59 protein-coding genes, 1 tRNA gene and 1 riboswitch (1 of these 61 running past the window's edge) are annotated in these 54,153 nt (G+C 57.3%); of the genes, 24 read left to right on the top strand and 36 right to left on the bottom strand.

The genetic code is table 11. The features are described 5' to 3' along the window. The first annotated feature begins 576 nt into the window (after positions 1-576). Complete coding sequence (locus tag ACPT9Q_RS05995; RefSeq protein WP_427365221.1) at positions 577-969, top strand: nucleotidyltransferase domain-containing protein; 393 nt, start codon at positions 577-579, stop codon at positions 967-969. Continuing rightward, a complete protein-coding gene (locus ACPT9Q_RS05990) occupies positions 911-1,324 on the top strand; it encodes a HEPN domain-containing protein (RefSeq protein ID WP_427365220.1) in 414 nt (137 codons plus the stop codon). Before ACPT9Q_RS05995 ends, ACPT9Q_RS05990 begins: the two co-directional genes overlap by 59 nt. Positions 1,325-1,715: 391 nt before the next feature. Here ACPT9Q_RS05990 and ACPT9Q_RS05985 read toward each other — a convergent pair whose 3' ends face one another. Then, complete coding sequence (locus ACPT9Q_RS05985; RefSeq protein WP_427365219.1) at positions 1,716-2,717, bottom strand: IS110 family transposase; 1,002 nt, start codon at positions 2,715-2,717, stop codon at positions 1,716-1,718. Between the two features lie 1,194 nt (positions 2,718-3,911). Between ACPT9Q_RS05985 and ACPT9Q_RS05980 the strand changes: the two genes are divergently transcribed. After that, positions 3,912-4,460, top strand: coding sequence for a LemA family protein (locus ACPT9Q_RS05980; RefSeq protein WP_017874344.1), 549 nt, complete (start codon positions 3,912-3,914; stop codon positions 4,458-4,460). Positions 4,461-4,678: 218 nt separating this feature from the next. Here the strand turns inward: ACPT9Q_RS05980 and ACPT9Q_RS05975 are convergent, their stop codons facing one another. Further along, the gene (locus ACPT9Q_RS05975; protein WP_427365218.1) at positions 4,679-5,242 is read right to left on the bottom strand and encodes a hypothetical protein; all 564 of its coding nucleotides are present in this window, start codon (positions 5,240-5,242) and stop codon (positions 4,679-4,681) included. 62 nt (positions 5,243-5,304) lie between these two features. On the opposite strand from ACPT9Q_RS05975, the gene ACPT9Q_RS05970 reads away from it, so the two are divergent. From ACPT9Q_RS05970 to amaP, 4 genes are read left to right on the top strand one after another with little or no spacing between them, the layout of a single operon-like run. Beyond that, positions 5,305-5,823 carry an N-acetyltransferase family protein gene (locus ACPT9Q_RS05970; protein WP_427365217.1) on the top strand — a complete coding sequence of 173 codons (519 nt, stop codon included), beginning with the start codon at positions 5,305-5,307 and terminating at the stop codon, positions 5,821-5,823. After that, entirely contained in the window at positions 5,781-6,662 is an 882-nt protein-coding gene (locus ACPT9Q_RS05965; protein WP_427365216.1) for a phosphate ABC transporter substrate-binding protein, read from the top strand. Before ACPT9Q_RS05970 ends, ACPT9Q_RS05965 begins: the two co-directional genes overlap by 43 nt. Next, the gene (locus ACPT9Q_RS05960) at positions 6,634-7,185 is read left to right on the top strand and encodes a Rad52/Rad22 family DNA repair protein (protein ID WP_427365215.1); all 552 of its coding nucleotides are present in this window, start codon (positions 6,634-6,636) and stop codon (positions 7,183-7,185) included. Before ACPT9Q_RS05965 ends, ACPT9Q_RS05960 begins: the two co-directional genes overlap by 29 nt. 6 nt (positions 7,186-7,191) lie before the next feature. Then, the gene (gene amaP / locus ACPT9Q_RS05955; RefSeq protein WP_427365214.1) at positions 7,192-7,737 is read left to right on the top strand and encodes an alkaline shock response membrane anchor protein AmaP; all 546 of its coding nucleotides are present in this window, start codon (positions 7,192-7,194) and stop codon (positions 7,735-7,737) included. Here amaP and ACPT9Q_RS05950 read toward each other — a convergent pair. The 9 genes from ACPT9Q_RS05950 to ACPT9Q_RS05910 all read right to left on the bottom strand — a co-directional run bounded on the left by ACPT9Q_RS05950 (position 7,714) and on the right by ACPT9Q_RS05910 (position 17,193). Beyond that, on the bottom strand, positions 7,714-8,337 hold the full coding sequence (locus tag ACPT9Q_RS05950; protein ID WP_427365213.1) for a methyltransferase family protein: 624 nt from the start codon (positions 8,335-8,337) through the stop codon (positions 7,714-7,716). The genes amaP and ACPT9Q_RS05950 overlap by 24 nt on opposite strands. Further along, on the bottom strand, positions 8,292-9,308 hold the full coding sequence (locus tag ACPT9Q_RS05945; protein WP_427365212.1) for an AIR synthase family protein: 1,017 nt from the start codon (positions 9,306-9,308) through the stop codon (positions 8,292-8,294). Before ACPT9Q_RS05945 ends, ACPT9Q_RS05950 begins: the two co-directional genes overlap by 46 nt. After that, positions 9,256-9,648, bottom strand: coding sequence for a bactofilin family protein (locus ACPT9Q_RS05940; protein WP_427365211.1), 393 nt, complete (start codon positions 9,646-9,648; stop codon positions 9,256-9,258). The genes ACPT9Q_RS05945 and ACPT9Q_RS05940 overlap by 53 nt, the downstream gene beginning before the upstream one ends. Before the next feature lie 117 nt (positions 9,649-9,765). Then, positions 9,766-11,496: an S-layer homology domain-containing protein gene (locus ACPT9Q_RS05935; RefSeq protein WP_427365210.1), complete on the bottom strand. Its 1,731-nt coding sequence runs from the start codon at positions 11,494-11,496 to the stop codon at positions 9,766-9,768. Positions 11,497-11,760: 264 nt separating this feature from the next. Next, positions 11,761-12,789 (bottom strand): bis-aminopropyl spermidine synthase family protein, encoded by a 1,029-nt coding sequence (locus tag ACPT9Q_RS05930; protein WP_427365209.1) that lies wholly within the window; start codon positions 12,787-12,789, stop codon positions 11,761-11,763. Continuing rightward, complete coding sequence (locus tag ACPT9Q_RS05925; RefSeq protein WP_427365208.1) at positions 12,719-13,984, bottom strand: clostripain-related cysteine peptidase; 1,266 nt, start codon at positions 13,982-13,984, stop codon at positions 12,719-12,721. The genes ACPT9Q_RS05930 and ACPT9Q_RS05925 overlap by 71 nt, the downstream gene beginning before the upstream one ends. 13 nt (positions 13,985-13,997) lie before the next feature. Beyond that, positions 13,998-14,525, bottom strand: a complete 528-nt coding sequence (locus tag ACPT9Q_RS05920) for a hypothetical protein (protein ID WP_427365207.1) — start codon at positions 14,523-14,525, stop codon at positions 13,998-14,000. A gap of 2 nt (positions 14,526-14,527) precedes the next feature. Then, positions 14,528-16,528 carry a hypothetical protein gene (locus ACPT9Q_RS05915; protein ID WP_427365206.1) on the bottom strand — a complete coding sequence of 667 codons (2,001 nt, stop codon included), beginning with the start codon at positions 16,526-16,528 and terminating at the stop codon, positions 14,528-14,530. After that, positions 16,525-17,193 carry a hypothetical protein gene (locus tag ACPT9Q_RS05910; RefSeq protein ID WP_427365205.1) on the bottom strand — a complete coding sequence of 223 codons (669 nt, stop codon included), beginning with the start codon at positions 17,191-17,193 and terminating at the stop codon, positions 16,525-16,527. The genes ACPT9Q_RS05915 and ACPT9Q_RS05910 overlap by 4 nt, the downstream gene beginning before the upstream one ends. A 60-nt stretch (positions 17,194-17,253) precedes the next feature. Here ACPT9Q_RS05910 and nth point away from each other — a divergent pair, with 60 nt between their 5' ends. Further along, a complete protein-coding gene (gene nth / locus ACPT9Q_RS05905; RefSeq protein ID WP_017873632.1) occupies positions 17,254-17,883 on the top strand; it encodes an endonuclease III in 630 nt (209 codons plus the stop codon). On the opposite strand, the gene ACPT9Q_RS05900 is transcribed toward nth, so the two are convergent. From ACPT9Q_RS05900 to ACPT9Q_RS05880, 5 genes are read right to left on the bottom strand one after another with little or no spacing between them, the layout of a single operon-like run. After that, a complete protein-coding gene (locus tag ACPT9Q_RS05900) occupies positions 17,846-19,363 on the bottom strand; it encodes a hypothetical protein (RefSeq protein WP_017873633.1) in 1,518 nt (505 codons plus the stop codon). The genes nth and ACPT9Q_RS05900 overlap by 38 nt on opposite strands. Continuing rightward, the gene (locus ACPT9Q_RS05895; RefSeq protein WP_427365204.1) at positions 19,360-20,562 is read right to left on the bottom strand and encodes a diguanylate cyclase; all 1,203 of its coding nucleotides are present in this window, start codon (positions 20,560-20,562) and stop codon (positions 19,360-19,362) included. The genes ACPT9Q_RS05900 and ACPT9Q_RS05895 overlap by 4 nt, the downstream gene beginning before the upstream one ends. 14 nt (positions 20,563-20,576) lie before the next feature. Then, entirely contained in the window at positions 20,577-22,094 is a 1,518-nt protein-coding gene (locus tag ACPT9Q_RS05890; RefSeq protein WP_427365203.1) for a DUF4384 domain-containing protein, read from the bottom strand. Between the two features lie 22 nt (positions 22,095-22,116). Further along, on the bottom strand, positions 22,117-23,382 hold the full coding sequence (locus ACPT9Q_RS05885; protein WP_427365202.1) for an ATP-binding cassette domain-containing protein: 1,266 nt from the start codon (positions 23,380-23,382) through the stop codon (positions 22,117-22,119). Continuing rightward, positions 23,379-24,383, bottom strand: coding sequence for an iron chelate uptake ABC transporter family permease subunit (locus ACPT9Q_RS05880; RefSeq protein WP_017873762.1), 1,005 nt, complete (start codon positions 24,381-24,383; stop codon positions 23,379-23,381). The genes ACPT9Q_RS05885 and ACPT9Q_RS05880 overlap by 4 nt, the downstream gene beginning before the upstream one ends. A gap of 42 nt (positions 24,384-24,425) precedes the next feature. Between ACPT9Q_RS05880 and ACPT9Q_RS05875 the strand changes: the two genes are divergently transcribed. Further along, positions 24,426-24,743 (top strand): hypothetical protein, encoded by a 318-nt coding sequence (locus ACPT9Q_RS05875; protein ID WP_017873761.1) that lies wholly within the window; start codon positions 24,426-24,428, stop codon positions 24,741-24,743. Here ACPT9Q_RS05875 and ACPT9Q_RS05870 read toward each other — a convergent pair. Continuing rightward, entirely contained in the window at positions 24,697-25,605 is a 909-nt protein-coding gene (locus ACPT9Q_RS05870) for a helical backbone metal receptor (RefSeq protein WP_017873760.1), read from the bottom strand. The genes ACPT9Q_RS05875 and ACPT9Q_RS05870 overlap by 47 nt on opposite strands. Before the next feature lie 111 nt (positions 25,606-25,716). Beyond that, positions 25,717-25,893, bottom strand: a riboswitch (cobalamin riboswitch). A gap of 54 nt (positions 25,894-25,947) precedes the next feature. Here ACPT9Q_RS05870 and ACPT9Q_RS05865 point away from each other — a divergent pair. Together ACPT9Q_RS05865 and ACPT9Q_RS05860 are read left to right on the top strand one after the other, a co-directional pair. After that, a complete protein-coding gene (locus ACPT9Q_RS05865) occupies positions 25,948-26,373 on the top strand; it encodes a hypothetical protein (protein WP_427365201.1) in 426 nt (141 codons plus the stop codon). A 22-nt stretch (positions 26,374-26,395) separates the two neighbouring features. Further along, positions 26,396-26,470 (top strand) — tRNA-Val (locus ACPT9Q_RS05860). An 86-nt stretch (positions 26,471-26,556) separates the two neighbouring features. Here ACPT9Q_RS05860 and ACPT9Q_RS05855 read toward each other — a convergent pair. Continuing rightward, positions 26,557-26,841 carry a tyrosine-type recombinase/integrase gene (locus ACPT9Q_RS05855; RefSeq protein WP_427365200.1) on the bottom strand — a complete coding sequence of 95 codons (285 nt, stop codon included), beginning with the start codon at positions 26,839-26,841 and terminating at the stop codon, positions 26,557-26,559. 127 nt (positions 26,842-26,968) lie between these two features. Between ACPT9Q_RS05855 and ACPT9Q_RS05850 the strand changes: the two genes are divergently transcribed. From ACPT9Q_RS05850 to ACPT9Q_RS05840, 3 genes are all read left to right on the top strand, one after another. Then, a complete protein-coding gene (locus ACPT9Q_RS05850; RefSeq protein WP_427365199.1) occupies positions 26,969-27,259 on the top strand; it encodes a nucleotidyltransferase family protein in 291 nt (96 codons plus the stop codon). After that, entirely contained in the window at positions 27,256-27,609 is a 354-nt protein-coding gene (locus ACPT9Q_RS05845; protein ID WP_427365198.1) for a HepT-like ribonuclease domain-containing protein, read from the top strand. The genes ACPT9Q_RS05850 and ACPT9Q_RS05845 overlap by 4 nt, the downstream gene beginning before the upstream one ends. A gap of 410 nt (positions 27,610-28,019) precedes the next feature. Beyond that, positions 28,020-28,520, top strand: coding sequence for a nitroreductase family protein (locus ACPT9Q_RS05840; protein ID WP_427365197.1), 501 nt, complete (start codon positions 28,020-28,022; stop codon positions 28,518-28,520). A gap of 5 nt (positions 28,521-28,525) precedes the next feature. Here ACPT9Q_RS05840 and ACPT9Q_RS05835 read toward each other — a convergent pair whose 3' ends face one another. Then, complete coding sequence (locus ACPT9Q_RS05835; RefSeq protein ID WP_427365196.1) at positions 28,526-28,993, bottom strand: hypothetical protein; 468 nt, start codon at positions 28,991-28,993, stop codon at positions 28,526-28,528. Between the two features lie 1,435 nt (positions 28,994-30,428). On the opposite strand from ACPT9Q_RS05835, the gene ACPT9Q_RS05830 reads away from it, so the two are divergent. Both ACPT9Q_RS05830 and ACPT9Q_RS05825 read left to right on the top strand, forming a co-directional pair. Next, the gene (locus ACPT9Q_RS05830) at positions 30,429-30,731 is read left to right on the top strand and encodes a HEPN domain-containing protein (RefSeq protein WP_427366728.1); all 303 of its coding nucleotides are present in this window, start codon (positions 30,429-30,431) and stop codon (positions 30,729-30,731) included. 75 nt (positions 30,732-30,806) lie between these two features. Continuing rightward, the gene (locus ACPT9Q_RS05825; protein ID WP_427365195.1) at positions 30,807-31,055 is read left to right on the top strand and encodes a nucleotidyltransferase domain-containing protein; all 249 of its coding nucleotides are present in this window, start codon (positions 30,807-30,809) and stop codon (positions 31,053-31,055) included. A gap of 149 nt (positions 31,056-31,204) precedes the next feature. Here the strand turns inward: ACPT9Q_RS05825 and ACPT9Q_RS05820 are convergent, their stop codons facing one another. The 6 genes from ACPT9Q_RS05820 to ACPT9Q_RS05795 form a co-directional block, all read right to left on the bottom strand. Continuing rightward, positions 31,205-31,564 (bottom strand): flagellar protein FliT, encoded by a 360-nt coding sequence (locus ACPT9Q_RS05820; RefSeq protein WP_427365194.1) that lies wholly within the window; start codon positions 31,562-31,564, stop codon positions 31,205-31,207. After that, a complete protein-coding gene (gene fliS / locus ACPT9Q_RS05815; protein WP_026137390.1) occupies positions 31,545-31,940 on the bottom strand; it encodes a flagellar export chaperone FliS in 396 nt (131 codons plus the stop codon). The genes ACPT9Q_RS05820 and fliS overlap by 20 nt, the downstream gene beginning before the upstream one ends. 5 nt (positions 31,941-31,945) lie before the next feature. Further along, entirely contained in the window at positions 31,946-33,298 is a 1,353-nt protein-coding gene (gene fliD, locus ACPT9Q_RS05810; protein ID WP_427365193.1) for a flagellar filament capping protein FliD, read from the bottom strand. An 11-nt stretch (positions 33,299-33,309) separates the two neighbouring features. Then, positions 33,310-33,663, bottom strand: a complete 354-nt coding sequence (locus ACPT9Q_RS05805; RefSeq protein ID WP_427365192.1) for a flagellar protein FlaG — start codon at positions 33,661-33,663, stop codon at positions 33,310-33,312. A 69-nt stretch (positions 33,664-33,732) separates the two neighbouring features. Continuing rightward, positions 33,733-35,202 carry a flagellar hook-associated protein FlgL gene (gene flgL / locus ACPT9Q_RS05800; RefSeq protein ID WP_427365191.1) on the bottom strand — a complete coding sequence of 490 codons (1,470 nt, stop codon included), beginning with the start codon at positions 35,200-35,202 and terminating at the stop codon, positions 33,733-33,735. A 188-nt stretch (positions 35,203-35,390) separates the two neighbouring features. After that, positions 35,391-37,034 carry a tetratricopeptide repeat protein gene (locus ACPT9Q_RS05795; protein ID WP_427365190.1) on the bottom strand — a complete coding sequence of 548 codons (1,644 nt, stop codon included), beginning with the start codon at positions 37,032-37,034 and terminating at the stop codon, positions 35,391-35,393. On the opposite strand from ACPT9Q_RS05795, the gene ACPT9Q_RS05790 reads away from it, so the two are divergent. Next, positions 36,941-37,468, top strand: coding sequence for a glycosyltransferase (locus ACPT9Q_RS05790; RefSeq protein ID WP_427366727.1), 528 nt, complete (start codon positions 36,941-36,943; stop codon positions 37,466-37,468). The two genes, ACPT9Q_RS05795 and ACPT9Q_RS05790, sit on opposite strands and share 94 nt — an antisense overlap. 476 nt (positions 37,469-37,944) lie before the next feature. Here ACPT9Q_RS05790 and ACPT9Q_RS05785 read toward each other — a convergent pair whose 3' ends face one another. From ACPT9Q_RS05785 to ACPT9Q_RS05770, 4 genes are all read right to left on the bottom strand, one after another. After that, positions 37,945-38,949: an IS110 family transposase gene (locus ACPT9Q_RS05785; protein ID WP_427365189.1), complete on the bottom strand. Its 1,005-nt coding sequence runs from the start codon at positions 38,947-38,949 to the stop codon at positions 37,945-37,947. Between the two features lie 475 nt (positions 38,950-39,424). Continuing rightward, positions 39,425-39,646, bottom strand: a complete 222-nt coding sequence (locus ACPT9Q_RS05780) for a type II toxin-antitoxin system HicA family toxin (RefSeq protein ID WP_427365188.1) — start codon at positions 39,644-39,646, stop codon at positions 39,425-39,427. Next, complete coding sequence (locus ACPT9Q_RS05775; RefSeq protein ID WP_427365187.1) at positions 39,639-39,845, bottom strand: type II toxin-antitoxin system HicB family antitoxin; 207 nt, start codon at positions 39,843-39,845, stop codon at positions 39,639-39,641. The genes ACPT9Q_RS05780 and ACPT9Q_RS05775 overlap by 8 nt, the downstream gene beginning before the upstream one ends. A 1,281-nt stretch (positions 39,846-41,126) precedes the next feature. Further along, positions 41,127-42,023 (bottom strand): permease, encoded by an 897-nt coding sequence (locus ACPT9Q_RS05770; RefSeq protein ID WP_427365186.1) that lies wholly within the window; start codon positions 42,021-42,023, stop codon positions 41,127-41,129. A 157-nt stretch (positions 42,024-42,180) separates the two neighbouring features. Here ACPT9Q_RS05770 and ACPT9Q_RS05765 point away from each other — a divergent pair, with 157 nt between their 5' ends. Next, positions 42,181-43,332 (top strand): pyridoxal phosphate-dependent aminotransferase, encoded by a 1,152-nt coding sequence (locus ACPT9Q_RS05765; protein WP_427365185.1) that lies wholly within the window; start codon positions 42,181-42,183, stop codon positions 43,330-43,332. Beyond that, positions 43,329-44,327 (top strand): 4-hydroxythreonine-4-phosphate dehydrogenase PdxA, encoded by a 999-nt coding sequence (gene pdxA, locus ACPT9Q_RS05760; protein ID WP_427365184.1) that lies wholly within the window; start codon positions 43,329-43,331, stop codon positions 44,325-44,327. The genes ACPT9Q_RS05765 and pdxA overlap by 4 nt, the downstream gene beginning before the upstream one ends. Here pdxA and glgB read toward each other — a convergent pair. Both glgB and ACPT9Q_RS05750 read right to left on the bottom strand, forming a co-directional pair. Beyond that, positions 44,295-46,469, bottom strand: a complete 2,175-nt coding sequence (gene glgB / locus ACPT9Q_RS05755) for a 1,4-alpha-glucan branching protein GlgB (RefSeq protein ID WP_427365183.1) — start codon at positions 46,467-46,469, stop codon at positions 44,295-44,297. The two genes, pdxA and glgB, sit on opposite strands and share 33 nt — an antisense overlap. Next, positions 46,463-47,329 (bottom strand): ribonuclease H-like domain-containing protein, encoded by an 867-nt coding sequence (locus ACPT9Q_RS05750; protein WP_017873525.1) that lies wholly within the window; start codon positions 47,327-47,329, stop codon positions 46,463-46,465. Before ACPT9Q_RS05750 ends, glgB begins: the two co-directional genes overlap by 7 nt. Positions 47,330-47,421: 92 nt before the next feature. Here ACPT9Q_RS05750 and ACPT9Q_RS05745 point away from each other — a divergent pair, with 92 nt between their 5' ends. The 4 genes from ACPT9Q_RS05745 to ACPT9Q_RS05730 are packed head-to-tail and all read left to right on the top strand — an operon-like array spanning position 47,422 to position 50,271. Next, a complete protein-coding gene (locus ACPT9Q_RS05745; protein WP_427365182.1) occupies positions 47,422-48,084 on the top strand; it encodes a cyclase family protein in 663 nt (220 codons plus the stop codon). 3 nt (positions 48,085-48,087) lie between these two features. Next, a complete protein-coding gene (locus ACPT9Q_RS05740; protein WP_427365181.1) occupies positions 48,088-49,173 on the top strand; it encodes a 6-phosphofructokinase in 1,086 nt (361 codons plus the stop codon). Between the two features lie 16 nt (positions 49,174-49,189). Next, a complete protein-coding gene (locus tag ACPT9Q_RS05735) occupies positions 49,190-49,990 on the top strand; it encodes an inositol monophosphatase family protein (RefSeq protein ID WP_017873522.1) in 801 nt (266 codons plus the stop codon). A 32-nt stretch (positions 49,991-50,022) separates the two neighbouring features. Next, the gene (locus tag ACPT9Q_RS05730) at positions 50,023-50,271 is read left to right on the top strand and encodes a hypothetical protein (protein WP_427365180.1); all 249 of its coding nucleotides are present in this window, start codon (positions 50,023-50,025) and stop codon (positions 50,269-50,271) included. Positions 50,272-50,303: 32 nt separating this feature from the next. Here the strand turns inward: ACPT9Q_RS05730 and ACPT9Q_RS05725 are convergent, their stop codons facing one another. Continuing rightward, positions 50,304-50,513, bottom strand: coding sequence for a DUF2922 family protein (locus ACPT9Q_RS05725; RefSeq protein ID WP_017873520.1), 210 nt, complete (start codon positions 50,511-50,513; stop codon positions 50,304-50,306). A 13-nt stretch (positions 50,514-50,526) separates the two neighbouring features. Beyond that, positions 50,527-50,751 carry a DUF1659 domain-containing protein gene (locus ACPT9Q_RS05720; RefSeq protein ID WP_017873519.1) on the bottom strand — a complete coding sequence of 75 codons (225 nt, stop codon included), beginning with the start codon at positions 50,749-50,751 and terminating at the stop codon, positions 50,527-50,529. 82 nt (positions 50,752-50,833) lie between these two features. Between ACPT9Q_RS05720 and ACPT9Q_RS05715 the strand changes: the two genes are divergently transcribed. Next, positions 50,834-52,180: a GH1 family beta-glucosidase gene (locus tag ACPT9Q_RS05715; RefSeq protein WP_427365179.1), complete on the top strand. Its 1,347-nt coding sequence runs from the start codon at positions 50,834-50,836 to the stop codon at positions 52,178-52,180. 33 nt (positions 52,181-52,213) lie between these two features. Here the strand turns inward: ACPT9Q_RS05715 and ACPT9Q_RS05710 are convergent, their stop codons facing one another. The 3 genes in view from ACPT9Q_RS05710 to xylB are tightly spaced (at most 14 nt apart) and all read right to left on the bottom strand, a layout consistent with a single transcriptional unit that may run on beyond the window. Continuing rightward, positions 52,214-53,128: a dihydrodipicolinate synthase family protein gene (locus tag ACPT9Q_RS05710; protein WP_427365178.1), complete on the bottom strand. Its 915-nt coding sequence runs from the start codon at positions 53,126-53,128 to the stop codon at positions 52,214-52,216. Then, positions 53,118-54,065: a hydroxyacid dehydrogenase gene (locus tag ACPT9Q_RS05705; protein WP_427366684.1), complete on the bottom strand. Its 948-nt coding sequence runs from the start codon at positions 54,063-54,065 to the stop codon at positions 53,118-53,120. The genes ACPT9Q_RS05710 and ACPT9Q_RS05705 overlap by 11 nt, the downstream gene beginning before the upstream one ends. 14 nt (positions 54,066-54,079) lie before the next feature. Further along, positions 54,080-54,153, bottom strand: partial view of a xylulokinase gene (gene xylB / locus ACPT9Q_RS05700; RefSeq protein WP_427366683.1) — the 3' end only. 1,477 nt of this gene lie beyond the right edge of the window; only the last 74 of its 1,551 coding nucleotides appear in the window; its start codon lies beyond the right edge, outside the window; the stop codon is at positions 54,080-54,082.

The following is a 54,153-nucleotide window of genomic DNA, read 5'->3' as shown; positions in this document are numbered from 1 at the left end:
GAGAGGGGAAGGTGGGGGACAGCATTGCGAACGGTCTTCACCGACCAAGACAATTGGGCGTCCTTATCCCACCTTCTCTTCTTCCTTCTTCATAATACATCGAATAAATGGTTTACCAGGAATTTAATATACGATGACCAGCGAAAAGAGTCACTGCGAGCCTCGTTGTTTCACCTGGCGAAGCAGTCTCCTCTCTCACCCTGTGGGAGTACGGGACTGCTTCGCTCCGCTCGCAGTGACACACAAAGGTAATCACTGCGAGGTCGTCGTTTCGTTTCCGAAGCAGTCTCGCCTTTTTCAGCTTCTTCGGTGTTCACGCGAACCAGGACTATGAGGTTGCTTCGTCACTTCGTTCCTCGCAACGGCGGGAAATACGTCCGCCGACTTTCGCCTCGCTCCTCGCAGTGACAGAGAAAGAATTCCTTGCCCTTCGTGGCCTGGAAAAGAATAAAGGATGAAGCAATCCCAGGTGAGATAGCCCTGAATCCACTACAGCTCCTGGCAACGACACAAGAACATGGGCGATACAAACTGTGGTATCATGGTGGGTGATAAGCATACCGGAGGCACGGGGCGATGCTGAGGCTCTTTACGGTTGAGGAGAGAAGGGCCCTGCTTGAAGAGGAGCTCTCGCGAATAGTCACAGTCCTCATCGAAAAGTACCAGCCCGAAAAAATCATCCTCTTTGGTTCTCTTGCTGAAGGGCGCATCCACGAGTGGAGCGACATCGACCTTTTCATCGTCAAGGAAACAGACAAAAGGCCCATTGATCGGGTTCTTGAAGTTGCACGAATCGTGCAACCCAGGGTGGGGATTGACCTTTTCGTCTACACTCCTTCTGAGGTCAAGGCACTGCTTGAAGAGAACGTCTCCTTTGTTCGCGACATTTTGCAAACGGGAAAGGTGCTCTATGAAAAGGGAAACCCGGGAATGGCTGAACATTGCCGAAGAAGAACTCCGGTCCGGTGAATACCTCTTTGAGCGAGGGTTTTATCGGATGGTCTGCTACCATGCCCAGCAGGCGGTGGAAAAAGCTCTGAAAGCCCTGCTGGTGGAGAAAGAGGTCCCTCCACCCCGGACGCATAACATTCTCGACCTGTGCATCGCCCTGCAGGAGCTGGAGAGCGCCCCTCCTCTTTCTGAGGAAGAGTCGGTCTTTCTCACCAGCGTCTACCGGGCAAGATACCCCGCAGGACTGGGGGTACTTCCCTCTGGAGAACCCTCAAGAGGTGATGCAGAAAAGGCTCTGCAGTGTGCAAGCAAAGTCTGGCATTGGATTCAGGAGACCCTTGGACCTTTGCCTCCCGATTCTGGAAGGTCCTGAAGAACGGTTTCAGACCCTCCGCAAAAGGTCGGTGAAAGGTGTTACTGTAACCCTGTCTTTTGTTTGACCGGGCAATCTCCAGGTGCTTCTGCAAAGCCGCCATTTCGCCTCCGGCATGTTATCTTAAGCCTCGCCCATTTACTCCTTTCTCCTGTCACTACGAGGTCGTATTCTTTTCCCGAAGCAGTCTCATCCCTCAGGTGGTCATTGCAAGCCTCGCCCTTTCGCCTGGCCCTCAGAGGTCACTGCGAGCCTCGTATTTTCGCCCTTTTCCTGTGTCACTGCGAGGTCGCCGTATCGTTTGCGAAGCAGTCTCTCCTCAGAGATTCCTCGCCGCTTCGCGGCTCGGAAGGACTAAAGAAGAAGAGCTCGGAATGTTCTGTGTTCAAAGTCAAGTCCCCTGGAAGGCAAGACTCCTTTTCCGTTCTAAGTAATGGGGATCATAGGGAATCCCACTCCTCAGGATGGCGAAGATCTGCCGCAGGAGCTTGTTGGCTACGGCAATCAGGGCCACCTTCTTGGGTTTTCCCCGGGCAATCAGGCGTTCATAGAGCACCCTGCACTGCTCATTGAACCGGGAAGCACTGAGGGCCGCAAGGAAAAGGAGCTTCCGCAGGAAGGGATTCCCCCTTTTACTCAGCCAGGCCCGTTCCTTCCTCTTCCCGGATTGGTCTATCTGGGGAGCAAGACCCAGAAAGCTTGCGAGTTCCTTGCTCCTTGCAAAGCGGGTGAGGGGCGAGAGGATGCCCAAAATGGCACAGGCCAGCCTCTTCCCTACCCCAGGGATGCTCAGAAGGAGCCTGTACTCTCTTGGGGCATACTGGAGGGCCAGGTCTTCGGCTTCCTTCTCTAAGGTCCTCAGGGTCTCTTCGATTCTCTGGAGTTCCTCCTCGTAGAGCTTTTGGAGCCTGGGGTGGGGGAAGGGATGGTGATGGAGGGCCTCCAGGTGGTTGAGGATCTCGGTCCTCCTTTTCTGGTAGTCCTCGATGGTCTTCTGGATCTCCTCAAGGAGGTAGGCTTTCTTGTCCCTGGGGACGAAGGGTGGAGGGGAGGCGAAGAAGCCGAACTGGGCCAGGATCCTGGCATCCACAGGGTCAGTCTTGGCTCTTTTCTGGAGCATCTCGGCGTACTTCTTCACCACGAAGGGGTTGACCACGCTCACCGGGTAACCTCGCTCTTTGAGGAAGAGGGCGAGCTTCAGGTGGTAGACCCCTGTGGCCTCCATGACGAAGAGGACGCTGCTCATCTTCCCAGGGAGGTACGGGGTGATTCGCCGCAGAAGCTCCTCGGGAGAGGAAGGGACGGAGAAGTCCCGGAAGCGCTCCCCGTCAAAGAGGCTCACCGCACACCGCTCCTTCCCCACATCAATGCCCACCACGAGTTTCCTCTTCACCAGTACTCTCCTCCTTTCTCTTCGTCTTCCTGTATCCTCCCTCTCTCAGGCTCTCATCGTGCACCATGCAGGCTCTCTGGCCTCATATTCTGTCAAGCCTTGGGAGAGGGGAAGGTGGGGGACAGCATTCCGAGCGGTCTTCACCGACCATGACAGTTGGGCGTCCTTATCCCACCTTCTCTTCTTCCTTCTTCATAATACATCGAATAAATGGTTTACCAGGAATTTAATATACGATGACCGATGAGGAGTGTCCCTGCGAGCCTCATTTTTCGCCTTTTGAGCGGTCATTGCGAGCTCGTCTTTTCGTTTGCGAAGCAATCTCGCCTCTCAGGGGTCACTGCGAGCTCGTCGTTTCGTCTGCGAAGCAGTCTCAACTGTCAGGAGTCATTGCGAACCTCGTTTTTTCGTTGAGCGAAGCAATCCCGTGGGACTGCTTCGCTTCGCTCGCAGTGACACACAAAGGTAGTCACTGCGAGGTCGTCGTTTCGTCTCCGAAGCAGTCTCAAAAGCATCAAAAGCACTCCGAAAATACCGGATTGCTTCGGGCCTTCGGCCCTCGCAATGACCAGCGAAAAGAGTCACTGCGAGGTCGTTGTTTCGCCTGGCGAAGCAGTCTCAACTGTCAGCGGTCATTGCGAGCTCGTTTTTTCGTCTACGAAGCAATCTCCTCTCTCACCCTGTGGGAGTACGGGACTGCTTCGCTCCGCTCGCAGTGACACACAAAGGTAATCACTGCGAGGTCGCCTTTTCGTTTCCGAAGCAGTCTCGCCTTTTTCAGCTTCTTCGGTGTTCACGCGAACCAGAACTATGAGGTTGCTTCGTCACTTCGTTCCTCGCAACGGCGGGAAATACGTCCGCCGACTTTTGCTTTGTCGCTTCGCTCCTCGCAGTGACAGAGAAAGGATTGGCTCGGAAGGGCAGAAGAAGCGGCTTCGGGATGGCTGAAGAAAGAGCTTCGCAATGGCTGAAGAAGAAGGGGTGAAGCAGCCTCTGCCGGGAACTCCCGCAAAGGAAAAACAAAGCACCCCGCGCAGACAAAAAGGGCCCCTCGTCACCCGTAGCCCAGAGGACAAGAACAAGGAGCAGAGAGACTTTTCCCGGCAAAGCCCCGAAAGGACTTGTGCGATCCCCCAGGACCTGGTATGGTAAGCAAGGAAAAACCCTTCGGGGGGAATCAGGGAGGGCTTCTGTATGGTTCTGGCCATTGTTGTGGGTATCATCGTCATCGTCCTGGTGTACCTCATTGCCCTCTACAACCGCCTCATCACCTTCCGCAACCGTGTGGACAACGCCTGGGCTCAGGTTGAGGTGCAGCTCAAGCGACGGTACGACCTCATCCCGAATCTCGTCGAAACCGTGAAGGGATACGCCGCCCACGAGCGGGAGGTTTTCGAAGCCGTCGCCCGGGCCCGTCAGGCGGCCATCACCGCCCAGGGACCACAGGAAAAGGGGAGAGCCGAGAACACCCTCACCCAGGCTCTGCGCCAGCTCTTCGCCGTGGCCGAGGCCTACCCGGTACTCCGGGCCAGCGAAAACTTCCAGAGTCTCCAGGGGGAACTCGCCGAAACCGAAAACAAAATCGCCTACGCCCGCCAGTTCTACAACGAAACCGTGTACCGGTACAACACCACCATCGAGAAGTTCCCTGCGCTCCTTTTCGCCCGCGCCTTTGGTTTCACAAAGCGAGATTACTTCGAGGCTGAGGAGGAGGCACGGCAAAGGGTAAGGGTAGAGTTCTGACCATTCCCGTCCTGCGTTCTCGGAAAATCCAGCTTACCCAGCCTCTTCTTGTGGAATTGCGACTCTTCACCCCAACAGGGACCTGTCCTCTCCCGCTATCTCACAGGCACCCCTTCCGTCTTCATGCTTTGCAAAAGTCACGACCCCAGACTCTCTCCGGGTGACGAAAGGACACCGGGCGAAAAGACCGGCAGTGTCCCTCTTCGGCCAAAAGAACCTTAGATTCTTTTAAAGGGAAGCCGGAAGCTCGTCTCTTTATCGGAGAGCCGGTCCTTCACCTTTATTTCGAGAACGTACTCCCCGGGGTCAATGGTGAAGTCAAAGGAAAGCGACAGGAAGAACTCAAATACGGGGTTCTGGATGAGATACCGGAAGTTCTCCCAGGGGTCCTCGCCTCCGAGGTAATTGCCGTCCTTATCGTACACCGCATAGCTCACGGTGAGGAAAACGTGGTAGATATCGCCTTCTTTGAGGATGGTGTAGTTTTTGGGCTCAGCGTAGACGTACATGGTCTCGCCGGCAACGAAAGTACTGGAGATGCGCTTGCGGTACACGCCAAAGCTTTCAGGCTCCCCCTCCACAAAGCAGTACACCGGGCAGACCATGGGAGCCCTGTTCCAGAGGGCAAGCCGCACGTCCTCAAGAATGCTCTGGGCCTCGGCAATTTTCCCCGCCTCAATGAGCGAAGCAGCCTCCTCAAGGAGCTTCGCTTCGTCCTGGGCAAAGGCCAAAGCCGCAAAAAAGAGGCTGAGGGTGAACACAACAAAAAAGATTCGCTTCATCGCTTCTTCCCCCCTTTGCATTTCTTTCATTATACCACCCGCTCTGCTACAATATGAACGCCATGAAGGAGAAAACCCTGGTTATCCGGCGGGCGCGACAGGAAGACCTCTCCGCCATAACGGAGATTTACAACGAGGCAGTACTCACCACCATTTCCACGTTCCATCTCTATCCCAGGTCGCTCGAGGAACAGATTCGATGGTTTGAAAGCCACAACGAACGGTATCCACTGCTTGTCGCCGAAGAAGGGGGGCTTGTGGTTGCCTGGGCGTGCCTGAGCCCGTATTCTGACCGGGAAGGTTACCAGTACACGGTGACCGACTCCATATACGTGCGTCGGGAGTTCCGCCGGCAGCACATCGGGTACGAGCTTTTGAGCTACCTCATTGAAGAAGCCAGGCGTCTCTCCTACCACTCTATCGTAGCCGTTATTGCCAGTGAAAATATTGCAAGCATCCGGCTCCACGAGAAACTCGGCTTTGTGCTCCGGGGGATTTTGAAAGAGGCGGGGTTCAAGTTCGGCAGGTGGATGGACGTATGCTTTTACCAAAAAATGCTCTCTGCATCGGAATCATCCTGAGTCTTTTGTTCTCCCTAGCCTGGGCGGGGGAGCGCATAGCCATCCAGGGCTCAACCACTGTTTTGCCTCTTGTTCAGATCCTGGCGGAAAAGTACATGGAAAAGCACCCTGAAGTGGACATCAGCGTGAGTGGTGGCGGCTCAGGCGTGGGCATTACGGCACTCCTTGATGGCATCACGGACATCGCCATGTCTTCTCGAGAAGCTAAGGAGAAGGAGGTCGCGGAAGCCCGTGCCCGGGGTAAGGACCTCATTCCGGTGGTCATCGCTTATGATGCTATCGCCGTCATTGTTCACCCGGAGAACCCCATCGATACCCTTTCCCTTGAGAACCTTCGGCGAATCTACACCGGGGATATCAGAAGCTGGAAGGACCTTGGGGGGCCTCCGGTGCCTGTTGTCCCCATCTCCCGGGAGTTTGCCTCGGGCACCTTTGAGGTCTTCAACAGGGTCATCCTCCGGGGCGAAGAACTCACCCCCTCGGCGCTCATGCTCGTCTCAAACCTCACCATTCTCCAGGAAGTTTCCTCTTCTCCAGGATGCATCGGGTACGTGGGCCTTGGATACGTCCGGGAGAAGGTAAAGGTTGTGGCCCTTGAGGGCGTGCTCCCTACGAAAGAGAGCGTTCGCCTGGGGAAATACCCCCTCTCCCGGCCTCTTTACCTCTACCTTGCCCGCCCTCCTGAGGGAAGCGTCGGGGATTTCATTGCCTTTGCGCTGAGTGAGGAAGGGCAATACATCGTGGCTGAAGAAGGTTTCATCCCCGTGAGAGCGGAAGAAAACAGGGACTTTCTGGTTGTAGAAGGTGGTGATGCCCATGAAAAACCGGGAAATCCTTGAAAAGAAGTTTTCCCGCAAAGAGGTGAAGAGCCGGCCAGGGCCGGGGGGAAGAACCATCCTCTATGTGGAGACGGCTTCGGTCATTCGTCGCCTCAACGAGGCCTTTGACGGAGACTGGTCCTTCGAAGTCAAGGAGAAGCACATTGACCTGGAGAATGGATACGTGTGGGTTCTGGGGCGACTGAGCTGCGGGGGTGTGGTGAAGGAGCAGTTCGGCTCCAAGGCCATCGCCTATAACCCCGATGGGTCCTTCGTGGACCTTGGGGATGACCTGAAGGCCGCAGCCTCCGACGCCTTGAAAAAGTGCGCCACCCTCCTTGGTGTGGGACTGTACCTCTACGAGGGCGAGGAGGAGGAGACGGTTGAGGCCTTTCGCCCTGCCACCGAACGACAGAAGAGTTTCATCCGGGACCTTCTGAAGAGCCAGGGGAAATCAGTGGATGAGGCTCTCCTTGCCCGCCTTTCGGCAGAAGAAGCCTCAAGGCTCATCGACAAACTCCGCGAGGAGACTACAAGGAAATAAAGGGGGATGACCATGCAGCTTTGGGGGAAGGTTGTTTTGGGAGTCGTGGGTATTCTGCTTTTGCTTTTTGCCGTGGGCGTGGGGGTGTTCTTCTTCAACGTCGTGTCCCTCCTTGCCCTCCAGGAGTGGATGGTGAACTTCTACACCCTCCTCCACATGAATCTCCTCACCAGGGCCCTGAGCGTTGTGGGGATTGTGCTCCTTGTGGCAGGGGCTGTGGCGCTTCTGCGCTTTCTCCTCCCCAGGGGCGGGAGATTCCTCACCTACCGGACTGAAGAGGGGGAAATTCGGGTTTCTTTTGACTCCCTGGAAGCCCTTGCCCGGGAGGCCCTCCGGGGTTTCCAGGAAATCGTCTCCGTGACTCCCCGGGTGGAAAAGATGGGAAGGGAAGCCTGCATGGTTTTACATCTTGTGGTGCGAACCGACGCCGCTATTCCTGAGCTTTCAAACCTCGTGCAGACCAAGGTCCGGGAACGGATTGAGCGCCAGACCGGGATCGTCCTCAAGAACGTGCGGCTTCTCGTGGACCTAAAGGCCCAGGAGACGGTCTAACACCCGGAGGACACCAAAACCCCGGAGGTAGAAGAGGAGAACGACAAGGCCAAGGGTCAGGAGGGTTGTGGACTCCTTCTCCCACAGGACTTTTGGAGCAAAGGTCCCCTTCCGTTTCGGATAGGGCAAAAGACGGGGGACAAAACGGGGGACCGACGCAGCGTACTCCCTGTAGGCTGCACCGAACTTCTCCTCGAGGAACGCCTCTTCGGCCCTGATGATGGACCCGTAAAGGAGCACGAAACTTCCAAGAAATAGCGGCAAAGCCCAGAGGATTCCCGAAAGGAGCGCTACCCCACAGCCAATGATGCCGTTAGCAAGGTAGAGAGGATTCCGCAGGTACGCATAAGGGCCGGAAGTGACAAGCTCTTCAACTTCTTCCATGGGGCCACGGTAGGTCTTGATGTACCCTGAAGCCCAGAGGCGCAAAAGCTCACCTCCAAGGATGCAGGACACGCCGGGCCAAAAAAGCAACGCCTGAGGGTGGGCAAAGAGGAAGACCACCGCTCCCATCACTCCCCAGATGGTCCCCCGGTGGGGGAAAAGCACCTTCCCTATTTTTCCCTTTCGAGGATGCGCCAGAGCTCGTCCTGAGGGCACTCGAGAATCTCCTCTCTCTGGCCATTTCGGCGAAGGAGCACACGGCTATTCCCGGTCACCTGCCCGATGACTCCCGCAGGAATACCCGCCTCATGCAGTGCGGCAAGGAGGGGTTGGGGTTTTGGGGTGAAAATGAGTAACGTCCCGCTTGAGATGAGGCGGAGGGGGTCAAGGCCGAAATGGCGGGCAAGCCGCTCGGTTTCGGGAAACACGAAAACCTTCGACTCGTCGATGACAAACCCAAGATTCCTCGCAGCACAGACTTCCCAGACGGCCCCCAGAACCCCACCCTCAGTGGCATCGTGCAGACAGTGAGGAGAAAAGGCCAGGGCAACCCGTCCTTCAGGGAGGACACTGACCTTCTTGAGGAAATCCTGAGCCTTTCTGAGCTCTTCCTCTGAGAACACCCCACGGAGCTCTTCTGCCCTCTCCAGGGCGAGAATCCCCGTTCCCTCAATTCCTGCCCCCTTGGTCATCACGATGAAATCCCCTGGAGAAACCCTGGTCACATCAGGAGGGCTGGAAGAGGCGATTTTCCCAACCCCGGTGCAGTGGATGACCGGACGCAAAACGGCATCGGTGATCTCGGTGTGTCCTCCAAGAATGGCAAAGCCCAGGGAAGAGGCCGCAGCATCAAGCTCTCTCATGGTGTCCTCAATTGCTGAGGCGTTGGTTTCCGGCGGGAAGAGAAGGCTCACAAGGAGCGCCACCGGTTCTGCCCCGGAGGCAATGAGGTCGTTAGCCACAAGGTGCGGGGCCAGAGCTCCTGCGTGCTTTGCCGTCCCCGTTACGGGATCGCAGGTAAGGGAAAGCAAAAGCCCCGAGAAATGGAGCACCCCGCAGTCCCGGCCAAGATGGGCCCCAAAGAGGACTTCCTCGCGTTTTCTCCCCTGGAAAGGGAACACCAGCCTCTCAAGCTCACGAGGTGAGAGCTTCCCAAGCTGCATGGGTTTCGCCGTGTCCTCCCACACAGATTCTCCCCCGCATCCGTGCTCCGTCCTCGATGTACAGAGTCTCCGTATGGATTTCTCCCTCCACATGCCCTGAGGGCGCAAGATAGAGCATGTCGCTCCGGAACACTCCCCGACAATACCCCTCGATGTAGAGGCAGCGGGATGCAACCTCCACCGTGGCCTTAGAAGTTGCCGCAAAGACCACTACAGGACAGCGGATGCTCCCCCTGACCTCCCCCTCAACCCGGATGAGCGATGCGCTCTCCACTTCCCCATCAAAAAAGACCCCCTGCGGGAAGAAGACGTCCACGGGATACCGGGCAAAAACAGGGTCGAACTTCCGCCAGAGCTTCCCCAAAAGGGTGTTCTTCCATTGAACCAGGGTCGCCAGAACGGACATCCTGGAGGGCATTATACCGGAAAGAGGGGTATAAAAAAAGCCCCCCGGAGTTCCGGGGGGCGCAGCATCCAGTGCTCAGAAGCTGACTGTAAGCTCTGCAGTGATGGTACCGGCTGCGTCGACGATGTTCCCCTGACCGAAGTCGTCGCCTGCATCAAAGGTGTTGAGTTCGTAGCTCAGGGTAAGAGTGGTGTTCTCTGCCATGTCCCAATCGAGCTGAGCCAGGACGCTGTAGGGTGGAACACCAGAAGGTGTGACGCTGTCGTAACGGGCTTCAAGGGTTGCCGTGGTTCCTTTGTCCAGCCACTGGTACTTGAACTGGCCAACAGCGGTAATCCCCTGAGTGGCCATGTTGTACTCAGCACCGACCGAGAGGTACGCAGCGTTCTCTTCGCTGTCAAGGTCAAGCGGGTAGTTGAGGTACGCACCGTAGAGGGTGATACCACTGGTGAGAAGGTCGTAGGTGACTTTCACGACGCCTTTCTCCTCAGTGCCTTCGTAGGTGATTTCAGGAACATCCTTTGCCGCATCCTCGGGGATGTAGGTCACCGTGCCACTGACTTCGTTCTTGGTCCGAGCACCACTCGAGATTGCCTGAGCATAGTCGTACTCAAGGTCAAGCGTCCACTTCTCGGCGCTGTCCTCGGCGGAGAGGTCGAAGGTTGCGGCGACGCCAAAGCCCAGCTCGTCGGCGTTGAAAGCACTCGGAGATGCCGCAGAAGCAGCCGGAGTGAATCCAGCAGTGATGTAGTGCCCGTCAAGGGTCAGGGTAATATCCTCGCTCGCTTTGATGTTAACCTCGCCAGCAACACCATAGCTTCCGGAAAGAACCCCATAGGCACCTTCGAGCTTCAGGGTGACGTCCGATTCGTCAAAATCGGTCCAGCCACTGGCGCTGACAATGAGGTCAGAGTTTGCGTTGTAGAGTGAAGCACCTTCGGGCATCCAGGTGACGCCAAGGGCGACCTTTTCCCACTCAAGGCGCAGCGAGTAGAACTCGTTGACATCGGCGTACATCTTCCAGGTAATGTCGCTGTCCTCTGGAGCGTAGACGACGTAGATACCCTCGTAGCTTAAGTCGTCGTCATCATCTGGCTGGTACTCACCAAGGACAAGCCCGAGGTCCACCTTGGGCTGATCGATGTCGCCAACCCGGATGTACCACTCGTCTTTCTTGTAGTCGATGAAGAAGTTATCGGCCGAGACAGAAGGTGTGTTGAGCGTATCGGTGATCTTGAGCTCAACGCCGGCGGTGGTGTAGTCGTTGATGGTGGCAACGATGTTGAGGGTGGTTTCGTCGCTCAGCTTGGCATCGGTCTTTCCGGAAGCAGTGGGAGCATAGGCAGTGTAGGTAACGTCGAACTCTCCGGTGACCTTCACGGGCTCGGCGTACTTCTCAAGTGCTGCAACCCGGTCCTCAAGGGCCTTGATGGCAGCACTCTGCTCACCCAGAGCCTTCTTGAGGTCGTCAACGGTGAGGCCAAGCTGCTTGAGTTCATCGGCAAACTCCTGGACGAGTTTCTCCAGAGTGGCGATGTCCTCCTGGGTTGCGTAGCCAGCTTCGTCAATCTTCTGCTCGAGGTATCCTACGGCACGGGCAATGGCCATGGCGAACTCATACCGGGTGAGTGCACGGTTGCCACCGAAGGTCCCGTCAGGGTACCCAACGATGATGCCCTTGGCCGCCAGGCTCTGGACAGCATCATAGGCCCAGTGGTTCAGAGGCACATCCACGAAAGGATTTGCTGCCAGGGCAGGAAGCGCCAGGGCAAGCACCAGAGCAACGGCTAAAATGAGCTTCTTCATACACAAACCTCCTTGGTCGTTCTGGTTTTTTCAGCCTTCCGTCCTCCCAAGGAGGGGTCAGAGAGTTTCCCTGTTTCCTCCCCTTCCTCCTTTTGGACTTCCGGCCGCCATCACATATCCCTCCTCCCGGGCCACCAAGTTTTCCGCTTCACCTCCTTTCTCTCCACCCAGGAGCTCGGGACAGGATAGCCACCTATCCTTCACCTATAATATACGCCAAAAACGTCTATTTGGCTACACCCCTTCCAGGATTTTCCCAAAATTTCACACGAATTTCGGGGTAGCCATGGTCTCCTCATCAAGGTAAAAGTCGGTGTCAAAGACCACCTCACCCACAACAAGGGGCCGTGGTTCTTCCACCGCCTCGCAGCGAATGAAGCTCGAGCGGAACCAGTCCGCATCGGCAGGAAGAGGGAACGCCACATCCATAAGCCGGCGCATCATGGTCCGGTCGTAGAACTCTTCATCAAAGTGGTTGTCCGAGTCAGGATAGGCGCTGAAGCGGCGCAGGATGTCGGTCACCACAAACCCCATCTCAAGGAGCATCCGCTCCACGCTGTACCACTTGTGCCAGGACGACTCGATGGTGGTGAGACCGAAGTAGAGCGCTCCGCCTCTTTCAAGTGCCTGGGCTCCCCGGGAGAGGGTGATTTTGAGGCCCTTCTCGCTCTCCACAGGGTCAGTGATGAAAACGGAAAAGGCGTGGTCTTTCAAGGGATATGGGGAAGCCGCGTTGTACTCCAGGGCGGTGATGCCGAGATTGTGCTCTTTTGCTCTTTTTGTGATGAATTCCACAATGCGCTGGTCGACCTCAAGGACGGTGATGGACCGGGGAAGGCCGGTGCTTGCCAGAGCCAGGCTCAAAAGGTCGTCATCCCCAAGAATCAGAATGTCCTGTCCCTCAAGGTCCCCCCGTTCATAGAGGAACGCCACCCGGGAAAACACGTCGCTTTCTGTCATGAACCCCTGGTCGTAGTCGAGGTTGGGAAGGGGACGACCCTCGACGAGCCTGTGATAGAGCGCAAAGGCTTCGGAAAAGACCGAGAACGTGTAGCCTCCCTGACAGTGGGGGCAGCGAACGTCCTTTCGGGGGAGAAGGGAAGCAGCCCTTGCTTCCCCCAGAGGGGTCAGGGAGAACTTTCCATCGCTGTACTTGACAACTCCCGCCTCAAGAAGCGCTTTCAGGCGCTCCACGAATCCCTTAATGTGCTCATCCTGTTCGTCAAGGAGCTTCCAGAAGCTCTTTGGACCTTCCTTGAGCGACCGAAGAATCTGAACCTCGTAGCGACGCATACTCCCACCTCCTCTCCGTCCTGTACCGCCATGGTATGAGATACCGTACAAGTTCATCCCAGGATGTGGCGGAAGCAAACTCCAGGCTTTCGTACTTCCGCACGTACCCGGTATAGGGGAAATAAATACTCAGTCCGGATGTTTCTATTATACCACTTCCCACGCTCACACTCTGGACGTAAAGCACACACCTTCTGAGCTCTTCAAGGACAACCTGCGCCCTCTCCCGCACTCCGGGATTGATCCCGGGATAGGCAACAAGGAGCTCCATGAAATCCCCAAGGTCCACAAAATCTGGGTCACCAAAGTAGAGCGCCGAGTCCCCCAAAGCCACGTACACCCAGGGAGGAGTGCGGAAGTCGTTGAGGATGGCAAGCGCCAGGGCGTCAATAGCCGAGACAAGCCTCGAAATCCCCGAAAGGTCCACCGTCGAGAGGGTGTACCTTCCCGGAATACCCCTCTGGCCGTAGTATGCGGCATAGCTCTCTACAATAATTCGGGCAAGGGTACGTGCATCCATGGAAGGGCTTCGGGTAAGTTCCCGAAACACCGTCTCATAGTCCCACCCTTCCCCAGGAACGTTTTCCTGAGAAGCCACAAGCACCCGGGCATTGTGCCGCACCTCATAGGCCACTTCCACCATCTGCATGAGGCAGGCATCCATCCCAAGAAGGTCAAAGAATACCCCCGAGCGGGCCAGAGCAGATCGGAGCTCGGGAAGAGCGATGGCCCTCTGGGTCGTAAAATCAAAGGCGATGTCCTTTGTGGCGGCCTTCACCCCTGAGCCGTGGTTCCAGAGAATCAGGGCGTAGCGCGCTGCAGGGTAATTGCTCCGGGCAAAGCGGATGAAGTCGAGAAGGGTTTCACCGCTTCCTGAATCCACCCTCCCAAGACTCCCAAGGGACAAAGAGGCGATGGCGCCGGGGGTCGCATCTTTGGTGACCAGGTACCGCCAGGCCCCCGAAGGGGTATCGACCTGGACCACAATGGCCACGTCGTCGCTTGATCCTATAAGTTCCATGGAATCGATATCCTTCCAGGCCTCTCCGGTAAGGTCGTTGTCGGCAGCCATGTAGACCAGAACCGTCCACTGCCTTCCGCCTTCCGGAAAAGAACCCCCCGAAGGAAGGTAACACCCGGAAAAAAGGAGGAGCACAAACGCTACCCCCAAAAGCAACACACACCCGTACCGCACAGTTCTCCCCCTTTCAGAAGCTCACTTCAACGCTCACCCGGAGAAGGTCACCCGAGGGGTCTTTCGCATCTCCCTCTTCATCGCCCCGCTCAACGAACCGCTGGTACCTGAGGCGAACGGTGAAGAACGTCCGCAAGGCGTCAATGATATTCCCCCCACCGTCCTCAACAGCGACCATCACCTCGAGTTGCCCGGGATTCCCAAGATCCTCAAGGTTCACCGTGGCCTCGGCGGTTTGACCAGAGAAATTCCCCGCAGAGACATAGGTTCGCGTTCCGTCAGGGTGCAAAAGCCAGGGAGTGCCGTTGCGCCACTCAAGAACATACAGCCCGGTCCACTCCCCGGGATCGCCCGAGGGACCGGTGAGGGCGTTCCCGTCGGTATCAATGGCCACCCGGTACACAAGGTTCGGGTCGAGATTCCCTTTACAGGTGATCCGAAAAGTGACGGTCTTTCCTGCCTCACCCCACTGGGGTTGCTCCCCAAAAGCGCACCCTGCAAACAGAAGCCCCAAAAGCACCAGGAATACCATCCGGCGCATCCTCACTCACCCCCAATTTTCACCGTCTGCCCCGGAAAGGCCTTGATGCCGTATTCTATCCAGAAGGTGTCCTGGGAGCGGTCGTAGAAGAGGCTGATTTCCCGGCAGTGGAGATCCCGGGTGAGCCGGACCCGGAGGGCCTCAAGCTCGCCACTTACCGGATCCCATCCCCCGCTCAGGCCGATATGCCACTCCCGGGAAAGAGGCCAGGAGAGTTCCACCACCACTCCTGTGAAGGTTCCCTCGTTGAAATCGTAGCTCCCCCGGACCTCGACGTTTTTGGTCGCGCTCTCTTCATAGCTCACCTCAAGGACCCCTTCTGAGAACACCCCGCTTAAGGTATCGTACCCCGACTCAAACCGGATGTTCCAGGGGCCCTCCTCGTACGCTACCCCAAGACCCAGGAACTCCGTTTTCGGGGTGGTGTAGTCGAAACGAAAGGGCGTCGCTCCAGCGTACCCTGCCCGGTTGTAGGAAAGAGAAAGTCTAAAGGCCTCAGAAAGCCGCTTTTCAAAAGCAAACGACCCCGAGAACACGTAGCGGGCGAACCCGTTCCCGTAGAAATTCTGCTCGAAACGGAGCTTTGAGGCGAGTGTCGTGTCTTTTGCGAGAGTGCTTTTTCCCTCAAGGTCCAGGAAAAGATGCAGACGCTCGTCCACCACCCCGGTATCCTCCTCGGCGTAGTGCCCAAGAAGCACTCCCGCCTGCCAGGTGAAGTCCGATTTCCCCAGACGTTCTTTTTTGCGGACCACCTCAAGCTCCGGGATTTTCCGCACAAACCGCACGAAATCTCCGGTATAGACATCGCCCTCAAGGTCCTCATGGCCTGTGTAGCGAAGGGTGTAGGTGTACTTTTCAGCGGTCTTCTGCAGGGCTACCTCGTACTGGAGGTCTCTATCGGTGTACGCTCCAAAGCGGGCGTCTTCCCGAAAGACCACTTGAGTCTTTGCCGCAATCCCTCCAAGGTCATAAGACGTCACCCAGGTGGCCGAAAGGGCGCTGCTTTCTTGAGGAGAGTTTCCGGTGTAACTTGCGGTGAGTTTACTCTGGAGCTTCTTCTCCGTATAGGTGAGAAGCGCCTGAGCCGAAAGAACCGCGTCGTTCTCCCCCACCGTCTGGGCGTACGAGAAGTTCGAGGAGAGGTCCAGGGTCTTGCCGAACCTCCGGGAGTACTCACCCTTTGCCGTGACCTTCGGGGGAGCGCCTTTCCGGTCCAGGTACTCGACGTTAATTTTCCCCTTCTCGTTCTTCTTCTCGTTATCAATGTAGTGCGTGATGCTCAGCTTCCACCCGATTTTCTCCCAGAAGCTCAGCTCCACCGTGCCAAAGGAGGTGTCGTTTGGGAAGTAGTTGTGGTAGTAGGTCAGGTAGTACCCGGTTGCACGGGAATACCCCACCATGGGGAGGAGGGGGAGCTGTTCCTTCTGGTTGAGGAAGAAGGCATAGGACGGAAGAGAGAAGAGCCTTCGGCCAAAGTCGAAGTAGGAGAGATGGTAGAGGACCACCTTTTTGTTCGGGTAAATCACGATGCGCCTGGCCTCGATGTAGTAGTGGGGTTCAGAAAGATCACAACTTGTGAGCCTTGCCCCCTCAATGGTCATGGTGTCATCCTTTTCCTCAACCACCTCGCCCCGGAAGAAGAGCTTGCCCTCAATGCCCTTCCCGGTGATTTCCGAAGAGACCTTTTTCGAACGCCACCAGTCCTCCTTCCAGCTGTAGACCACCTCTTCGGCGGTGAACCCCTCGTCCTTTCGCGTCACCCGTACATTCCCCCGGGCCTCAAGCCGCTCATCTCTCAAAAACACCCGGATTTCAGAGGCCGTGAGGATGATGTCCTCATAGGTGAGTTTCCCCGAAACGACCAGGACCTCTTCATCCTTTAGGAGGTAAATGAGGCGCTCACCCTCAAGCTCTATGGCCTTTTCGCTTGAGAAGGCAAAGCGACACAGCACAAGAATCCCCAAAGCGGTAACGACAACACCAAGCCACCTGGCGAGGTTCATTCCTTCTCCCTGATGACGAATCTTGCCCGGGTGATGCCCGAGGCTTCAAGCGTCTCGGTGTCCAGGAAGTACACCGCCTGAGCCACCTGGATTTCCCGCTCTTTCTCGGTAATAACAACATTCCCCTCAAGGACCACCCGTTCTTCTTCACCCTCTGCCTCGTCCCTGGGGAAGTAATGGGCCCGGTCCGCCCGAAGGAGCACCTCTTTCCAGGTAATCTCCACCCCCCCTTCGCTCCAGGCCTCTTCGTTCTTCCCGTTGTAGGAGAGGGTTTCGGCTTTCCAGAGAATCACCGAGGCCTCTCCCTCGCTTTCCCGCTCTTTCCGGAGCTCCACATCCCCCTGGAAGGTGTAGAGTTCACGGTCAAAGTCCCCCTCCATGGTGAGGGCGCGGATTTCCGTCTTCCCCCGGGTGACCCGCACTCCTCCCCGGAACGACCCCCGGTTCTCCCTGAGGCTGAAGGAGAGCTCCCCACACTCGATGCGGTTTTCTCCCTGGATGACGACCACGTTCCCTGAGGCATTGAATGCCTCGTTCTTTGAGTCGTAGGTGATTTTTTCGGCCCGTTCCAGGATAACCTCTTTTGTTCCAGGCGATTTCTCCTCGCCGAAGGCCCACACCGAAGAAAGAAAAAGCACCAGAAGACAGAGCAGGATTTTTTTCATGCCTATCCCTTCCTCGCCGCCAGAGCTTCCTCTATTATATCATCGGAAGGAGGGAGCACAATGGAGGAGAGGATTGAGGCAATCCTTCACCGCTTAGAGGAACGGTTTCCCGACGCACGCCTACTCCTTGAGTTCCGCAATCCCTTTGAACTCCTCATCGCCACAATCCTTGCCGCCCAGGCACGGGATGAGAAGGTCAACGAGGTGACCCGGGAACTCTTTGTTGCCTTCCCAACACCCCAGGCCCTTGCCGAAGCGCCTGAGGAAGAGGTGGCAAAGCTCGTGCAACCGCTCAACTACGCGCGGAAAAAGGCTGCCTTCATCAAGAAGGTGAGCCAGGAGCTCGTCGCGCGCTTCGGCGGGGAAGTCCCTGCATCCCTGGAGGAACTGGTACAGCTTGAAGGAGTGGGACGGAAAACGGCAAACGTCGTCTTAGCCAACGCCTTTGGCATCCCCGCCATTCCTGTAGACACCCACGTGGGGAGGGTGGCGCAGCGCATCGGCCTCACCAGAGCCCAGAACCCCGACCGCATTGAGGAGGACCTCAGAACGCTTATCCCCCAGAATCAGTGGATCCGGGCATCGCACCTTTTGGGATTTCTGGGGCGGTTCATCTGCCAGGCCAAAAGACCAAGCTGCCACGCCTGCCCCATCACTGACCTTTGCGCGTATCCGGAGAAAACCCTCTGATTTGCCCAACCCAGAATTTTGCCCGAAGCGTCACCGGCCCCTTCACCGAGCTCTGGAAGGAGGTGTCCTCGTCCTCTTTTTCTGTCTCCTCGACGAATTTCCCTTCAAAGTCCATGTCGAGGAAACACCCCTCAAATACCCCTTCCCCCCACAGCCTCACCCGGCCCCGGTAGTACACCGTGGACTCCACCTCAAGGGAGTTCAGGCGGCGGCAGGAAAGGAGCAGCACCCCGTCCTCAGGGTAACGGTTGGCGAAGAGACGGAATTCCTGGTCCCTGAAAAAGCCAATGACCTCCACGAAGGGGAAGCCAAACCCCACCTCCACGAAGTGGTCCTTGAGGGAAACCTCGGGAGTCTCCCCCCGCCACAGCCGCAGAAGCTCCTCCCACTCCTCTTCCCGGACCTTCACGCCCCGTCCCACCGGACCCCAGAAGAAGGAACGATCCTCGGAAAAGTACATGGCAAGCGTCAGGTGCTTGAAGCCCTCCTGCATGAAACATTTGGGGAAAATTCGCTTCCGGGTGAGATCGAACTCCATTTCGATTTCAAAACCCCGCTCCTGAGCCCCCCGCAGGGTCAGGACGATGACCCCATCCCGGTCGGAGTGGAAATGGATGATTCTTCTCCCCCGTGTCTCCCGCCGCAGGACCGTCACCGGCCCCTCCTGGTACCCAAAAAGCGTGGCGTCCCGAATCTGCGGGGTGAAGGGAGCCCGGACGGCATAGGTAGGGGTACGACCGAGAAGGTGGGCCTTGTTTTTGGCCTCAAGGAAGAAGAGGTACCCTTCGAATTCCTCAACGGGCATGACAAAGCGCCCCGTTTTCCCCTCAAGAGGACCCTCCTTCTGGAAGACCGGAAGGCGAAAAGGGCGAAGGTACAGTGTGGTTTCCACCTCTTCCTGTGCCTCCCAGAGGACCACCAGGTAATGTCCATCTTCACCAAAGAAGTGCTCAACCCTCGTAAAAAGACGCAGAGGGTCAAGGGACGCAACCACGCTCTTTTTCGCCACCTCTTTAAGGGGCGGGAAATGTACAAGGCTTTTCCCTTTTCGCCAGTGCTTGAGGAGATCTTCCCTCCAGGTCTTGAACACTTCATCACTCAGATTCTCTTCGGCTTTGGGCAGGGCAAGGGCCCGCTTCTTGCATATCGCAAGGAGGGTGCTTGCATCGCCAACCACACCCACATCGCGGTGCTTCTCCTCACCCACCTCGACAAAGGCCAACGCCACAAGGTCATGCTCAACGTAGACCTCAAGGAAATACCGCTCTCCAGAGGGAACCCGGGCGACGAACATTCCATCGTCGTTGGTGACAGCCTGGGTGACTGGTACCCCGCTTTCGGCAAGGACCACAAGGACCTTTGCCCCCGAAAGCGGAATACTCGGGGCTTCTTCTTCGCCTGATGCCGTGTACTCCCAGAACCCCATCTCGTTGAACGGCGTATCCGCAGGAAGGTTCACCACACCCTGAAGAAAGGTCACGAAACTCCACTCCTCTGCTGTTTCATCTCGTACATCCTCCGGTCAATCTCCTGGAAGAGCTCCGAAACGTTCTTCTGGCCGTCCCAGAGACACACCCCGTAGGAAATTCGGACCGGAAAAGGCTCACCCATCACCTGGGCTCCCCGGAGGTTGCGGCTTATCCGCTCCATGATCTTGTGGACGTCCGCCTCCTTCGCCCTGGGGAGAACGAGAACAAACTCGTCCCCCCCATAGCGGGCCACCACGTCGCTCGAGCGCAGGCTCTCCTGAAGGAGTCGTGCCACCATCCGCAGGACCTCGTCTCCAAAGACATGTCCGTACCGGTCGTTGATGGCTTTGAAGGCGTCAATATCAAGCATCACCAGGGCCAGGGGGTACCCCTCCCGGCGAGCACGCTCGAGTTCTTTGCGGAGGTACTCCTCAAGAAACCGGCGATTGTACACCTCAGTGAGCTGGTCGTACAGGGCAAAACGGAGAAGCACCGATTCATACCGCTTTCGCTCGCCGATATCCCGGAGCACCAGCCAGAAAATCTGTCCACCCTCAAAGGCAAAAAGCAGGGCCTCAAAGTGCGCAAGGTGAGCTCCAAGACCAGAAAGGGTGATCTCTATTCTCGCCGGTTCTCGACTCCCCTGGGCTTCTTCCTTAAGGAGCCACCAGGTCTCCTCGCCGATGTACTCGGCAATGGTTCTCCCCACAAGGTCTCCCCTTTCCCGTCCCAGGAGCCGCTCCGCCCGGGCGTTGACCTCAAGAATGCATCCCTGGTCATCGAGGAAAAAGAGGAGATCGGGATTTCCGTCAAAGAGCCAGAGCCAGCGCTTCCTCGCATGATCCAGGCGCTCAAAAAGCTCAAAAAGACGCACAACCAGGGAGAGGACCGGAAGAGGAAAAGTCCACCTCTCGTTTTCCTCCCAGAAGACAAAGAGCTCCGCTTCCTGGGCGATGGCAAACCGCCGAAAGCGAAGCCCGTTGACCACTCCACGTCGAAGGGTGCAGGACCCTGCAAGACTCTCCACGTCCTGGAGAAAACCGGTACCCCGAACGAAGCGCCGCCCCCTCCTCACGTAGAGAAGGCCCGACGCTCCGAGGACCTCCAGGGCGAAATCCAGAATCCTGAAAAGACCCTCTTCGCCTTCCGGAAGCGGGAAAAGCCGGGCGAGTTCCCGAAGAACCCCGGATTGCGACTTCTTGCCGCCCACCTACGCATTCTCCCTCAAAAAGCAATCACAATCCGCTGAAGGCGGATAACGCTCCTTCCTGGGCCTTCTGCGGTAACCTTCAGGGTGTTAGTTCCCTCAACGAAATCCCCTGCCACGGCCAGGAGCCGCTGCTCGGTGCCTGGGGCAAGTAGACCATCCACTGCCGGAACGGTGCCGAGGTCTTTTCCGTTGAGCGTCACCCGCACCCGGGTGTTAGGGTCTCCCTGAACCCAGAGGTACACGGCGCCTTCCTCAGGCACACCCCCGGGGGAGAAACGGAACTCCAGCACCTCCCCACGGCGCATCTCAAGGAGAGAAACATCGTTCACCGAAAACCCGGCAACCACTTTCCCCTGGTAGCTGAGCCGGCTTCCGTTGTGCTTTGGAGAACCGCTTGAGAAATCCACGAAAAAGAGGGCTTCCGAAAGCACCGGGCGAAACCGCTCCACCGTGAGGGTGACAAAGGCCTCAGAAGGAGCGTACTGGGCGCTTCCCGGAAAGCGAGCCACAAGGTCAAAATCTCCTGTGGTCGCCACCCTTGGGGCAGTGTAGAACACCCAGGCCCGACCGGAGGTATCGGTGACACTGGAGGGTGCACTCAGGGTTCCCTGAGGGACCTCCCACTCAATCGTGCGACCAGCCAGGGCTCGTCCCTCCCGGTCCCGGAGATAGGCCACAATCCGTATCCGTTCCCCTGAGGCCAGAACAGTCTTTGCCGGCTCAAGGCTAAGGTAGGTCTCGACAATCCTCTGGCCCACCTCAACCGTAGCTACCGCCGAAGAAGGGGCAAGGCGAACACCACCCGGGAAACGCACTTCCACAGTCACCGTTCCTGAAAAGGACGGCGCGTAAAAGGTGTTCCGGGACATTCCGCGAGAATCGGTCACGGTGCGGGTTGTGGCCAGAGAACCACTGCTTGTCGACCAGACGAGTTCCTGCCCCCCAAGGGGTTGGCCCGAAGCGGTCGAAAGCGAGGCGGTGAACACAAGGGCACTGGAGGGACCAATCTGAACCGTTTGAGGTTCCAGGGTGAGGATTGTTCCCTCCATCCGGGCCACCACCTGGAAATGCGTCCGGTCGGTCGCGTACTGGGCGTGGAAGATACGCCCCGCCTGGTGCGGCGCCTGAATGAAACGCTCGAGGTCCCCGTCCGAGACGGGATTCCGGGTAAGGAGCACCACAAGCCGCTCGGTCCCTCCCGGACCCGTAACGTTTTTCGTGTACGTTTCACTGATGCCGGCGCGAACAAACCGGTTCCGCACAAGAACCTGCACGTCGCCGCTTGGGAGGTAATCGATGAGGTTCACGTAGCCATCCCGGGTTGCCCGAAAACGAATGGTGACGGGATCACCGATATCGTAGGTCGCACCCTCTCCCCGATCCACAGAGACAGAGACGTCCGCCGAACGGGGGATGGAGATGTACACTTGAGGATGGAGGGTGAAACGAAGGAGAACCTCTGCACGGGCAAGGCCCATTATACTCCCCACAAAAAGCACAACCGCAAGAACCACCAAACCCCTCCGCTGCATGGCCGTCTCCTCCTTCACCTTTTCAAGCATTATACCACAAGCGACGCTCCAGGGCCTGGAGGAGTTCCCGCAGGTGGTGCACAACCTCGGCCCCCCGGGCGCAAAGTTCAGAGAGCTTCCTCTGGGCCTCACCATCGGTGTAGTCCCGATCTTTCCGCAGGGTTTCCGCAAATACAAATACCGGCTTCCCCTCCTCCCTAAGCTGCAGGGCAAGGTCGAGGTTGGCGACGTTGCCCCACCCCCAGAAGGTGGGGGCAACAATTACTGCATCGGCCCCCCGGGCAAGCTCTAAGGCCTCTCTAAGCGCCTCCTCCCCAATGGGGGAAAAGGGTTTTTCCCGTACCACCGTAAATCCAAGGCGCTCGGCCATCTCCTCGTCAGAATCAAACCGGTTCACCACCCCCACGCTCACCGAAAACCCCTCTTCGGAGAGGAGGCGCATAACAGGGATGCCACTCCCCCCACCACAGACCAGGTGGATCCGCCCTCTTCGCTCCTTCAGGACCCTCTTCCCCAGGGGGATAAAGATCGGGCGGGCAGACAGGGGATGGGGAACTTTCCCGAAAGGCACGCCGAAGAGCTCCTCTAAGGTAGCCTCATGCAGGACATCTTCGACTTTCCCAAAAGAGCAAAGCAGACCCTTTTTGAGAAGCAACGCCTTTTCACAGAACCGGGCCACCAGGTTCACGTCGTGGAACACGGCAACGACAGTGATGCCCAGGCGGACAAGACCCTGCAGGATGTTCAGGATTTCAAGTTCATGGGCCACATCGAGGTGGCTCGTGGGCTCATCAAGGAGAAGGAGCTCGGGTTTCTGGGCCAGGGCCCGGGCAATGAGCACCCGCTGTTTCTCTCCCCCAGAGAGCTCGCTGAAGGGCTCCTCGGCAAAGGGAAGCGTTGCGGTCACGTCCATGGCCCAGAGCACGGCTTCTTCATCGGCCTTCGTCTCTTTGCGAAAACGAGAAAGGTAGGGAATCCTCCCCATCATGACCACATCGAAACAGGGGAGGTCCAGGCGCCCCGGGATTTCCTGGAACACCACCGCGACCTTGCGGGCAAAGAGGCGGCGGGGGAAGGTGGCGATATCCCGCCCCTCAAGAAAAACGGTGCCCTCTGCCACCGGCAGAAGCCTTGCCAGAAGGTGGATGAGCGTCGTCTTCCCCGAACCGTTGGGTCCCAGAACACCCACAAAATCCCCACGCTCCAGGGCGAAGGTCACGCCACTCAGGACGCTCTCACCCTCGTGGTAAGCAAAGGAAACGTTCACGGCTTCAAGATACGGCTTCATAAGCCTCTTTTCCTCTGGCGGAGGAGGTACACGAAAAAGGGCGCCCCAAGGAGGCTGGTCACCACGCCTACGGGGAGCTCCACAGGGTGGATGATGCTCCGGGCCAGGGTATCGGCAAGAAGGAGCACTGCGCCCCCGGCGCACAAAGACAAAGGCAGAAGCACCCGGTGGTCCTGAAACCCAAGAAGCCGCAGGATATGCGGCACCACGAGTCCCACAAACCCGATGACGCCACTTGTGGCCACACAGCTTGCCACAAGCAGCGACACCACAGAAAGGACCCAGCGCTTAAAGCGCTCCACATCCACCCCCAGGCTCTCAGCAGCTTTCTCGCCCAAAAGAAAGGCGTTGAGTTCCCGCCCAAAAGAAAGGAGAAAGGGGACGGCAAAGGCGAAGAAGGGGAGCACCATCTTGACCTCCTCCCACCCCCGGTTCCAGAACCCTCCCATGGTCCAGAAGACTACCTGGTGGAGGTTTTCTCCCGAAAGGAACATCCCGAGGGTGATGAGGGCGGAGAAGAAAAAGCCCACCGCAAGCCCTGCGAGAAGAAGCGTCTCCAGGGGAATCCTCCGTCCCACCCGGGCAAGGCGAAAGACGAGAACCGCCGTCCCCAGGGCACTCAGGAAAGCGAAAAGCGGAACGGTGAAAAGGCCAAAGTACACCCTGGTCAGAATCGCCACCACTGCCCCAAAGGCTGCTCCTGAACTCACGCCGAGGATATAGGGGTCAACGAGAGGATTCTGGAAAAGCCCCTGGAGCACGGTTCCGGAAAGAGCCAGTCCTCCCCCCACAAGAAGGGCAAGGACCACCCGGGGGAGGCGGATGGCAAAGAGGATGGTCCGCTCACTCGGGGAAAGTCCCTCAGGATAGAAGAGGGCCAGAGAATCGGAGAGCGCATACCGTCCCTGACCCACCCCCTGGGCGACAAACAAACTCACCCCGCAAAGGGCAATAAAGCCAAAAAGAAGAAAAGGTTTTCGGAACCTCTTCCGCCGCTTCATGGCTCATGATTATACTCCCAAAAGAGAAGGGAGGAGAAGAGTATGCCCAGCGGGCAATCCCTGGTTTTCCGGAACGAGGACATTCAAGCCATTGTCCTGGAGATTCCTGAAGGCCACAAACACCTCCGCACCACCATCGTCCTCCAGGATGGCACTACCCTGACCTTTCAAGAAGCCACCATCGCGAATCTCGTCCGGGCCTACATAACCGTCACAACGCATCCGACAAAACAGCGGGTGGTCCTCACCGGAGCGCGGCTTCCCTTGCGCAAGGAAGGATACGCCGAATGGCAGCTTCTTGAGGAAGACGAGATCACTCCTTCGAAGACTGGTACGGTCCAAAAATCTCCGGATGGATAATGGAGGCAAAGATGCGCAGAGCCTGGGTTATCCGGGGACCAGGACGGGAGACGATGTCGCTGTCGACCACGAATACCCGGCCTTGCTGTACCGCCTGGAGGACTTTGAGCCGTGTATCGGAGACGATGAAGTTGTAGGGGAGGTTTTCCCCGTGGGCGCTCACCACGGTGATGATATCGGGATTCCGGCGGAGGAGCTCTTCAAGGTCGAGGGTCACGTACCCCGAGAGGTCCTCTACTACGTTTTTCCCTCCAGCGAGGGTGATGAACTCATGGATGAAGGTGTCCTTCCCCGCCGTCCAGAGAGGGTTGTGCCAGATGACGTGGAACACCCGGGGTTTTTCCTCCTCAGAAAGACCGGAAACCCTGGCCTGAACTTCCTGGACGTTCCTCTCCATGGCTTGAGCCAGGGCCTCTCCTTCCTTTTCCTTCCCAAGGAGGAGAGCAACCTTCCGGATGCTTTCGATGACCTGGGGAATAGACTTTGGGTCAAGGACGAACACCGGGTACCCGAGTTTGGTCAGCCGCTCAATGACCTCAGGAGGCGTCAGGGACCCGGCAAGCACAAGGTCCGGGTCAAGGCGAACGATTGCCTCAAGGTCAACTTCGGTGATGCTCCCGATTTTCTCCTTTTTCTTCGCCTCCTCAGGGTAATCGCAGTACGTCGTGACCCCCACAAGGCTTCCCTCCGCCCCCAGGGCAAAGACGATCTCGGTGTTCGCCGGGGTGAGGGAAATGACCCGCGCTGCAGGGGAAGACAAAGTGATCGTTCGCCCAGTATCGTCGGTGACCTCAAGCCCAAAAGCCGAAGAGAGCAGGAAGAGAGAGCAAAAAACAGCAAGAAGGAGAACTCTTCGCCTCATCGCCCATACCCCCTTGAGAATTCGCGAAGGAGGAGGGGGAGAGGGAGGGCTATGCTCCATGCCTGGGGCGGAGTCCAGGACACTTTCCCACCTCCTCTTTCCGCGAAGAGTGGTTGGGATGCGCTTCAGGCAGGTCTCCTGGCTTCCGGATCATCGCTTAAGGCGCGCCTTCCCGGGTTTCCCCAGTGGCACATGCACCCTGCTCCCCGGTCACAGTGGCGGGACCGCGCCGGATTCCCACCGGCTTCCCTATTAAGGACCACGTCCACCTGAAACGAACCACTGTAAGTATACCACACTCTGTGGTACAATGAACACTACACCCAGAAAGAAGGCAATGCGATGCTTTGCGAGGACATCGAAAAACTTGCTCAGGACCTCTCGGGGAAACTCGAGGAAAAGCGAGGTGTTTTCACCCTCACCGTGACTCTTGCCGAACGAAGGGGGTTTTTGCGGAAAGACCGCCTTGAGTACGTTGCCCGCTTCCGCATCGATGACAGTGCCAAAGTGCTCCACTTCTCCGAAATGCTGCAAGAACGGGGTTCGGGAATTGCCTCCGGTGAGGACATCCAGGGCTTTGGCGTTACAAAGGAGGTCACGCGGGTCACTCCCGGCCCAAGAAGCGGCACCATTGAGGAGCAATCGAACCTCTTCGGGGCAAAGTATGAGTACCGATTTGACTATGGGGCAATTCGAAAGGCTTTCGCAGAGGCTGCAGAAAGGCACGGCTTTCGGTTTGAGTACCACGCTGGTTTTGGCAGCGTCTGAGTGTGGTATAATGAAAAATGGTGGGCGAATAGCTCAGGGGGAGAGCACTTGCCTTACAAGCAAGGGGTCAGAGGTTCGAATCCTCTTTCGCCCACCAGATTTTTCAAGGCTTCCAGCCACCTGGTCACCCTGAAAAACCCTGCTACTGTAGCAATTTTGTAGCAACGGGAAATCAAACACCTTTCAAACATTGTTCTCCCCCAGAATCCTCTCGACCTTCTTCACGGCCTGCTGTTTCAGGGAGGGGAGTACCCTGGAGTAAATCCCCAGGGTGGTGGTGACGGTGGAGTGGCCCAAGAGTTCCTGGACCACCCTGGGGTTCTCGCCTTCTGCAAGGAGCAAAGTGGCATAGCTGTGGCGCAGGGCATGGAGGGAGACCATGGGGAGGTTGGCTTCCTGGAGGAGGTTCTTGAAGGTCCGGAGGAAGTTCCGGGGATGCATGGCGGTGTGGACCTCGGAAGAACACAACCCCCAGGGTTTTGCTCTCTGAGCTGGGATTTTGGTATACTTTCCCGGGAGGGCTGTCTTTCCCCAGTTTCCAGAAAAGGCCCTGGACTGGTGGAGTAATCCGGAGAAGCCCCCGGGAGGCCTGAGTATGACGCTTGAGGAGTTACTGAAGGCAAAACGCGAGGAAATTCTCCGTGTGTGCGCGAGATACGGTGCCCATAACGTGCGCGTTTTCGGCTCGGTGGCTCGCGGTGAGGCCACCGAAGAAAGCGACATCGACCTCATCGTTGATTTCGAACCAGGTCGGAGCCTCCTCGACCACGCCGGGCTGTGGCTGGAACTCCAGGAGCTTCTGGGAGTCAGGGTGGACGTGGTGAGTAGCCGTGGCCTCAAGGGCCACATCCGCGAGCGCGTACTGCAGGAGGCCGTTCCCCTGTGAGGAGCGCAAGGGAGCTCCTGCAGGACATTCTGGACGCCATCGCCAGAATCGAGCGCTACGCAGCTTGCGGACAAGAGACGTTTGAGCAGGACGAACTGGTTCAGGTCTGGGTCCTGTACCACATCCAACTCATCGGAGAGGCAGCCGCACAACTCGGCAAAGCCTTCCACGAAGCCTACCCCGAGGTACCCTGGCCACAGATTGTCGCTATGCGAAACTTGCTCGTTCACAGATACTTTGGGGTGGACCTGGAGGAGGTCTGGAAAACGGTAGAAAAGGACCTCCCCGACCTTCAACGGAAGATCGAGGCTCTTGTGAGGAAGCTGGAGGAGCCGGGGCGTGGGGAGTAAGTTGCGTCTTTAGGGTTCCCCACCTTACAAGCAAGGGGCCAGAGGTTCGAATCCTCTTTCGCCCACCGGATTTTTCAGGGCTTTGGACCACCTGTCCACCTTTCAAAAGCGTGTTGGGACAGCAACGGAAAGTCAAGCTCTATCAAATCTCTTGTCATCGCCCAAAGGGCTGTGGGGATCTTTGCACCGCTTCCCATTGCAAGGACCATTCTCCACAGCTACCACAAAGGGTAAGGTAGTAGGACAGTCTCTCCCCCTTCCGACACTCCCAAGTTTACAGGGTATAAAAATTTTGCCTCTGTGAGGATCGAAGGCCCGAGTAATCTGGGTCAATTGAAGATAAAACCCGCCATTCCAAGCCTCTGGTGGGGTACACTACTCACAAATAGAGCCCATAAGGAGGGCTTACCATGCAGGACGTCATCAAGCTCATCAAATCCCGAAGGAGCATCAGGAAGTACAGGGACCAGGAGGTTCCCCGGGAAATCCTCGAGGACCTTGTGGACTGCGGGAGACTGGCTCCCTCAGGGTACAACAGGCAGCCCTGGGTTTTTGTGGTGCTCACCGAAAAAGAACTCAAACAGAAACTTGCCGGACTCTGCCAGTGGGGGAGATTCCTGCAGGAGGCAGGAGCAGCCATTCTGATTTTCTGCGAAAAAGAAGCGGAAACAGCCCTGGAGGATGCCTGCGCAGCGGCGGAAAATATCATCATCGCCGCTTCAGCCTATGGCCTCGGGACCTGCTGGGTCAACTCATACCGAAAGGCGCATTCAGAAGCAGTGAAGCAGCTGGTTCACTGCCCGGAGCACCTCGAGCTTGCGGTCATTCTTGCCGTGGGATACCCGGAAGAAATCCCGCCGGCACCGAAGAAGAAAGCACTTGCAGAGGTTCTGTGCTGGCAAACCTTCTGAGATGTTTACGGGAGCTGGCGAATGAGATTGCCCTGGGCGTCGTAGAAACCAATGACCGGTTCTCCTTCAGCCAGGGCCATCCCCATGCGCAGGGAGCCTCCAGGATCCCCAAAGGCAATACCGGCAATCTCCTCCACCAGGGCAATGCCCATCCTGGGGACCCCATGGGTGTCGCAGAGGGCGATGCCAGCCATGTCTTCTGTCAGGACCATGGCCATGCGCATGTTCCCATCAGGACCAAGGAACGCAAGGACCGGGCCCTCGGGAGCCGACGACAGGGTTGCCCGGGCATTCCCCAGGGAATCGACGAGGACAAACCTCTCCGCCACGATTTCCCTGTTCCACCGCACAAACCCGAGGAAACCCAGGGCAAACACGCCAAGGAGCACAAATAGAAGGACAACCCGAAGCTTAAAGTTCTCCTCTTCCAGCCTCTTTATGCGCCTTGAAAGACTCTGAAGGTCTTCACCCATCTTCCCCCCTCCCTCCTCTCCTATTATGCCACTTCTTCCCTACCCCTGTCACACTGTTCTGCTTCTTCAAGACTCCAGAAAAAGAGGGTTACTGTCAACTATTGCCAAGCCAAGGGGGGCAGCAAGTACCCCAGGAGGATTTTTGAGATTACTCTGGAGATATAGAAAGATGGCCTCGCAACAACTTTCCCCTCTCAGAAACGAGACCGTGATTCCCCTTTTGCTGCTTCGAGGAGCAAAGCGGCGAAGCGGTCCCCTCTTCTGTTCCTGCAAGCGAAGCAGTCTCGTATTTCCACGGGGTAGGGAAGGAGACTGCTTCGGAGACGACACGACGACCTCGCAGTGACAAAGAAAGGATCATTTGCGAGAAGCTTTTTTGTTTTGTCACTGCAAGGAGCCTTTTTCAGTGTCACTGCGAGGAGCGAAGCGACGAAGCAGTCTCGTATTCCCATAGTATTCCCACGGGGTGAAGGAAAGGAAGAGACTGCTTCGCGAACGAAAAGACGAGCTCGCAGTGACACGGCAGGGGGTCACTGCGAGAATTCCTTTTGTCTGTCATGCGAGGATCTCGTTCTGTCACTGTGTGAAGGTTCCTTTCCTTTGTCACTGCGAGGAACGCAGCGACGAAGCGAAAGTCGGCGGACGTATTTCCCGCCGTTGCGAGGAACGAAGTGACGAAGCAACCTCATAGTCCTGGTTCGCGTGAACACCAAAGAAGCTGAAAAAGCGAGACCGCTTCGGAGGCGACACTACGACCTCGCAGTGACACCTCTTCTTCTGTCACCGCGAGGAGCGAAGCGACGAAGCGGTCTCGTATTTCCTGAGGTGAGGAAAGGAGAGACTGCTTCAGAAACGAAAATACGACCTCACAGTGACACAATGGGAGTTATCGCGAGCCCTTTTCTGTCACCGCAGGATTCCTTTTTCTTGTCACTGCGAGCGAAGCGAAGCAGTCTCAGAGACTGCTTCGGAAACAAAACGACGACCTCGCAGTGACTCTTTTCGCTGGTCATTGCGAGGGCCGAAGGCCCGAAGCAATCTGGTGGTTGAGACTGCTTCGCAGACGAAACTACGAGCTCGCAGTGACACAGGAAAAGGGCGAAAATACGACCTCGCAGGGACTCTTTTGACCGGTCATTCCGAGCCCTTCTTCTTTAGTCCTTCCGAGCCGCGAAGCGGCGAGGAATCTCAGAGACTGCTTCGGAGGCGATACCACGACCTCGCAGTGACAAAGGAGAGGTCACTGCGAGGAGCGTAGCCGGAAGCAGTCCCCCCTTTTGTCACTGCGAGCGAAGCGAAGCAGTCTCACAATCGCAAAAAACGAGACTGCTTCGCCAAGCGAAAAAACGAGGCTCGCAGTGACAGAGAAAGGGGACGAAAAGGCGACCTCGCAGTGGCAAAGAAAAGAGCGAAAAGACGGGCTTGCAGTGGCAGAATGGGATTCACCACGAGAGTCGAAGAATTCCCTGTTTTCGAGGGAAAAATCGCCTTGCAAGATAGGGGGTCAACGGGAATCTGGTACGATAAAGCCATGAGGAGGATGACCCTCAAGTGGCTCAAACAGGCTGAAGCCGACCTGCAAGCGGCCTGGGATAGCTACAGGGCCCGGCACTACGAGTGGAGTTGCTTTCAGGCGCAGCAAAGCGGGGAGAAGGCGCTTAAAGGTATCCAAATGGCCTTTCTGGGGAACTCGCCCCAAGCGAATTCTACGAGGAGGAGGATGCGAAGAAGTGCCTAAGCTCCGCCGAGTCGATCCTGCAGACCGTGAAAGACTTATTGGGGAAATAAAGGCCTTTGCGGCACAGCTCAGATCTTGCTTCCCCATAGAGAAAATCTACCTCTATGGCTCCTTTGCCCGGGGGGAATCCACGAAGGAAGCGACATCGACCTTGTTATCGTCGGCGACTTTCGGGAGCGGTTCTTCGAACGCATCGGGCGCATTCTTGAGCTCACGGACCTCCCGGTAGAGCCCCTGGTCTACACTCCTGAAGAGTTCGAAGCCATGAAGGCCTCAAAGAATCCTTTCATCGAGGAAGTTCTGAGAACAGGGATAGAACTCTGACCAAAGCTCGCCGGAAGCTTCCCCGAGGGCAAAATCTGCAGGGATTTTGAAAGCCCCCGGTGCGCCAAAGTGAGATGCTCTGCCACTTCGTAGCCTGGGGAGACGGATTGCTCCATCGTGCAGCCAGGGTAAAACCGCACAGGAATCTGTTACCCTTCTCCCTCTATAAACCGGGAAGATGCCGAATCCCCCAGGCTTTCGCGGAAAGCCCGCATGGCCTGGACAGTTTTCTGCCCCTCTTTTAGGGAGGCGAGTTCCCTTTTCAGGAGTTCCTCAACCCGGTGGCGGACTTCCTCGTCCTTTTTCACAATTTCCTGGAGCAAGGCAAGAGCTTGGGAACGGTCAGCATCTCCAAGTTCCTGGAGCAGTGGACCGAGGGCATCGATGAGGTGCTGGCGAGCAGTAAGATATTCCGGAAGATGGTCGAGACTCCCTGCAAGAACCTCGCCATGCATTTCCAGAGTGACCCTGAGGAGCTCCTCGAGGAGCTCAAGAGGTTCTCTGCCCATAGGCCTCAAGTTCCTTCCAGGCATCGCGCAGTCCAGAGAGAATGCGGATGACCCCGGGGAGCACTTCTTCGTAGTTTTCCCCGCTCATCCGGGCGCACTCCCGAAGGACGAACCGGTACAGGGCGAAGAGGTTCTCCGCAATTTCGCCTCCGTCTTCGAAGTTGAGGCTGCCGAGAAGCTCGAGGATGATTTTCTCCGCTTTCCCGATGTGCATCCGGGCCAAAGCCCGGTCCCCTTCAGCGAAAGCCCGTTCGGCGAGCTTCAGGAACCTGATCGCCCCATCATACAGGAGAACCACAAGCTTCACCGGTGAAGCAGTGTTCACAGTGTTCTCTTCGTAAAACCGCCGGGCCATGGTCGCGCTGTAGGTGCCCATTGTTCTCAGCTCCCTCCTGTCGATTTATTGAGGCTGGCAATCTGCTGGGCGAGCCAGTTGCTCTGCGTCTGCATGGTGCCAAGGAAACTCTCCAGAGCCGTGAACTGCTTCAGCCACCGTTCTTTCTGCGCCTCAAGGCGTTCCTCCATGAGGGCGATGCGCTCATCAAGGTCCTTGATGACCCGCTCATAGAGCTTCTGGGTGCTCTGCATGATCCCCTCGTAAGGGTCGGTCACGAAGCGGAGGTACTCCTTGAGCGATGCCGCCACACCCCCCTCTCCCGCAAAGAGCTCCTGCACTGCCTCGAGGTTGCTCTCAAGGGCCTGCGCGAGTTTCCCCTCGTCCACAAGGAGGTTGCCGTAGCGGTCCAGAGTAATGCCCAGGTCCATGACGCTCTGGTAGACCCCTGAAGCGACCTGTCCGGTGAGGCGGCGCACGAGTTCTGTCGCCACCCGGGTAAGTGTTGTTTCCCCAAGGAGGGCCCCGGCGGTTTTCGTCTCAGGGTCGTAAGAGGTGTTGTCCTTCACAAACTGCAGGAAGTCTTTGAGGGCACCGGTGAAGTTCAAAATGGCGTTTTTCACCGCCTCAAGGTCCCGGGAAACGGTGACGGTGGCGCTTCCGGTTTTCTGGAGGCTGAGGGTCATGCCGGGGATGAAGTCGGTGACAATGTTTGAGGGCCCCTCATACACAAGGGGGTTTGTCCCGCCAAGGAGGACCCGGGCGTTCTGGGCTGCCTGAACCTCGGTCCAGCCCGAGATTTCCGCTTCCCCTCCCGAGAGGGCCACGCTGATAGTCATGGCATTCTCAAGCCCTGTTTTCTCACTCGTCAGAAAAAGCCGGAAACCCTCCTGCGTCTTCACGATGGTGGCCTGAACGCCGGCTTTTGCCCGGTTGATGGCGTCCCGGATCCCCGAGAGGGTGTTGCTGGAGGCATCGATGGTGATTTCCGTGACCTTCCCCCCCACCGTGATGGTGATGGTCCCTTCCCCAAAGCGGGTGGTGTCGGTATCGGCATAGGCCAGGGAGGTGGCCATCTGGTGGGCGGTGGCCACCTGCTCCACGGTGAGGACATAGGTCCCTTCCTGAGCACCGCTTCTTAGGGCCACCGAGAGGGCATCGCCTGTGGTGGTGGCTTTTTTGGCCAGGAAGGTAGAAGCAAGGGAAAGATTCAGGACGCTGTTTTGCAGTGCCAGGAGCCTGGTGTTTGCCGTCTGCCACAGGGAGAGCCTGGTAGTATAGGTTTGTTTCTTCTCCTCAAGCCGGGTGATGGGGGCCCGCTCGGCTTCGGCAAGCTTCTCGATGATTTCTGAGGTCTTGAGTCCTGAAATGAGCCCGTCGATACTCAGCGTTCCGGCCATGTTCTCCCTCCTCAGACGACCTCATCCACCAGGATTCCCGCAAGCTCCTGGAGCTTGGCCACCATGTCGAGGAACTTCTCCGGAGGAATCTCCCGGATGACCTCGCCGGTCTCCCGGTTCACGATGCGGGCGATGACCTCCCCGGTGGGCCGGTGGACAGTGAAGTGGAGCTCAAGATTGAAGACCTCAAAGAGGCTTTTCAGAACCTTCCCGAACTCCTCGACTTTCTCAGGATCAAGGAGTGTTGATACCCGCAACGTCGCTTCCTTTCCCCCCTCCTGAGGCTTTGCCGCCTCTTCCTCCCGCTGAAGTGCAGGGGAAGAAAGGAGGAACCGGCTCTCCATTTTCTGTCCTTCAACCCTCATCGCTGCCACCCCTACTCTTCAAACAAAGAAAGAGGGAAGGGCATATGCCCTTCCCTCTTTGCCTTTCTATTACCGGAGAAGCTGGAGCACTGCCTGCGGCAGGGTGTTGGCCTGGGCAAGCATGGCCACACCGGCCTGGAGGAGAATCTGCGACCTTGTGAACTCCATCATTTCCTCGGCCATATCGACGTCACGGATACGGGACTCGGCAGCAGCCAGGTTCTCCTTCGCCACTCCGAGGTTGGCGATGGTGTGCTCGAGACGGTTCTGGTAAGCACCGAGCTTGGACCGTTCTGTGGAGACGTCGTTGATGGCAAGGTCGATCTTAGCGATGGACTCCTCAGCCTCAGTCTGGCTCAGAACGCTAATCTGATCAACACCCAGCGCTTTGGCCCGCATGTCCCGGATGCTCACGGTCATCGTCTGGTCCTTGTTGGCACCGATATGGAGCGTCACCGCACCGCTTGCATCAACCACCGCCGAGAACTGCAACTTAGCACCGCTTCCAAGCTCAAGCTTTGAGGGGTCAATGGTGATGGAAAGCCCATCGGCATCATCCCCAGGAGCCACAAGGGTCAGCGTTCCACCCTTCCCTATGGCTGCCTTCCCGTTGATGGTTCCCACAATATCCGTTCCGGCATCGGAGAGGACGGTTTCGGTACCACTGGTCAGACCGAGGTCTTTCAGAAGGTCGTTACTTCCAGAAACATTGATGGTGGCACTGCTACCGTAGTTGATGGAGGTGAGGACAATGCTGTTGCCACTGACTGCTGCTTCGACACCAGTGAGGTTTTTGACGTTGTTGATTTTCAGGACCACGTTGTCCAGGTTCTCACCCGATACCACGTTGATGGCGACACCGTTGAGGACAATGGTACCATCATAGTCAACCGTAGTATTTCCCGCATTTTCTCCTCCGATTTGGGCCCTGGTAGCGTTCTGGGTGATGACAACAGTATACACTCCGGCCTTGGTGTTCGTCCCTGGGGTCATGCGGGTGACAAGGGCATCGAGATCCGCCGAGCTTACATTACTACCCGCGGCATAGGTAACTCCGTTCACCGTTACCGCCCCGCCGCTTGCCACACCATTCTGTTCCGTTACCGCGTACCCGGCCTGGCCGTTCAGGAGCTTTTTGGTGTTGAACTCGGTGGTGTTGCCGATGCGGTCGAGTTCCTCAATGAGCTGGTTGATTTCTTTCTGAATCTGTTCCCGGTCGTCCGGGGTGAGGGTGTCGTTTGCGGCCTGGACGGCGAGTTGGCGCATTCTCTGGAGAATGGAGTGCGTTTCGTTCAGGGCACCTTCAGCTGTCTGGATGAGCGATATGGCATCCTGCGCGTTCCGGATGGCCTGGGCAAGCCCCTTAATCTGCCCCCGCATCTTCTCGGAAATCGCAAGCCCTGCAGCGTCATCCGCTGCCCGGTTGATGCGAAGGCCCGAAGAGAGCCGCTCTAAGGATTTCGAGAGGGCGCTGTCTGTCGCCACCAGATTGCGGTGGGCATTGAGCGCCGTGATGTTCTGGTTAATCCGAAGACCCATTGAACTCAACCTCCTCCTGAGGTATTCTCAAGGCATCCCTGCCTCACACCAAAACACACGAACCAGCCCAACTGAGTTCTCCTGCTCTTCCCTTTTCCCCTTTCTCCTCCCGTTCACCTCCTTTTCCCGCTTTCCACCCTGATATATCGACCGGGTTTCCCGGAACTTTAGGGGGAGAACAAAAATTTTTACCCGAGGCTTTCCCGAAGCCGTACAAGGTACGACTTCGCCTTGTCGATTTTCCCCTCTTCCACAAGGAGCTGGAGGAGGTTGCCGAGAATCGTGCCGTTTCCAGGGTCAAGGCGCAGGGCCCGCTCGAGGTACTCTTCGGCTTCTTCAGCACGGCCCCGCCGAATCAGGGCTACTGCGAGGTTGTTGAGCACTCCCGGGTCTTCAGGACAGTGCTCGAAAGCTTTCCGGGCATAGCGCTCGGCTTTCTCTTCGTCTCCCACCATTGCCGCACACTGGGCGAGAGCCACGTGGAGGTCCGCAAAGTCCACCCGGAAAAAGACCATGAGGGATGTACTCTTTGTGGCATCGACTGTGAGGACTTTCTCGAAGGATTCCAGGGCTTTTTCCCACTCTCCGGCTCTCTCGTACACCTTGCCGTACACGTACCAGAGGTCCGGAAGATACGGGTCGTGCTCCTCGACCCGGGCCAGGTACTCCAGGGCTTTCGCCGTATTCCCCTCCATGCCCTCCATGAAGGCAAGATCAAGGTGCACAGAAAGCGTCGAAAACCCAAAGCCCTTCGAGAGGCGGAGCACCTTCTCAAAGAGTGCCCGGGCTTTCTTTTGCTCTCCCCGGAAAAGGTACGAACGCCCGAGGTAAGCGAGGATATCGGGGTCTTTCGGGTTCTCCTTGAGGGCAAGAAGCAAAAGGCGGAAGTTCCGTTGATCAACTTTCTCCGCAACCTTCTTCGCTTCCCTGTAGCCGTGGTGGAGGATGGCAACCGTGGTCAGGCGGAAAATCTTCCCGCCCATGGAGAGGATGGCACCCTCAACCGTCTCGTGGACTCTCCTCCGGAAGCGGATGCGGGGGTCATTGCGGAATACCCGGACGAGGTAGTTGGTCATGACGTTGCGGTCCTCGCGGTCCAGGGGACTCCGGATGGGGAGCATGAACCCCGTGCAATCCGTCACCCCAAGGAGCGCCTTAAGCCGGAGGAATTCCGCTTTGTCCACCTCGTCATCGGCATCGAGCACGAGAATCCATTCTCCGGTGGCATGGCGAAGGGCCTCGTTCCTTGCCGCAGCAAAGTCGTCACACCAGGGGAAATCGTACACCCGGGCTCCAAAAGAGCGGGCAATCTCCCGGGTCTGATCTGAAGACCCGGTATCGACGAGGATGATCTCGTCCACAAGGCCACAAACAGAGGACAGAACCCGAGGGAGATTGGCTTCTTCGTTTTTCGCAATCATGCAGAGGCTCAGGGAAGGGAAGCGAACTTTCATCTTCTCGCACATGAAGAGGTAATTCTCCTGGGCATCCCGAAGGTCGGGGAAAAGCCGCAGGGCATGGGCAAAGGAGGCCCTGGCATCAGAAAGCTTTCCCTGTGCCACGTACACCGCCCCGAGGTTATTCCACCCCTCGGCATACTCCGGATTGAGCCGCACCGCCTTCCTGAGGAGCTTCTCCGCTTCCCTGTACCTTCCCCGGTGATAGGCCAGAACCCCAAGGCCATTGGCCAGGATGAAGTGGTCTTTCCCGGTATCCTGAGCCCTCCGGAAACACTCCTCTGCCTCGGCGAAACGCCCCTCCCGAAGGAGCGCATCTCCTCTTTCGAGGAGTTCCTCAAAAGCGGGAGTTCCTTCTGCCACCACCTGGAGCATCTGCACCACCCCTCAGAGATTATCGACAGGAATGCAAAAAGCTTAACCCCTCACTCTGGAGAAAAAACTGTGCCAGATACTACCGGGAAGCCACTGTTTTCCTTTTCACCTCCTGGTACGAGGGCTTTGGCCTTCCCCCTCTTGAGGCCATGGCTTCGGGCACGGCAGTGGTTGCCACAGACTGCGGCGGTATCAGAACCTACGCTCAGGAGGGCTACAACGCTCTCCTTGCCGAACCGGGAGACGTGGATTCGCTTGCCTATGCTCTCGTCTTTCTCCTGCAAAACGAAGAAGCCCGGAAGGTCCTCGAAGAGAGAGGAAGAGCAACTGCCCTTGAGTTCAGCCTGGAAAAGCAAGCACTGAAGTTCGAAGAGGTGCTCCAGGGTATCGCAAGAAATGCCTCTCTTTCTCCATTCTCCAGGACCACAGGGTGAAGGGCTCCGCGCTGTGGTGGGGCCTTTCTCCCTGCCGCTCCAGGGAAAAGCGATGCAATAATCCAGGTACGGGACTGCTTCGGAGGCGACACGACGACCTCGCAGTGACTCTTTTCGCCAGTCATTGCGAGGGGCGAAGTCTCGAAGCAATCCGATGGATGTTTCTTTGTCGTTGCGAGCGAAGCGAAGCAATCCGGCGGTATTTCTTCGCCGTTGCGAGCGAAGCGAAGCAATCTCGTATCTCCACAGGATGAGAGAGGAGACTGCTTCGCAGACGAAATTACGAGCTCGCAGTGACCCCCGACAGTCAAGGCTGCTTCGGAAACAAACGACCTCGCAGTGACTCTTTTGACCGGTCATTCCGAGCCGCGAAGCGGCGAGGAATCTCTAAGACTGCTTCGCTGGGCAAAAAACGAGGCTCGCAGTGACAGAGAAAAAGATCGAAACGGCGACCTCGCAATGTTCTGTGTTCAAAGTCAAGTCCCCTGGAAGGCAAGACTCCTTTTCCGTTCTAAGTAATGGGGATCATAGGGAATCCCACTCCTCAGGATGGCGAAGATCTGCCGCAGGAGCTTGTTGGCTACGGCAATCAGGGCCACCTTCTTGGGTTTTCCCCGGGAGAGTAGGCGTTCATAGAGCACCCTGCACTGCTCATTGAACCGGGAAGCACTGAGGGCCGCAAGGAAAAGGAGCTTCCGCAGGAAGGGATTCCCCCTTTTGCTCAGCCAGGCTCGTTCCTTCCTCTTCCCGGACTGGTCTATCTGGGGAGCAAGACCCAGAAAGCTTGCGAGTTCCTTACTCCTTGCAAAGCGGGTGAGGGGAGAGAGGATGCCCAAAATGGCACAGGCCAGCCTCTTCCCTACCCCAGGGATGCTCAGGAGGAGCTCGTACTCTCTTGGGGCATACTGGAGGGCCAGGTCTTCGGCTTCCTTCTCTAAGGTCCTCAGGGTCTCTTCGATTCTCTGGAGTTCCTCCTCGTAGAGCTTTTGGAGCCTGGGGTGGGGGAAGGGATGGTGATGGAGGGCCTCCAGGTGGTTGAGGATTTCGGTCCTCCTTTTCTGGTAGTCCTCGATGGTCTTCTGGATCTCCTCAAGGAGGTAGGCCTTCTTGTCCCTGGGGACGAAGGGTGGAGGGGAGGCGAAGAACCCGAACTGGGCCAGGATCCTGGAGTCAGCTGGGTCAGTCTTGGTCCGGCGCAGGCGCATCTCCGCATACTTCCTCACCACAAAGGGATTCACCACGCTCACCCGGTGTCCTCCCTGGACCAGAAATAGGGCCAGCTTCAGGGAGTAGACCCCGGTGGCCTCCATGACGAAGAGGACCTCCGCAGCATCCTGGGGGAGATGGGGAGTCACCCTCTTCAGGAAGGTCTCTGGATGAGCAGGGGTAAGACCCTGGAAAAGGTATGCTCTGCCATCGAAGACACTCACCGCATAACTCTCCTTCCCCACATCGATGCCCACCACGAGTTTCCTCTTCACCAGTACTCTCCTCCTTTCTCTTCGTCTTCCTGTATCCTCCCTCTCTCAGGCTCTCATCGTGCACCATGCAGGCTCTTCCGCCTCATATTCTGTCAAGCCTTGGGAGAGGGGAAGGTGGGGGACAGCATTGCGAACGGTCTTCTTAAGACCACGACCCCGACGCCCACGTCCTTCCTCCACCTTCGTCTTCTACCTCAGTAAGTTAACACAGTGAAGAAGTGATTGACTACGGGTGTAATATACGATGACGCCTTCGTCAGTCATTGCGAGGGCCGAAGGCCCGAAGCAATCCGGCAGTCAAGACTGCTTCGCTGGGCAAAAAACGAGGATCGCAGTGACAGGGGAAAAGGGCGGTACCTACGACCTCGCGGTGACAAAAGGGAAGGGCGAAAAACGAGGTTTGCAGCGACTCCCCGAGGGACAAAAACCTTTCAGGCGGCGAAGGGTTCCTGGCAGAGGACGATTTTCCCAGAAATTACTCCTGAAGGATTCTCCGAAATTCTTCTTCCGAGATTCCCATCTGGCGGAGGATGCTCCTCATGGTCCCCATCGGGATTTCCCGCCTCCCCATGGGGAGAATGACCACCCTTCCCGAGGGGTGCCTGAATTTGCCGTGAGAACCCTTCTGGGAGACAAAGGAAAAACCAAGTCTTCTTAGAACCGTCTCGACTTCTTTTGAGGAGTAGAGCTCAGGCACGTATTTTCTCTCTACCAATCATGATTTCGTCGATTTCTTGAAGGGCAACCTCTTCCCCCTCAAGGTAGAGCTCCACGGCCTCCTTGAGGTTGGCTATAGCCTCTGCAATGGTCTCCCCAAAAGACGAGACGTCCACGTTCAAACACTGGGCGACATAGTACCGGTCCTCTTTCCAGAGGACAAAGTCGATGGTTCTCATGGAAAACCTCCGGGATTCTACTTCCCATTCTACCACCGAGTGGGGAGCGGTCAAGGTCGCAATGTTCTCCCGGGGATACTCTTTGCCACTGGAAGGGCAATTTCCCCGGGGCAACCTGGGAACCGGGATGGGAGATTCCTGCGTAGATAAGGCCATAAGCTCGTAACGACCCTTTTTGTGCGTTGTTTTGGGGAACGCAGTGACAGAGCAATCTGGCAGGTGTCTTTCCTGCCGTTGCGGGGAACGAAGACCCGGAAGAGTTCCTGAGATTGCTTCGCAAACGAAACCACGAGCTCGCAATGACGTGCCGGGGGTCACTGCGAGGTTTCTTTTTTGTCACTGCGAGGAGCGAAGCGACGAAGCGGTCTCAGGACCACAGGAAACGAGACTGCTTCGCCTCCTTTCTCCTGTCCTTCCGAGCCACAAAGCGGCGAGGAATCTCAGAGACTACCTCAGAAACGAAACTCTGACCTCGCAGCAACCACTCAAAAGGCAAAAAACGAGATTGCTTCGGAGGCGAGACTACGACCTCGCAGTGACACCTCTTCTTCTGTCACCGCGAGGAGCGAAGCGACGAAGCGGTCTCGTATTTCCTGAGGTGAGGAAAGGAGAGACTGCTTCAGAAACGAAAATACGACCTCACAGTGACACAATGGGAGTTATCGCGAGCCCTTTTCTGTCACCGCAGGATTCCTTTTTCTTGTCACTGCGAGCGAAGCGAAGCAGTCTCAGAGACTGCTTCGGAAACAAAACGACGACCTCGCAGTGACTCTTTTCGCTGGTCATTGCGAGGGCCGAAGGCCCGAAGCAATCCGGTGGTTGAGACTGCTTCGCAGACGAAACTACGAGCTCGCAGTGACACAGGAAAAGGGCGAAAATACGACCTCGCAGTGACTACCTTTGTGTGTCACCGTGGGCGAAGCGAAGCAGTCTCACGGGATTGCTTTGCCAGACGAAAAAACGAGGTTCGCAATGACTCCTGGGAGGCGAGACTGCTTCGGGGACGAAAAGACGACCTCGCAGAGACAGGGAAGGGGGCAAGGAGCGAAAGCGACGAAGCAGTCCCTCTCTTTTGTCACTGCGAGCGAAGCGAAGCAGTCTCACAATCGCGAAAAACGAGGCTGCTTCGCTCAACGAACAAACGAGGCTCGCAGTGACAGAGAAAGGGGACGAAACGACGAGCTCGCAGTGACAAAGGAGAGGTCACGGTGACAAAGAGGAGGGGAAAAGATGACCCACAGTAACAGAAAGGGCGAAAAACGAAGGGTTCAAGGCTGAAAACTACCCGAGGACGAAAAAGATAAAGCCCATCTCCACCGCAAGGAGGAAAATGAGAAGGGCAAAAAGGAGGACAAAGCGGGGGCGAAAGGCAGAGAAAAGCAGCGCAAGCTCGGGAATGCTCACCCCTCCTGCTCCGCTCACCAGAAAAGCCACAATAACCCCGGAGCTCACCCCCTTCTCCAGGAAGGCCTTCCCCAGGGGCAACACGAGTTCCGCCCGCAAGTACAGGGGAATCCCAAGGAGTGAGACCCAGAGAATTGCCCCAGGATCCCGGGGGGCAATGACCCGAAAGAGGACATCCTGGGGGAGGAAAAATTCCACCAAAACCCCAAGGGCACTCCCGAGAAGGAGGAAGGGGAGAATGCTTTTTGCAAGGTCCCACACCCCACAAAGCACCCGCCGGAACCCCTCCCGCAGAACACCCCTCCGCGAGGAAAGGGAGAGATTCCTGGAGCGGGGACAGTCATCCCGCACCCAGAAAGACACCGGTACCAGGGCAAAGAGGTACCCCAAAAGCACGGTCTGGGAAAAGATGAGAACGGTATACAGGACCGTCCACTGCCACCCAAAAAGGGTGGCAAGAAATGAGGCGAGAACAGGATTGAGAAGCGGCGAAACAAGGAGGAACGAAGCCACTGCCTCAAAGGGCACGCCAAAGCGAAGGAAGGAAATTGCCAGAGGAACGGTGGAATACGAACACAGAGGCGTCAGGGCACCAAAGGCTCCCCCAAGAAGACTCGAAAGCACCGCAGGCCTTTTCCGGGTCAGAATGCCCTCGATACGTTCTTCCGGAAAAAAGAGGAGCACCCATTCCAGAACGAAAGCAATCCCGAAAAACAAGAGGGCGAGTTCTCCTGCGCCAAGCAGAAATTCCCGAACGGCCGCAAGAAGAAGCATCGCTTGTTATCCTCCCGGATCACGAAGGTGTCTTAAATATACCCGAAAAACAGCCGGAACGCCAGAAACCTGCCAAAAAGGGGGTGTATCCTGAAGCAACCTCCCCCGCCTTCTGCACCCTGCGGTATAATACGACCAAAAACGGAGGAGAAAACTCATGGTCCATATCCCTGAAGACATCCTGAATCTCCCTCGCTCCGGTATCCGGGAACTCATGGGCATGGCGCTCTCGCTCCCTGGGGCCATTCGCCTCGAAATGGGTGAACCCCATTTCCCCACGCCCCAGCCGATTCTTGAGGGACTCAGGGACTTCTTCTTCCAGGGAGAAATCCGCTACACCCCCACAGTGGGCATCCCGAGCCTCCGGGCAAAAATCGCCGAAAAGCTCAGAAAAGACAAAGGCTGGGAGGTTACTCCCGATGAGGTCATCGTGCTTCCCGGGTCGCTCTTTGGGACAGTGACGGTTTTCCGCACGATTCTTGGGCCTCAGGACGAGGTGCTCGTGCCAGACCCTGGATTCACCAACCACCTCTTCCAGGTGGGCCTCTGCGGTGGTCGGGCCGTTCACTACCACCTCCGCCCCAAGAACGACTACCTTCCCGATTTTGCCGAAATCGAGCGGTGCATTACCCCAAAAACCAGAGCTATCCTCGTGAACTCGCCCTCAAACCCCCTCGGCGTGGTTTTCCCCCGCGAAGTCCTTGAAACCTTAGCTCGCCTTGCCGAAAAATACGACCTCCTCGTCATCTCCGATGAGGCCTACGAGAAGTACATCTACCAGGGAGAACACCTGGGGCTTTTCCGGTTCGTTGCTCCGGAGCGCCTGGTGAGCATCTTCTCCTTCTCCAAAACCTATGCTCTTACTGGATGGCGGGTGGGGTACATGGTGGCGCCAAAGGATCTCGTGCCTCATCTTGCCAAGGTTGCCGAATACCTCATCGCCTGCACCTCTCACCTCTCCCAGAAAGCGGCAGAAATTGCCCTTGACCTTCCCGAAGAGGAAGTCCAGACAATGGTGGAGTACTACAGGGGCAACGTCCGCGTGGCTTCAGACCTTCTCAGGGATGGGGGGTTCCGCTTTTTCGAACCCCAGGGAGGCTACTACATCTGGGTTGATGTGCGGGAATTCGGCATGACCTCTCTGGACTTCTGCAAGGCTTTCCTCCGGGAGAAATCCGTCGCCCTGGCCCCTGGGGACACTTTTGGCGAGAGTGGCGAAGGGTTCGTGCGAATCTCCATTTGCCGGAAAAGAGAAGACGTGGAAGAGGGTATCCGGAGACTCGTAGCCTTCAGGAGGGAAAGGCGATGAAGGTTCCGGTTCTTGCCCTCACCATGGGCGACCCTGCCGGAGTGGGACCGGAAATCGTAGTAGGAACTCTGGCCCACTGGGGCCTTGAGGCCGAGGCCTGTGTGGTGGGTGATCGAAGGGTTCTTGCAGAAGCCGAGCGCATCCTTGGGGTTTCCATCCCCTGGAAGGAGGCCCGCTTCCCCCTCGAAGGCAACGGACCTTTCCTCCTTGACCTTGCCAACGCCGACCCGAAGACCTTCTCCTTTGGGGAGATTTCCCCGGTGTGCGGGCAGGCGAGCTTCGAATACGTCCGCAAAGCAGTGGAGCTTGCCCTCTCAGGTTTTGTCGATGCTTTGGTCACTGCCCCCATCAGTAAGGAAGCACTCCACAGGGCCTCCGTCCCTTACATCGGCCACACCGAGATGCTTGAAGCGCTCACTCAAGCGAAAGAAGCCCTCACCATGTTCCAGGTGGGGGACCTGCGGGTCTTCTTCTTCACAAGACACCTCCCCCTCCGGGAAGCCATAGCCCGGGTAAAGCAAGAGACACTTGTCCATTTTGCCCGGCTTGTCTTCCTGTACCTTCGGGCCTTAGGTATGGAAAACCCCCGGGTGGCCTTTGCTGCGCTCAATCCTCATGCTGGAGAAGGAGGGCTTCTGGGGAGAGAGGAACAGGAAGAAATTGCCCCGGCTGTGTCTTTCCTCCGGCAGGAAGGGTACGAGATTTCCGGCCCTTACCCTGCGGATTCGGTCTTTTTCTTCGCCTTCCAGGGGAAATTCGACGCCGTCATTTCCCTCTACCACGACCAGGGGCATATCGCCACGAAATGCCTCGACTTTTTCCGGACCGTGAGCGTCACCCTGGGGCTTCCTTTCCTGCGGACCTCTCCAGACCATGGAACGGCCTTCGACATCGCTGGGAGGGGCGTGGCGCGTTTTGAGAGCATGTACGAAGCCTGCCGGATTGCCGCCCGGTACGCACCTTTATACGCCCCGCCACTTGAAGATGCAACATGAAAGAGGGGGGAGGGTCAGGGAAAGGGAGTATGGTCTTCCGTGGGCGGGGACCTCTTCGGCCCACACACCTCCGAGGTTGCCGAGATTGCTGCCGTAGTAGAACGCCGAGTCGCTGTTCAGGATTTCCTCGTAGAATCCCGGCCGGGGAACCCCAACACGGTAGGCAAAGCGAGGGACAGGTGTGAAATTCAGGACAAAAACGAGGAAGTCGCCAGGGTCTTTGCTTTTTCGGAGAAAGGCAATCACGGAGTTCTCGGCATCGTGGCAGTCAATCCACTCAAAGCCCTCGGGTTTTGTATCGCACTCCCACAGCGCCCGCTCCCGCAGGTACAGATGGTTGAGGTCTTGAACGTAGCGGTGGAGTTTCCGGTGCGGATCATGATCAAGAAGGAACCAGTCTAATTCTGTATCGTGGTTCCACTCCTGGCGCTGCCCAAACTCCCCACCCATAAAGAGGAGCTTCTTCCCGGGGTACCCGAACATGAGGCCGAAAAGGAGCCGGAGGTTAGCGAACTTCTGCCAGTCATCACCGGGCATCTTCTCGAGGAGACTCCGTTTTCCGTGCACCACCTCATCGTGCGAAAGAGGGAGGATGAAGTTCTCGGAAAAGGCGTACCAGATGGGGAAGGTGAGGTTCGTGTGGTGGTACTTCCGGTAGATAGGGTCCTTGCTCATGTAGAGGAGGATGTCGTTCATCCAGCCCATGTTCCACTTGAAGAGGAACCCCAGCCCCCCTGCGTAAGGCGGCAGGGTCACCCCGGGCCAGGCAGTGGATTCCTCAGCGATGGTGGCAATGCCGGGAAAGGCGGTGTACACCCGCTCGTGGAGGAAGCGTAAAAAATCGATGGCTTCGAGGTTCTCCTTCCCCCCGAAGCGGTTCGGAACCCACTCTCCCTCCTTCCGCCCGTAATCAAGGTAGAGCATTGAGGCCACGGCATCAACCCGCAGGGCGTCGATGTGGAACTTCTCAAACCAGAAAAAGGCGTTGGAGAGGAGAAAACTCCGCACTTCACAGCGCCCGTAGTTGAAGATGTAGCTCCCCCAGTGGGGGTGTTCGCCTTTCCTGGGGTCAAGGTGCTCATAGAGCCCTGTTCCGTCAAACCGTCCAAGGCCATGGGCGTCTTTGGGGAAGTGGGCAATAACCCAGTCGAGGATGACCCCAATGCCCTCCCGGTGGCACAAATCCACAAAGGCCATGAAGTCCCTGGGTGTCCCAAAGCGGCTTGTAGGGGCAAAGTACCCGGTGACGTGATACCCCCAGGAGCCGTCGAAGGGGTGCTCGGCTAAAGGCAAAAGCTCAATGTGGGTGTACCCCATTTCCTTCACATAAGGAATGAGTGCTTCGGCGATTTCCCGGTAGGAAAGGAACGACCCGTCGGGTTTCCGCCTCCAGGAACCGAGGTGCACCTCATAGATGTTCATGGGGGAAGAGAGGAGGTCCACGGTCTTTCGCCGCTCCATCCACTCAGCGTCCTGCCAGGGGAAGCCAGAGAGGTCGAAGACGATGGAAGCGGTTTTTGGGCGGACTTCGGAGAAAAAGGCATAAGGGTCAGCCTTCAAAAGGAGGTGTCCTTCTTTGGTCTTGATCTCAAACTTGTACTTTTCTCCTTCCCCAATCCCCGGGACGAAGATTTCCCAGACCCCCGAACTCCCCCGGGGTCGGAGGAGGTGCACCCGCCCATCCCAGCGGTTGAAATCCCCCACCACGCTCACCCGAAAGGCATTGGGCGCCCAGACGGCAAAGTGCACCCCTGGAAATCCCTCAAGCACCACCACATGGGCGCCGAGCTTCTCATAGACCCGGGCATGGGTCCCCTCATTGAAAAGGTGGAGGTCGAAATCGGTCAAAAGTGGGGGGAAGGCGTAGGGGTCAGGAAGGACGAAGGTCCGGCCATCCTCCACGATTTCAAGAAGGTACGGAAAAGTCTCCCGTTCTCCGGTTCTTGCCACGAAAACCCCCCCGGGGTGGACCCGCTCGGCAGGGTAGCGTTTTCTTCCATCCCGGGAAAGCACGGTAACACTTTCGGCAAAGGGCCGGAAAACCCGAACGACCACGGTTTCGCTCTCCCGGTGCATCCCCAGGAAAAAGGAGGGGTCAGAGAGGTCACCCCGCACAAGCGCCTCGCAGATGTCCTTCACCATACCTCCCCCTTTCGCGAGAGCATCCGCAGGCGTTCGAAGAACACCTCGTCGAGGATTTCTTCATGGACCCGGTAGGGAATGAGGATTCGCTTGCGGGGCTCAGGAAGCAGCGGGCGGGAAAGGGGGAGACGGCGGACCTTCTCGTTGTAGGCGAAGACCATGAGGCGCTCGAGGTTCACGGTATCGGCAACGTTGTAGGCAAGAAGAGTCTCCAGAGCCTCCGGACACCCATCCTGGTACTTCCGCCAGAGGAGTACCGCCGTGTACCCATCAACCCCCCGCAACGGTCCCCGGTCAATGCCAATTGCCCGTTCACAGGCCTTCAGGCCCCCGCTGAAACCAAGGCTTTTCATGACGTAGCGGAGGTCAAGGTGCACCTGGGGAAGACGCACCCTGAGGCTTCGTTCAAGAAACGGCAGATCGAAACACTTCCCGTTGAAGGTGATGATGAACCGGTACGCCATGACCTCCTCGAGGAAATCCCGAAGGTTCATGCCATGGATGAAGGTCTTTATGCGGTACCCATCAAAGAGGGTGATGGCGGTGACATAGTCTTCGGGAGGGTTGAGCCCCGTGGTTTCGATATCGAGGAAAACCGCCTGGTGGCGAAACTCGGGGAAAAGGCGCCAGAGTTCCCTCCCGGGGAGGTGCTCCCCGAAAAAGGCGATGTCCTCCTCCTCAAGACGCAGGAGAGACCTCTCAAGAAACGACCGGAGATGAAAAGCCAGGGACCTCGAAAAAAGGGTATCAAGAAGCGGGCTCGCCAGCGCATCTTCCCAGGTCCATATCCCTGCCTCCCAGATGCGCCACTCGGTCCTCTCCCCCACCTGAGGAATGTGACAGAATGTCGAAGAGAGCATGACGCCCCCCGCAGTATGCATCTTCTCAGGCAATATTGTAAAATACGGGGGGAGTTTTTTCCAAGGACCCGGAGAGAAAGGAAGTGCAGGTTATGGCACTCTGTGACGAATACCTCCTTGTGGACCTCTCGGTGGAAGTTGTGCCACCAGGGACCGAAGAGCGGCCCTTCGTCACCACGAGGTCACTGCTCCATGACGCCACCACCAAGTACCTCATCTCCACCCACACCCACGTGGGGACGCACCTTGAGGGACCGCTACACTTTTTTGAGGTAGGGAAAGACCTTGCCGATTTTCCCCTTTCGGCCTTCTGGGGCAGAGCCTGGTTCCTCGACATCGAGAAGGTTCCGGAAGACCGGCTGCTCACGGAAGCTTTCCTTGCTTATCGCCTTGAAGGGAAGGTTGCCCCAGGAGACATCCTCATCGCGAGGAACCTCGACGAAGAAACGGTGTCGCGCTTCAACACCACAAAGGACAGGAGTCTCCTCCCCTGTTTCACCCCTGAGGCCGCCCTCTGGATTCGGGACAGAGGCCTGAAGATGCTCGGGATTGACCACCTCGTGCGTCTGGGGAAGGATGTTGCCGCTACCCGGAAGCTCCACGAGATTCTCCTCTCTGCCGACATCCTCCTCCTTGAAGGACTGGCCAACCTCAAAGCGGTGCAGGAGAACCCCTTTTTCCTCATTGCCTTCCCCTATAAAGCCCGGGGGATTGACTCGAGTCTCACGCGGGCTGTGGCCCTGGTGAGGAGGTGACGTATGCGGCAGCGCATTGGCGTTCTGAGCGGCGGTGGGGATTGCCCGGGCATCAACGCCGTGATCCACGCGGTGGTGAAGCGGGCCATCCTCAAGTACGACTATGAGGTCATCGGGATTCTCGACGGGTTTGAAGGACTGGTGGAAGGGCGTTTCCGGGAACTCCGCTACAACGATGTCTCCGGTATTCTCCCCCTTGGGGGGACAATCCTTGGGACCTCCAACCGGGCGAATCCCTTCCGGTACCCGGTACGGCAGGGAGACGAGGTCACCTTTGAGGACCGCTCCCGGGACGTCCTGCGACACTTCACGGAACTCGGCCTCTCTGCCCTCATCGCCATCGGGGGCGATGGAACGTTCCACATTGCCGCAGAGCTTTCGCGGCTTGGGGTTCCGGTGGTTGGTGTCCCCAAAACCATCGACAACGACCTCAACGCCACCGACATCACCTTCGGGTTTGATTCGGCCGTCCATGTTGTGACCGAAGCCATAGACCGCCTCCACACCACCGCCCAGTCCCACCACCGGGTCATGGTCATTGAGGTGATGGGGCGGTACGCAGGGTGGATTGCCCTCCATGGGGGCATCGCCGGAGGGGGTGACGTCATCCTCATTCCAGAGATTCCCTTCGACATTGAGGGCGTGTGCGAATTCATCCTCGAGCGCCGCAAGAGAGGCAAGCGCTTCAGCATCGTCGTCGTGGCCGAGGGAGCCCGTCCCCGGGGTGGGGACCTTGTGGTCCAGCGGGTTGTACGGGAAAGCCACGACCAGATTCGCCTTGGAGGAGTGAGCCACGTCGTGGGGCGGGCTATTGAGGAGAAGACGGGCCTTGAAACCCGCGTGGTGATTCTGGGTCACCTGCAGCGGGGCGGCTCACCCACCGCCTTCGACAGGGTCCTGGCTACACGACTCGGAGCCTGGGCCGTTGACCTTGTGGCGCAGGGGCAATTCGGGTATTTCCCGGCCGTGCGGGGGCAGGACATCGTCCCGGCCCGAATCGAAGAGGCCATCGCCTGTCTGAAGACTGTTCCTTTAGACTCTCCGCTTCTTGATATTGCCCGTTCCATGGGAACCTACCTTGGAGCATGAAGGAGCGTGTGGTGCAGTGCTTACTGAACGTCTGGAGAAGGCCAAAGCTATTGCGCAGAAAGTCGGCACCTTTGTCCTGGAACATGTCCACTCCATACGGCATATTGAAGCCAAATCAAGCCCGATTGACGTGGTGACCGAGGTAGATAAGGAGGCGCAGGCCCGAATTGTCGAGGAGCTCCGTCGATCCTTCCCCGAGGACACCGTCTGGGGAGAGGAGAGCCAGGAACCCCTTGCGGACTTCTCCCGTACCTGGGTCATTGACCCCATCGACGGGACGAGTAACTACATCCACGGCCTCCCCTTTTACGCCGTCTCCATTGCGTATTTCCTTGAAGGAACCCCGGTTCTTGGGGTGCTCTACGCCCCGGCGCTCCAAGAGCTCTTCTGGGCCCTCAGAGGAGAGGGGGCCTTTCTCAACGGCAAACGTATCACCGTCTCCCGGACCACTCTGCTCCACGAGGCCATTGTTATCACTGGATTTCCCCACACCAGAAGGCGCTTTGAGGTCCTCGCACCCATTTACGGGCATATCCTTGGAGAATGCCAGGCGCTTCGGTCCTTTGGAAGCGCTGCGCTGGGCCTGGCGTATGTCGCCTGTGGAAGGTGTGAGGGATACCTTCAGCTTGGGGTGTCCTTTTACGATGTCGCTGCCGGGGTGTGTCTTGTGGAAGAAGCCGGGGGAGTGGTGCGAGAACTCTCCGGAAGACCTTGGAGCTACGTAAGCCGCTCCCTCTGCGCCTCCAACGGCCATATCGACCTTACGGCAATCGTCCAGCAGGTCCTTCCTGAGGAGGTTGTCGCCACACTCCGCTAAAAGGGGTACAATAAAAAGGAGGAGGTGGAGACATGAAGGGGTGGCAGATGAAGGACCTGAAGGACCTTGCCGCCAGGGTGGGGGGCAGGGTGCTCGTGTGTGGGTCAGTGGGGGAGGCTTTCGAGAAGGCCCGGGACCTTGCCGAAAAGGTCCGCCTCTACAGGGTGAAGGGGGAGGAGTCGTACTTCGTAGCCCTTCCTGACCGCGGTGAAGAGAACGACCGAATCCTCAAGGAGATGAACGAGAAAACCGCTCTGGAATTCGAGGAAGTCACAGGTTAAAGGGAGGGGCGAGACCCCTCCCCCGTTTTCGGTCAGAGCGAGGTCGTGCTGGTCTCGACAATCTGCGCTCCGACCTTCTCCACCAGGTCTCCGCCTGAAGTGGCGAAAACGTTCCGGGCAAGGATGAGGTCCATGACTGCGTTGACATCCTGGGACGAGAGGTCCTCGCGGGGATACCGGAGCCGTATCCGGAAAGCCCTGCCCTCTTCGTTCCGAAAGGTCATCACAAGGATCTTGCTCATCCCTTACACCTCCTTATTCGGCGAGGACTTTGTTCTCCGTCAGGGTGATGTCGAACACGGGGTAGGCGAGGAGTCCGCTCAGCGCCAGGGCAACATCGTAGAGGTCCTGGTATGTGGCGTTCTCCTTCACCCGGAAAGAGATCGTTCTCGTCAGGGGCCGTCCGTTGTCAGGATTCTCCCCGACCTGGAGACGTACCCGAAGACGATTGGGCTGTTCGGTTACCACAACCGGTGGCACAGTGGTTCACCTCCTGTTTTTTGTCTCCATCCTTTAAAGAAAAATGGCGACACGGACAGAACAGAAGAAGGGAGGAAAGGATATGGGGTATCTCGGTTACTTCCCGGAAGACTTCCTTTTCGGTGTGGCTACGGCTTCGTACCAGATTGAGGGGGCCTGGAATGAGGACGGAAAGGGGGAGAGCATCTGGGACCGCTTCGCCCACACCCCGGGGAACATCCTCGACGGCACCACAGGAGATGTGGCCTGTGACCACTACCACTGCTTTGCAGAGGATGTGGCCCTCATGCAGGAACTCGGCGTTAGTGCCTACCGTTTCTCCATCTCCTGGCCCAGGGTTTTGCCCTCAGGGAAAGGAGCGGTGAACGAGAAGGGTCTTGCCTTCTACCGCAGGCTCATCGAGAAGCTCAAGGAGGCGGGGATCAAACCCGTTGTCACCCTCTACCACTGGGACCTCCCCCAGGCCCTCCAGGACCGGGGAGGATGGGAGAGCGAGGAGACCGTCGAGGCCTTTGCAGAGTACGCCCGGTTGCTTTTTGCGACCTTCGGGGACGATGTACACCTCTGGATCACCCACAACGAACCCTGGGTGGTGGCCTTCATTGGGAACTACGAGGGCAGGCATGCCCCGGGGAAACGTGATTTCCAGGCGGCTCTTCGTGTGGCCCGGAACCTCCTCCTTGCCCATGGGCACGCGGTCCGGGTCTTCCGGGAGGTGAACCCGAAAGGAGCCATCGGCATCACCCTGAACCTCTCCCCCGTCCATCCTCTTACGGAGGAACAGGAGGACAGAGAGGCCGCCTGGCGCTTCGATGGCTACCTCAACCGCTTCTTCTTAGACCCCCTCTTTCGGGGACAGTTCCCCGAGGACATGCTCACCTTCTACCGGAAAAAGGGCTTTATCCTTGAGCCCTTCACAGAGGAAGAGCGTGCCCTTGTGGCCCAGCCCCTGGATTTTCTGGGCATCAACTACTACTCCCGCCACGTTGTGAGAAAGGGAGAGGAACCCGTTCTTGAGACCGGAGAACACCAGAACCCTTACGTTGAGCGGAGTGACATGGGCTGGGAGGTGTACCCCAGGGGGATATACGAGATTGTGGAACGGGTGACTAAAGAATACCAGCCTCAGACCATCTACATCACCGAGAACGGCTTCGCCTTCCCCGATACCCTGCAAAACGGCACCGTCAACGACGAGCGACGAATAGCCTACCTCCGGGACCACCTCCTCTGGCTCTACCAGACCCTTGAAGCGGGGTATCCGGTCAAGGGGTACTTCGTGTGGAGCATTATGGACAACTTCGAGTGGGCCTTTGGGTTTTCCAAGCGCTTCGGCCTCGTGTACATCGATTACGCCACCCAGCAGCGCATCCCCAAAAGGAGCTTCTTCTTCTACCGGGAGGTTATAAGAAGGCGAAGCATTCGCTGAAGAAAGCCCGGGGAATCCCCGGGCTTTCGAGCACTACAGCTTCGGCCGGAGCGCAAGGAGCTCCTGAATTTCCTTCCCGAGAGCCTCCTTCTCTTTCTCACCGAGGGGCTTTAAGGGTTTCCTGGGGAAGCCACCCTCAAAGCCAAAGAGGTCCATGGCAGCCTTCACCCCGCTTACACCGTACCTTCCAGAGACGAGGCTATTGAGTCGAGCAACGAAGCGGTGGAGGGGAAGACCACGCTCAAGGTCTTTCCTGAGTCCAAGCTCCACCAGGTCACAGCAGAGGTCAGGGAAGACGTTGGCCAGAGACAGTACTCCTCCAACAGCCCCCACAAGGAGGGCCGGGAAGACGAAGTCGGCAGACCCGGCGAGGACGAAGAACTCCTTCCCCTCTGAGGCGGCAATGTAGGCGTCGTAGTTCCCCTTTGAGGTGTCCTTGAGGCCGAGGATATTGGGGTGTTCGCTCAAGCGGGCAATGAGGGCAGGAGAAAGGCAGAGGTTGTTGGCCACTGCAGGGTTATTGTAGAGGAGGACTGGTTTGTCCACTGCTTCGGCGACTTCAGTGAAGTACTCGTAGAGGGCGTCATCGGTCATTCTCCTTGCGAAGAAGGAGGGGGGCATGAGGCTCACAAAGTCCACCCCAAGACGATGAAGGTCCTGGGCAAGCTTTTTGGACTCAAAGGTGGACTCACAGCTTGCTCCACCAATGAGGACCTTGTCACCCTTCACCTCAAGGACTGTCTCGATGACTCTGAGCTTCTCGTCATACGTGAGGCTCCGGAATTCTCCATTCGTCCCCAGGGCAAAGTACCCCCGAAGCCGGGTCTTCGAGAGCTTTTCGACATTCCGTTTCAATGCCTCAAAGTCGATGGTGCCATCATCCCGAAAGGGGGTCACAATGGGGGCAAAGACCCCGGTGAGCTTTTGTCTTGTGTCTTCAGGCTTCATGGGATTCACCTTCCCTGGTGAAAAACGCGATGATTTGCTCTGCGGCCTGCACCGCCACGCGTTCGGTACTCTCCTGCGTGAGCCCCGCAACGTGAGGCGTGAGAATGACATTGGGGAGAGAGCAAAGCGGGTGATCCCCGGAAAGAGGTTCTTTTTCGAAAACATCGAGGGCTGCTCCGCGAATCCACCCTTCCCTCAGGGCTTCAAGGAGGGCCTCTTCATCCACTACGGCTCCCCGGGCCACGTTGATGAGGAAGGCCGTGGGCTTCATAAGCCGGAGCTCCTCCCGCCCGATGAGGTGTCTGGTACCCTCGGTGAGGGGGACATGGAGGCTCACGAAGTCGCTTCGGGAAAGGAGCTCAGAAAGAGTCGAAACCTTCTGTGCTCCCTGGAGAACGCCCTCCGGAACAAAGGGGTCAAAGAACAGCACTTTCATCCCGAATCCCAGGCTCAGGCGGGCCACCTCCTGGCCAATTGCCCCAAAACCCACAAGACCAAGGGTTTTCCCTGAAAGCTCCAGAGCCCGGTACGCATACCGGGAACGCCACTCGCCCTCCCTGACCTTCCGGTCGTAGAAGAAGAGGTCCTTGGCCAGGGCCAGAAGGAGCGCCAGGGTATGCTCGGCAACAGAGGTGGTGTTCCCTCCCGGGGTATTGAGCACGGCGATATTTCTTTGCTTTGCATACTCCACGTCGATATTATCCAGCCCCACTCCTACCCGGCAGATGACGCGAAGACGCAAAGCCCGGTCGATAACCTCTCTTGTCACTCTGAAGCTACTCCGCACAAGGAGCGCGTGGGCTTGAGGAAGGTATTCCCACACCTTCTCCTTCTCCTCAGGAGAGAACACGAGCACCGCAAAGTCCTTTTGCGCTCGAAGGAGTCCCAGAGCCTTCTCCGCAATCGGCTGAGGAAGAAGAATCGTCCATTGAGGCATGGCATACCCTCCGCTTATGTCTGAAAGCTGCTAATGGTTCTGAAGGTTTCCCTGAGCACCCCGTAGAGGTGCTGGTAAACCCTAAAGA

The organism is Candidatus Caldatribacterium saccharofermentans, assembly GCF_050267035.1.
In the GTDB taxonomy this organism is placed as follows: Bacteria; Atribacterota; Atribacteria; order Atribacterales; family Caldatribacteriaceae; genus Caldatribacterium; species Caldatribacterium saccharofermentans.
Note: the sequence above shows the minus strand (reverse complement) of the source record. Positions and strands in the feature narration are given on the sequence as shown.

Coding starts and splice junctions, on each gene's coding strand:
- nth (WP_017873632.1), top strand. CDS start 17,254: ATGGAGGAGAGGATTGAGGCAATCCTTCACCGCTTAGAGGAACGGTTT.
- ACPT9Q_RS05795 (WP_427365190.1), bottom strand. CDS start 37,034: ATGCTCCAGGTGGTGGCAGAAGGAACTCCCGCTTTTGAGGAACTCCTC.
- ACPT9Q_RS05865 (WP_427365201.1), top strand. CDS start 25,948: ATGCTTTGCGAGGACATCGAAAAACTTGCTCAGGACCTCTCGGGGAAA.
- ACPT9Q_RS05840 (WP_427365197.1), top strand. CDS start 28,020: ATGCAGGACGTCATCAAGCTCATCAAATCCCGAAGGAGCATCAGGAAG.
- ACPT9Q_RS05930 (WP_427365209.1), bottom strand. CDS start 12,789: ATGCGTCGCTACGAGGTTCAGATTCTTCGGTCGCTCAAGGAAGGTCCA.
- ACPT9Q_RS05890 (WP_427365203.1), bottom strand. CDS start 22,094: ATGCAGCGGAGGGGTTTGGTGGTTCTTGCGGTTGTGCTTTTTGTGGGG.
- ACPT9Q_RS05820 (WP_427365194.1), bottom strand. CDS start 31,564: ATGGGCAGAGAACCTCTTGAGCTCCTCGAGGAGCTCCTCAGGGTCACT.
- flgL (WP_427365191.1), bottom strand. CDS start 35,202: ATGGGTCTTCGGATTAACCAGAACATCACGGCGCTCAATGCCCACCGC.
- ACPT9Q_RS05730 (WP_427365180.1), top strand. CDS start 50,023: ATGAAGGGGTGGCAGATGAAGGACCTGAAGGACCTTGCCGCCAGGGTG.
- ACPT9Q_RS05965 (WP_427365216.1), top strand. CDS start 5,781: ATGCTTTTACCAAAAAATGCTCTCTGCATCGGAATCATCCTGAGTCTT.
- ACPT9Q_RS05775 (WP_427365187.1), bottom strand. CDS start 39,845: ATGAGAACCATCGACTTTGTCCTCTGGAAAGAGGACCGGTACTATGTC.
- pdxA (WP_427365184.1), top strand. CDS start 43,329: ATGAAGGTTCCGGTTCTTGCCCTCACCATGGGCGACCCTGCCGGAGTG.
- ACPT9Q_RS05745 (WP_427365182.1), top strand. CDS start 47,422: ATGGCACTCTGTGACGAATACCTCCTTGTGGACCTCTCGGTGGAAGTT.
- ACPT9Q_RS05975 (WP_427365218.1), bottom strand. CDS start 5,242: ATGAAGCGAATCTTTTTTGTTGTGTTCACCCTCAGCCTCTTTTTTGCG.
- ACPT9Q_RS05920 (WP_427365207.1), bottom strand. CDS start 14,525: ATGCGCCGGATGGTATTCCTGGTGCTTTTGGGGCTTCTGTTTGCAGGG.
- ACPT9Q_RS05705 (WP_427366684.1), bottom strand. CDS start 54,065: ATGCCTCAATGGACGATTCTTCTTCCTCAGCCGATTGCGGAGAAGGCT.
- ACPT9Q_RS05750 (WP_017873525.1), bottom strand. CDS start 47,329: ATGCTCTCTTCGACATTCTGTCACATTCCTCAGGTGGGGGAGAGGACC.
- ACPT9Q_RS05835 (WP_427365196.1), bottom strand. CDS start 28,993: ATGGGTGAAGACCTTCAGAGTCTTTCAAGGCGCATAAAGAGGCTGGAA.
- ACPT9Q_RS05880 (WP_017873762.1), bottom strand. CDS start 24,383: ATGAAGCGGCGGAAGAGGTTCCGAAAACCTTTTCTTCTTTTTGGCTTT.
- ACPT9Q_RS05970 (WP_427365217.1), top strand. CDS start 5,305: ATGAAGGAGAAAACCCTGGTTATCCGGCGGGCGCGACAGGAAGACCTC.
- ACPT9Q_RS05870 (WP_017873760.1), bottom strand. CDS start 25,605: ATGAGGCGAAGAGTTCTCCTTCTTGCTGTTTTTTGCTCTCTCTTCCTG.
- ACPT9Q_RS05715 (WP_427365179.1), top strand. CDS start 50,834: ATGGGGTATCTCGGTTACTTCCCGGAAGACTTCCTTTTCGGTGTGGCT.
- ACPT9Q_RS05805 (WP_427365192.1), bottom strand. CDS start 33,663: ATGAGGGTTGAAGGACAGAAAATGGAGAGCCGGTTCCTCCTTTCTTCC.
- ACPT9Q_RS05910 (WP_427365205.1), bottom strand. CDS start 17,193: ATGAAAAAAATCCTGCTCTGTCTTCTGGTGCTTTTTCTTTCTTCGGTG.
- ACPT9Q_RS05935 (WP_427365210.1), bottom strand. CDS start 11,496: ATGAAGAAGCTCATTTTAGCCGTTGCTCTGGTGCTTGCCCTGGCGCTT.
- ACPT9Q_RS05710 (WP_427365178.1), bottom strand. CDS start 53,128: ATGAAGCCTGAAGACACAAGACAAAAGCTCACCGGGGTCTTTGCCCCC.
- ACPT9Q_RS05770 (WP_427365186.1), bottom strand. CDS start 42,023: ATGCTTCTTCTTGCGGCCGTTCGGGAATTTCTGCTTGGCGCAGGAGAA.
- ACPT9Q_RS05725 (WP_017873520.1), bottom strand. CDS start 50,513: ATGAGCAAGATCCTTGTGATGACCTTTCGGAACGAAGAGGGCAGGGCT.
- ACPT9Q_RS05765 (WP_427365185.1), top strand. CDS start 42,181: ATGGTCCATATCCCTGAAGACATCCTGAATCTCCCTCGCTCCGGTATC.
- ACPT9Q_RS05740 (WP_427365181.1), top strand. CDS start 48,088: ATGCGGCAGCGCATTGGCGTTCTGAGCGGCGGTGGGGATTGCCCGGGC.
- glgB (WP_427365183.1), bottom strand. CDS start 46,469: ATGGTGAAGGACATCTGCGAGGCGCTTGTGCGGGGTGACCTCTCTGAC.
- ACPT9Q_RS05850 (WP_427365199.1), top strand. CDS start 26,969: ATGACGCTTGAGGAGTTACTGAAGGCAAAACGCGAGGAAATTCTCCGT.
- fliS (WP_026137390.1), bottom strand. CDS start 31,940: ATGGGCACCTACAGCGCGACCATGGCCCGGCGGTTTTACGAAGAGAAC.
- amaP (WP_427365214.1), top strand. CDS start 7,192: ATGACCATGCAGCTTTGGGGGAAGGTTGTTTTGGGAGTCGTGGGTATT.
- ACPT9Q_RS05830 (WP_427366728.1), top strand. CDS start 30,429: ATGGGATTCACCACGAGAGTCGAAGAATTCCCTGTTTTCGAGGGAAAA.
- ACPT9Q_RS05990 (WP_427365220.1), top strand. CDS start 911: ATGAAAAGGGAAACCCGGGAATGGCTGAACATTGCCGAAGAAGAACTC.
- ACPT9Q_RS05980 (WP_017874344.1), top strand. CDS start 3,912: ATGGTTCTGGCCATTGTTGTGGGTATCATCGTCATCGTCCTGGTGTAC.
- ACPT9Q_RS05885 (WP_427365202.1), bottom strand. CDS start 23,382: ATGAAGCCGTATCTTGAAGCCGTGAACGTTTCCTTTGCTTACCACGAG.
- fliD (WP_427365193.1), bottom strand. CDS start 33,298: ATGGCCGGAACGCTGAGTATCGACGGGCTCATTTCAGGACTCAAGACC.
- ACPT9Q_RS05875 (WP_017873761.1), top strand. CDS start 24,426: ATGCCCAGCGGGCAATCCCTGGTTTTCCGGAACGAGGACATTCAAGCC.
- ACPT9Q_RS05995 (WP_427365221.1), top strand. CDS start 577: ATGCTGAGGCTCTTTACGGTTGAGGAGAGAAGGGCCCTGCTTGAAGAG.
- ACPT9Q_RS05960 (WP_427365215.1), top strand. CDS start 6,634: ATGCCCATGAAAAACCGGGAAATCCTTGAAAAGAAGTTTTCCCGCAAA.
- ACPT9Q_RS05915 (WP_427365206.1), bottom strand. CDS start 16,528: ATGAACCTCGCCAGGTGGCTTGGTGTTGTCGTTACCGCTTTGGGGATT.